Source organism: Rhizobium sp. 05L429 (assembly GCF_056397645.1).
This window is the reverse complement of sequence record NZ_JBFTNV010000029.1, coordinates 1-57671: the sequence shown is the minus strand read 5'-3', so window position 1 is coordinate 57671 and position 57671 is coordinate 1. Positions and strand designations below refer to the sequence as shown.

General features: G+C 60.2%; 56 protein-coding genes and 1 tRNA gene (1 of these 57 running past the window's edge). 34 read left to right on the top strand and 23 right to left on the bottom strand.

All coding sequences use genetic code 11. From position 1 onward, the window contains the following. The 14 genes from AC1DNW_RS25890 to AC1DNW_RS25825 all read left to right on the top strand — a co-directional run. Window positions 1-718, top strand: partial view of a methyl-accepting chemotaxis protein gene (locus AC1DNW_RS25890; protein ID WP_477854778.1) — the end only. It extends 1274 nt beyond the left edge of the window; 718 of the gene's 1992 nt are visible here — the last part of the coding sequence; its start codon lies off the left edge, out of view; its stop codon occupies window positions 716-718. A gap of 153 nt (window positions 719-871) precedes the next feature. After that, window positions 872-2392, top strand: a complete 1521-nt coding sequence (locus AC1DNW_RS25885; protein ID WP_113298392.1) for a sensor histidine kinase — start codon at window positions 872-874, stop codon at window positions 2390-2392. 123 nt (window positions 2393-2515) lie between these two features. Further along, window positions 2516-2592, top strand: a tRNA-Arg gene (locus tag AC1DNW_RS25880). A gap of 428 nt (window positions 2593-3020) precedes the next feature. Next, window positions 3021-3335, top strand: coding sequence for a hypothetical protein (locus tag AC1DNW_RS25875; protein WP_477854777.1), 315 nt, complete (start codon window positions 3021-3023; stop codon window positions 3333-3335). A 199-nt stretch (window positions 3336-3534) separates the two neighbouring features. Beyond that, window positions 3535-3906, top strand: a complete 372-nt coding sequence (locus tag AC1DNW_RS25870) for a cell surface protein (protein WP_113298394.1) — start codon at window positions 3535-3537, stop codon at window positions 3904-3906. 154 nt (window positions 3907-4060) lie between these two features. Continuing rightward, window positions 4061-4336 (top strand): hypothetical protein, encoded by a 276-nt coding sequence (locus tag AC1DNW_RS25865; RefSeq protein WP_113307041.1) that lies wholly within the window; start codon window positions 4061-4063, stop codon window positions 4334-4336. 68 nt (window positions 4337-4404) lie between these two features. Further along, complete coding sequence (locus tag AC1DNW_RS25860) at window positions 4405-4776, top strand: hypothetical protein (RefSeq protein WP_162747151.1); 372 nt, start codon at window positions 4405-4407, stop codon at window positions 4774-4776. Window positions 4777-4778: 2 nt separating this feature from the next. Beyond that, entirely contained in the window at window positions 4779-5438 is a 660-nt protein-coding gene (locus AC1DNW_RS25855; protein WP_113307039.1) for a methyltransferase domain-containing protein, read from the top strand. Between the two features lie 16 nt (window positions 5439-5454). Next, a complete protein-coding gene (locus tag AC1DNW_RS25850; protein WP_477854776.1) occupies window positions 5455-6105 on the top strand; it encodes a TetR family transcriptional regulator in 651 nt (216 codons plus the stop codon). Window positions 6106-6108: 3 nt separating this feature from the next. Beyond that, window positions 6109-6771 carry an SDR family NAD(P)-dependent oxidoreductase gene (locus AC1DNW_RS25845; protein WP_477854796.1) on the top strand — a complete coding sequence of 221 codons (663 nt, stop codon included), beginning with the start codon at window positions 6109-6111 and terminating at the stop codon, window positions 6769-6771. A gap of 26 nt (window positions 6772-6797) precedes the next feature. Next, window positions 6798-7679 carry an aldo/keto reductase gene (locus tag AC1DNW_RS25840; RefSeq protein WP_477854775.1) on the top strand — a complete coding sequence of 294 codons (882 nt, stop codon included), beginning with the start codon at window positions 6798-6800 and terminating at the stop codon, window positions 7677-7679. 624 nt (window positions 7680-8303) lie between these two features. Beyond that, on the top strand, window positions 8304-9581 hold the full coding sequence (locus AC1DNW_RS25835; RefSeq protein ID WP_113307036.1) for an alpha/beta hydrolase: 1278 nt from the start codon (window positions 8304-8306) through the stop codon (window positions 9579-9581). 77 nt (window positions 9582-9658) lie between these two features. Then, window positions 9659-10909 carry an FAD-dependent oxidoreductase gene (locus AC1DNW_RS25830; protein ID WP_113307035.1) on the top strand — a complete coding sequence of 417 codons (1251 nt, stop codon included), beginning with the start codon at window positions 9659-9661 and terminating at the stop codon, window positions 10907-10909. An 87-nt stretch (window positions 10910-10996) separates the two neighbouring features. Next, window positions 10997-12034: a 4-hydroxyproline epimerase gene (locus AC1DNW_RS25825; RefSeq protein WP_113307034.1), complete on the top strand. Its 1038-nt coding sequence runs from the start codon at window positions 10997-10999 to the stop codon at window positions 12032-12034. Window positions 12035-12043: 9 nt separating this feature from the next. Here the strand turns inward: AC1DNW_RS25825 and AC1DNW_RS25820 are convergent, their stop codons facing one another. Next, the gene (locus AC1DNW_RS25820; RefSeq protein ID WP_113307082.1) at window positions 12044-12520 is read right to left on the bottom strand and encodes an RbsD/FucU domain-containing protein; all 477 of its coding nucleotides are present in this window, start codon (window positions 12518-12520) and stop codon (window positions 12044-12046) included. Beyond that, on the bottom strand, window positions 12504-13751 hold the full coding sequence (locus AC1DNW_RS25815) for an ROK family transcriptional regulator (RefSeq protein ID WP_477854774.1): 1248 nt from the start codon (window positions 13749-13751) through the stop codon (window positions 12504-12506). The genes AC1DNW_RS25820 and AC1DNW_RS25815 overlap by 17 nt, the downstream gene beginning before the upstream one ends. Before the next feature lie 235 nt (window positions 13752-13986). On the opposite strand from AC1DNW_RS25815, the gene AC1DNW_RS25810 reads away from it, so the two are divergent. From AC1DNW_RS25810 to AC1DNW_RS25780, 7 genes are all read left to right on the top strand, one after another. Then, the gene (locus tag AC1DNW_RS25810) at window positions 13987-15006 is read left to right on the top strand and encodes a substrate-binding domain-containing protein (RefSeq protein ID WP_477854773.1); all 1020 of its coding nucleotides are present in this window, start codon (window positions 13987-13989) and stop codon (window positions 15004-15006) included. A gap of 156 nt (window positions 15007-15162) precedes the next feature. Continuing rightward, window positions 15163-16227, top strand: coding sequence for an ABC transporter permease (locus AC1DNW_RS25805; protein WP_113307033.1), 1065 nt, complete (start codon window positions 15163-15165; stop codon window positions 16225-16227). Window positions 16228-16229: 2 nt separating this feature from the next. Further along, window positions 16230-17012, top strand: coding sequence for a sugar ABC transporter ATP-binding protein (locus tag AC1DNW_RS25800; RefSeq protein ID WP_113298407.1), 783 nt, complete (start codon window positions 16230-16232; stop codon window positions 17010-17012). Continuing rightward, entirely contained in the window at window positions 17009-17641 is a 633-nt protein-coding gene (locus AC1DNW_RS25795) for a nucleoside triphosphate hydrolase (RefSeq protein WP_113298408.1), read from the top strand. The genes AC1DNW_RS25800 and AC1DNW_RS25795 overlap by 4 nt, the downstream gene beginning before the upstream one ends. 64 nt (window positions 17642-17705) lie before the next feature. After that, complete coding sequence (gene pyrC, locus AC1DNW_RS25790; protein ID WP_113307032.1) at window positions 17706-18746, top strand: dihydroorotase; 1041 nt, start codon at window positions 17706-17708, stop codon at window positions 18744-18746. Window positions 18747-18924: 178 nt separating this feature from the next. Beyond that, on the top strand, window positions 18925-20103 hold the full coding sequence (locus AC1DNW_RS25785; RefSeq protein ID WP_477832357.1) for a GGDEF domain-containing protein: 1179 nt from the start codon (window positions 18925-18927) through the stop codon (window positions 20101-20103). 186 nt (window positions 20104-20289) lie between these two features. Beyond that, on the top strand, window positions 20290-20826 hold the full coding sequence (locus AC1DNW_RS25780) for a bleomycin resistance protein (protein WP_113307031.1): 537 nt from the start codon (window positions 20290-20292) through the stop codon (window positions 20824-20826). Window positions 20827-20886: 60 nt separating this feature from the next. Here AC1DNW_RS25780 and AC1DNW_RS25775 read toward each other — a convergent pair whose 3' ends face one another. Both AC1DNW_RS25775 and AC1DNW_RS25770 read right to left on the bottom strand, forming a co-directional pair. Next, complete coding sequence (locus AC1DNW_RS25775) at window positions 20887-21369, bottom strand: anthrone oxygenase family protein (RefSeq protein WP_477854772.1); 483 nt, start codon at window positions 21367-21369, stop codon at window positions 20887-20889. A 2-nt stretch (window positions 21370-21371) separates the two neighbouring features. Beyond that, the gene (locus AC1DNW_RS25770; RefSeq protein ID WP_477854771.1) at window positions 21372-22196 is read right to left on the bottom strand and encodes an NmrA family NAD(P)-binding protein; all 825 of its coding nucleotides are present in this window, start codon (window positions 22194-22196) and stop codon (window positions 21372-21374) included. A gap of 99 nt (window positions 22197-22295) precedes the next feature. Here AC1DNW_RS25770 and AC1DNW_RS25765 point away from each other — a divergent pair, with 99 nt between their 5' ends. The 3 genes from AC1DNW_RS25765 to AC1DNW_RS25755 all read left to right on the top strand — a co-directional run bounded on the left by AC1DNW_RS25765 (window position 22296) and on the right by AC1DNW_RS25755 (window position 24709). Then, on the top strand, window positions 22296-22949 hold the full coding sequence (locus AC1DNW_RS25765; RefSeq protein WP_113307029.1) for a TetR/AcrR family transcriptional regulator: 654 nt from the start codon (window positions 22296-22298) through the stop codon (window positions 22947-22949). Window positions 22950-23024: 75 nt separating this feature from the next. Then, complete coding sequence (locus tag AC1DNW_RS25760) at window positions 23025-23720, top strand: orotate phosphoribosyltransferase (RefSeq protein ID WP_113307028.1); 696 nt, start codon at window positions 23025-23027, stop codon at window positions 23718-23720. A 62-nt stretch (window positions 23721-23782) separates the two neighbouring features. Further along, entirely contained in the window at window positions 23783-24709 is a 927-nt protein-coding gene (locus tag AC1DNW_RS25755) for a carbohydrate kinase family protein (RefSeq protein WP_113307027.1), read from the top strand. A 3-nt stretch (window positions 24710-24712) separates the two neighbouring features. Here the strand turns inward: AC1DNW_RS25755 and AC1DNW_RS25750 are convergent, their stop codons facing one another. The 3 genes from AC1DNW_RS25750 to AC1DNW_RS25740 form a co-directional block, all read right to left on the bottom strand. Further along, complete coding sequence (locus tag AC1DNW_RS25750; RefSeq protein ID WP_113307026.1) at window positions 24713-25516, bottom strand: alpha/beta fold hydrolase; 804 nt, start codon at window positions 25514-25516, stop codon at window positions 24713-24715. A 119-nt stretch (window positions 25517-25635) separates the two neighbouring features. Beyond that, complete coding sequence (pgi, locus tag AC1DNW_RS25745) at window positions 25636-27261, bottom strand: glucose-6-phosphate isomerase (RefSeq protein ID WP_477854770.1); 1626 nt, start codon at window positions 27259-27261, stop codon at window positions 25636-25638. Between the two features lie 140 nt (window positions 27262-27401). Next, window positions 27402-29102 carry a long-chain fatty acid--CoA ligase gene (locus tag AC1DNW_RS25740; protein ID WP_113307024.1) on the bottom strand — a complete coding sequence of 567 codons (1701 nt, stop codon included), beginning with the start codon at window positions 29100-29102 and terminating at the stop codon, window positions 27402-27404. 250 nt (window positions 29103-29352) lie between these two features. On the opposite strand from AC1DNW_RS25740, the gene AC1DNW_RS25735 reads away from it, so the two are divergent. Further along, entirely contained in the window at window positions 29353-29745 is a 393-nt protein-coding gene (locus tag AC1DNW_RS25735) for a PRC-barrel domain-containing protein (RefSeq protein ID WP_113298421.1), read from the top strand. A 50-nt stretch (window positions 29746-29795) separates the two neighbouring features. Here AC1DNW_RS25735 and AC1DNW_RS25730 read toward each other — a convergent pair whose 3' ends face one another. The 6 genes from AC1DNW_RS25730 to osmF are packed head-to-tail and all read right to left on the bottom strand — an operon-like array spanning window position 29796 to window position 36524. Further along, complete coding sequence (locus AC1DNW_RS25730) at window positions 29796-32246, bottom strand: glycoside hydrolase family 2 protein (protein ID WP_477854769.1); 2451 nt, start codon at window positions 32244-32246, stop codon at window positions 29796-29798. A 15-nt stretch (window positions 32247-32261) separates the two neighbouring features. Beyond that, window positions 32262-32657, bottom strand: coding sequence for a VOC family protein (locus AC1DNW_RS25725; RefSeq protein ID WP_113307022.1), 396 nt, complete (start codon window positions 32655-32657; stop codon window positions 32262-32264). A 47-nt stretch (window positions 32658-32704) separates the two neighbouring features. Continuing rightward, entirely contained in the window at window positions 32705-33454 is a 750-nt protein-coding gene (locus tag AC1DNW_RS25720) for an ABC transporter permease (RefSeq protein WP_113298424.1), read from the bottom strand. Beyond that, window positions 33451-34395 carry an ABC transporter ATP-binding protein gene (locus AC1DNW_RS25715; RefSeq protein WP_113307021.1) on the bottom strand — a complete coding sequence of 315 codons (945 nt, stop codon included), beginning with the start codon at window positions 34393-34395 and terminating at the stop codon, window positions 33451-33453. Before AC1DNW_RS25715 ends, AC1DNW_RS25720 begins: the two co-directional genes overlap by 4 nt. Beyond that, window positions 34392-35558 (bottom strand): ABC transporter permease, encoded by a 1167-nt coding sequence (locus AC1DNW_RS25710; RefSeq protein ID WP_113298426.1) that lies wholly within the window; start codon window positions 35556-35558, stop codon window positions 34392-34394. The genes AC1DNW_RS25715 and AC1DNW_RS25710 overlap by 4 nt, the downstream gene beginning before the upstream one ends. A gap of 57 nt (window positions 35559-35615) precedes the next feature. After that, window positions 35616-36524: a glycine betaine ABC transporter substrate-binding protein OsmF gene (osmF, locus tag AC1DNW_RS25705; protein ID WP_477854768.1), complete on the bottom strand. Its 909-nt coding sequence runs from the start codon at window positions 36522-36524 to the stop codon at window positions 35616-35618. A 431-nt stretch (window positions 36525-36955) separates the two neighbouring features. Here osmF and AC1DNW_RS25700 point away from each other — a divergent pair, with 431 nt between their 5' ends. Further along, on the top strand, window positions 36956-38170 hold the full coding sequence (locus AC1DNW_RS25700; RefSeq protein ID WP_113307020.1) for a LysR family transcriptional regulator: 1215 nt from the start codon (window positions 36956-36958) through the stop codon (window positions 38168-38170). Between the two features lie 77 nt (window positions 38171-38247). Here AC1DNW_RS25700 and AC1DNW_RS25695 read toward each other — a convergent pair whose 3' ends face one another. Both AC1DNW_RS25695 and AC1DNW_RS25690 read right to left on the bottom strand, forming a co-directional pair. Beyond that, window positions 38248-39120: an NmrA family NAD(P)-binding protein gene (locus tag AC1DNW_RS25695; RefSeq protein ID WP_113307019.1), complete on the bottom strand. Its 873-nt coding sequence runs from the start codon at window positions 39118-39120 to the stop codon at window positions 38248-38250. A gap of 44 nt (window positions 39121-39164) precedes the next feature. Next, window positions 39165-39587: a DoxX family protein gene (locus AC1DNW_RS25690; protein WP_477854767.1), complete on the bottom strand. Its 423-nt coding sequence runs from the start codon at window positions 39585-39587 to the stop codon at window positions 39165-39167. Between the two features lie 119 nt (window positions 39588-39706). Here AC1DNW_RS25690 and AC1DNW_RS25685 point away from each other — a divergent pair, with 119 nt between their 5' ends. Both AC1DNW_RS25685 and AC1DNW_RS25680 read left to right on the top strand, forming a co-directional pair. After that, complete coding sequence (locus AC1DNW_RS25685) at window positions 39707-40654, top strand: LysR family transcriptional regulator (RefSeq protein WP_113307017.1); 948 nt, start codon at window positions 39707-39709, stop codon at window positions 40652-40654. A gap of 382 nt (window positions 40655-41036) precedes the next feature. Next, the gene (locus AC1DNW_RS25680) at window positions 41037-41759 is read left to right on the top strand and encodes a copper homeostasis protein CutC (RefSeq protein ID WP_113307016.1); all 723 of its coding nucleotides are present in this window, start codon (window positions 41037-41039) and stop codon (window positions 41757-41759) included. Here AC1DNW_RS25680 and AC1DNW_RS25675 read toward each other — a convergent pair. The 7 genes from AC1DNW_RS25675 to AC1DNW_RS25645 form a co-directional block, all read right to left on the bottom strand. Next, entirely contained in the window at window positions 41756-42775 is a 1020-nt protein-coding gene (locus AC1DNW_RS25675) for a zinc-binding alcohol dehydrogenase family protein (RefSeq protein ID WP_113307015.1), read from the bottom strand. The genes AC1DNW_RS25680 and AC1DNW_RS25675 overlap by 4 nt on opposite strands. Window positions 42776-42840: 65 nt before the next feature. Then, entirely contained in the window at window positions 42841-43815 is a 975-nt protein-coding gene (locus AC1DNW_RS25670; RefSeq protein ID WP_477854766.1) for an ABC transporter permease, read from the bottom strand. Between the two features lie 27 nt (window positions 43816-43842). After that, complete coding sequence (locus AC1DNW_RS25665) at window positions 43843-45396, bottom strand: sugar ABC transporter ATP-binding protein (protein WP_113298435.1); 1554 nt, start codon at window positions 45394-45396, stop codon at window positions 43843-43845. Between the two features lie 103 nt (window positions 45397-45499). Then, window positions 45500-46489 carry an ABC transporter substrate-binding protein gene (locus tag AC1DNW_RS25660; RefSeq protein ID WP_113307014.1) on the bottom strand — a complete coding sequence of 330 codons (990 nt, stop codon included), beginning with the start codon at window positions 46487-46489 and terminating at the stop codon, window positions 45500-45502. 211 nt (window positions 46490-46700) lie between these two features. After that, window positions 46701-47147 (bottom strand): RbsD/FucU domain-containing protein, encoded by a 447-nt coding sequence (locus AC1DNW_RS25655; protein WP_113298437.1) that lies wholly within the window; start codon window positions 47145-47147, stop codon window positions 46701-46703. A gap of 9 nt (window positions 47148-47156) precedes the next feature. Then, window positions 47157-48176, bottom strand: a complete 1020-nt coding sequence (locus AC1DNW_RS25650; RefSeq protein ID WP_113307012.1) for an aldo/keto reductase — start codon at window positions 48174-48176, stop codon at window positions 47157-47159. A 41-nt stretch (window positions 48177-48217) separates the two neighbouring features. After that, on the bottom strand, window positions 48218-49720 hold the full coding sequence (locus tag AC1DNW_RS25645) for an altronate dehydratase family protein (protein ID WP_113307011.1): 1503 nt from the start codon (window positions 49718-49720) through the stop codon (window positions 48218-48220). A gap of 251 nt (window positions 49721-49971) precedes the next feature. Between AC1DNW_RS25645 and AC1DNW_RS25640 the strand changes: the two genes are divergently transcribed. Beyond that, entirely contained in the window at window positions 49972-50871 is a 900-nt protein-coding gene (locus AC1DNW_RS25640) for a GntR family transcriptional regulator (RefSeq protein ID WP_113298440.1), read from the top strand. A gap of 64 nt (window positions 50872-50935) precedes the next feature. Here the strand turns inward: AC1DNW_RS25640 and AC1DNW_RS25635 are convergent, their stop codons facing one another. Next, entirely contained in the window at window positions 50936-52429 is a 1494-nt protein-coding gene (locus tag AC1DNW_RS25635) for an MDR family MFS transporter (protein WP_477854765.1), read from the bottom strand. A gap of 384 nt (window positions 52430-52813) precedes the next feature. Between AC1DNW_RS25635 and AC1DNW_RS25630 the strand changes: the two genes are divergently transcribed. From AC1DNW_RS25630 to AC1DNW_RS25610, 5 genes are all read left to right on the top strand, one after another. Further along, on the top strand, window positions 52814-53653 hold the full coding sequence (locus tag AC1DNW_RS25630; RefSeq protein ID WP_113307009.1) for a glycosyl transferase: 840 nt from the start codon (window positions 52814-52816) through the stop codon (window positions 53651-53653). Between the two features lie 166 nt (window positions 53654-53819). Beyond that, window positions 53820-54533 carry a hypothetical protein gene (locus AC1DNW_RS25625; protein ID WP_477854764.1) on the top strand — a complete coding sequence of 238 codons (714 nt, stop codon included), beginning with the start codon at window positions 53820-53822 and terminating at the stop codon, window positions 54531-54533. A 311-nt stretch (window positions 54534-54844) separates the two neighbouring features. Continuing rightward, window positions 54845-55348 (top strand): hypothetical protein, encoded by a 504-nt coding sequence (locus tag AC1DNW_RS25620; protein ID WP_113510752.1) that lies wholly within the window; start codon window positions 54845-54847, stop codon window positions 55346-55348. 408 nt (window positions 55349-55756) lie between these two features. Then, on the top strand, window positions 55757-56131 hold the full coding sequence (locus AC1DNW_RS25615) for a CHC2 zinc finger domain-containing protein (protein ID WP_113307005.1): 375 nt from the start codon (window positions 55757-55759) through the stop codon (window positions 56129-56131). A gap of 538 nt (window positions 56132-56669) precedes the next feature. Further along, window positions 56670-57008 (top strand): hypothetical protein, encoded by a 339-nt coding sequence (locus AC1DNW_RS25610; protein WP_113307004.1) that lies wholly within the window; start codon window positions 56670-56672, stop codon window positions 57006-57008. The last annotated feature ends 663 nt before the right edge of the window (window positions 57009-57671 follow it).

Here is a 57671-nt window from a genome sequence, read left to right as displayed (position 1 = left end):
AGCGACCATCATGGTCTCCGAGGCGAAGGACAATGCCGGCCGCTCCGGCGTCGTGGTCCGCAACGCTGTCGATGCGATGGGCCGTATCGAACAGGCCTCCCGCGAAATCAGCCAGATCATCAACGTCATCGATGAGATCGCCTTCCAGACCAACCTGCTGGCATTGAATGCCGGCGTCGAGGCCGCCCGCGCCGGTGAAGCCGGTAAGGGCTTCGCTGTCGTGGCCCAGGAAGTGCGCGAACTTGCGCAGCGCTCGGCAACGGCTGCCAAGGACATCAAGGCGCTCATCACCAAGTCCGGCGATGAGGTGCAGGTCGGCGTCAAGCTGGTTCAGGCGACGGGTGAGGCGCTCTCCGAGATCGAGACGCGGGTCATCGCCATCAACGATCATATCCATTCGATCGCGACTGCGGCAAAGGAGCAGTCGACCGGCCTCAAGGAAGTCAATACCGCCGTCAACCAGATGGATCAGGTTACCCAGCAGAACGCCGCAATGGTCGAAGAAACCTCGGCTGCGACCCACAAGCTGTCAGCCGAAGCCGACGGCCTCGTGCGCCTCATCTCCCGCTTCAAGGTCTCGAATGATGCACAGGTGGCGGTCGCCCGCCAGCAGCATCACCAGCCGGTCGCCTCACCGGCGCGTCGCGCGGTCGCTCGCGTTGCGCGTGCCTTCGGCGGCAATACCGCCGCTGCGGAGCAGAGCTGGGAAGAGTTCTGATCATAGTCCTGAACGCTATCGGAGCGCCGCCTGTGGGCGGCGCTTTCGTTTGTGACGACTTGCCGCTGCTCGCAAAGATTTGAAAGCGGACCGTTCTGGTCTAATATAAGAGCTCATGCTGATGGCGGCCTTTCGCCGCACGGACAAGATGAGATGCCGGTTCAAGACCAGGGCGAGACTTCCAAAGCGGAAAACATCGCGGCCGGTGAGGCTGCCAAGGGTTCTTATCCGCGCGCTGGCATGTTCAGCCGCCTTTCCGGCAAGCTGCTCTGGCTCACCGTTTTCTTCATTATGCTGGCAGAGATCCTGATCTTCTTTCCCTCGATTGCGAGCATGCGCGTGCGCTGGCTCGAGGACCGGCTGAATACGGCCGCGGCCGCGGCAATCGTCATCGACGGCCTGCAGCCGGTGGAACTCCCGCGCGCGCTGCAGAAGGAGACGCTGGAGGCGACCGGCACCAAGGCGATTGTGCTGCGCAAGGACGGCACTTCCCGCCTGCTTGCCATGAGCGATATGCCGACTTCGGTCGATGAATCCTACGATCTGAGCGATATCCCGCCATTGACTGCGATGCGCGATGCGCTGGACACGATGATCTTCGGCGGCAACCGCATGATCCGCGTCTATGGCGCAGTCGGCGAGACCAATACCGGCGTCGAAGTGGTCATGAAAGACCGGCCATTGCGCAAGGCAATGTTCGTCTATGCCCGCAACGTGCTGCTATTGTCGGTCCTGATCTCGCTCTTTACCGCGACGCTGATCTTCTTTGCCATCAACCGCATTCTCATTCGCCCGATTCGCAGATTGACGGGCAGCATGCAGCAATTCGCCTCCGATCCCGAAAATCCGCAGCGTGTCTATGTCGGCGATGGCGGCCGTGACGAACTGGCCGTTGCCGGCCGCAACCTCACCTCCATGCAGCTCGAACTGCAGAAGACGCTGAAGCAGCAGAGAAACCTCGCGGCACTCGGGCTGGCGGTCTCCAAGATCAACCACGACATGCGCAACATTCTGGCATCCGCCCAGCTCATGTCCGACCGCCTTGTCGATGTCGACGATCCCATGGTGAAGAGCTTCGCGCCGAAGCTGCTGCGCACCATCGATCGCGCCGTCGGCTACACGACCGAAGTCCTTTCCTACGGCAAGGCAACCGAATCGGCACCACGCCGCCGCCGCATCCGCCTTTATGAGCTGGTGCAGGAGGTGAAGGACATCCTCGCCATCGAACCACAAAGCAGCGTCGAGTTCATCGAGCAGATGGGGCTGGATCTCGAAGTGGATGCCGATAGCGAGCAATTGTTCCGCATCATCCACAATCTCTGCCGCAACGCCCTGCAGGCGCTGACCTCGCCGGGTGAGGAGGGGGCTGTGATCGTCAGGCGCATCACGGTCGCCGCCCAGCGCGTCGGYAGCGTCGTCAGCATCACGGTGGACGATACAGGCCCCGGCATGCCGCTGAAAGCGCGCCAGAACCTGTTTGCGGCCTTCCGCGGCTCGGCACGCTCCGGCGGCACCGGTCTCGGCCTCACCATTGCTCGTGAGCTGGTGCTGGCCCATGGCGGCACCATCGCGCTTGTGGAAAAGCCTTCGGTCGGCACGCAGTTCCGCATCGAAATTCCGGATCGCCCTGTTTCACTGGAAGATTACCGCAGCCGGTCGCACGCCGAAAAGTGATGCAATTTCCGCAAGGGAGCCTTGCCGAACCAAAGTCGCGATTTTTTTCGAATTGCTCTTGCATTGCCCGAAAAGACCCTTTAGAGAACCGCCCACGCAAGCGGCTCGGCCGCCACTGCAGACGCACCCGTAGCTCAGCTGGATAGAGCACCAGACTACGAATCTGGGGGTCAGGAGTTCGAATCTCTTCGGGTGCGCCATTTCTTCCAATTACCTCTGAACGAAACCTGACGTCAGCTTCTTCGCATTGGAAGCCGGCGATAGAAGTGTCATCGTTGATCCTTGTCGCCGCCCCTGGGGCTGACATAGCCGGTTGTCGCGAGCTGGTCGGCTACCGGCGCCAACAGCGCCTGCCTGATTCCTGTCACACCGTATTGACGATGTCAGATAGCCCGGTGCAAACGCGATGGCGGCGACCGCGGTCGAAGCCTCTTCTTCCTGAACAACTGTCATCTTGAGGCTCCGGTGCAGATGGACCGCGGCCGAACATCCATTCTAGGGCCGGCCTCGAGATCTGGTGTCCGCCACAATACATGGGCGCCGCACCCTCATGCCTAGCTTCGCGCAACCTTCGGCGTCTATCTGCGGAAGCGATGGATTGTTTCAGGCAAAGCGGCCGGAGGGTTGGATGAAGACGAGAATCGGTGGTGTAGTAGGTCTCGTCATGATGATGGCGGCCCTTGCCGGCTGTATTGACCGTGCCAATGCGCCGGTGCTCGTGCCGGTCGCTTCGCCCGTCAATCCGMCTGGTRTCACTCACGCCCTTTGTATGTCCGATGCCAACGCCATGTACGACGAGGCGAACAAGCAGTATGACCTGCGTGCGCAGATGACCGGCCACCGCGATGCCGTGGAACGGGAAACCAATGCGAGCGGCGCCGCCCATCGGCAATACCGCTCCTGCGTCGCAAGCCAAGGCTACCGTCCTTTGTACGCCAATTGAGAACAGTGAATTCACGCACCCGATGAATTGCCGCAGGTGACTGCTCGCGCGGCTTTGTAAATCGCACTTTTTTATTTTTTGTCTCTTCCAGTCACGCCGGATCGCCTGCAATCACGAGTTTAGGAAGCTGCGTGTGATGGTGGAACTTCGCCCGTATCGAACGCATTTTTCATAGGCAAACCCAGAAGGAGGGTTTCTCATGAAAATGCTCAATATGGCTCCGTCCGCCTTTGCGCTCAGCGCTCTTCTCGCCCTCTCGTCTACCGTTACAGCGCTGGCGGCGCCCGTTCAGCAGACCCAGATCCCCGTCCCCTCGAACGTGGAAATGGTGCAATATAAAGCACATGCCGCTTATTGGCATGGCTATCGTGGCTCCGCTACGGAACGCCCCGGGACCCGCCGTCATTCGGACGGCTTCTGGTATCCGCTTGCTGCGTTCGGCGTCGAAGCCGGCACCACGGGCTCGATTGTCCCCAAACCCGAGAACCGCCCCGAACCTAAGACTATGTGCAATCCTGAATTTAGTGGATCGATCGGCCCCGGCAGCATGCCTTGTGATAACGGCTATTGAGCCGGCAAAGAAAAGGCGGCGAAAAGCCGCCTTTTTCTTTCGCGGTGCCGAATCTCACGTATCCGTGATCGCTGTTGCAGCGCAGTAGAATATGACAATTTCGCTTCCTAGCTCCTTGGCGTAAACTCCAACAATCCTCCCAAGGAGAGATGAAATGATCAACGTATTGAAGAATGGTCTCGTGGCTGTAGCCTTAGGCGCAATCATCAGCGTTTCGGCTTTCGCATCTGCCAACGCAGCTTCGGCTCAACAGCAGCAGATCGTAAAGCAGCACAAGAACACCAACGCTCGCAACGAGCCCCGCACGACCGGTTCGGTCAACGGCGCATCCCGAAGCTCCGCGCCTTACCAGTACAGCCCGAAGAAGACGCTCAACATGGCTTGCGGCCTGCGCTTCAATCCGACCAGCAGCTCGGGTTGCAACTACTAAGGCAGTCTGAAGGCATAAGGCGGAGGGGAATGGGACTGACGTCCCTGCCGCGAAAGAGGGCAGCCTTCATGGCTGCCTTTTCGTTCCAGGAAAGCCTCGGTCACGGTGTCAGAGGAAAGGCCGGTCAGATCTTCGCAGACCTGCCACAGCTTTCACCAGACCGTCTTTTCCTGCGCTATGCGAACGATCAATTTGCCGACACGCTTCTGCCAGCTCAGCCCCGTACGCAGGCTGACTGTTCGCGCTTAACTGGAATGGGCAACGGTGCCCACCAGATTTATTGCACTAATTGCAAAAATGCATTAGATATAAAAATACACGAAATGTTGTTGGAAACAGGCATGCGCGAAAACCATGGATTGACGGGGCTGCCTTTGAATTGCCATGCTGCAGGAGATCGTCGCATCGATAGTCAATCGCATTTCAGACGGGTGGGATAATCATGATCGCAAACAGTGCATTCTCCGATTTCATGCATTTTTTCCGTTCGTGGCTGAGCAACCCGCTGAGGGTAGCCGCCATCGCGCCCTCCGGTGACTCGCTCGCGCGCATCATGACCAGCGAGATCGCTGCTCTGGATGGTCCGATCATCGAGCTCGGTCCGGGTACCGGTGTCTTTACCCGCGCGCTGCTTGCGCGCGGCATCAGCGAGTGCGACCTGACGCTCATCGAATACGGTCCCGAGTTCATCGGGTCGCTTCAGAAGCGCTTCCCCGATGCGCGTGTCCTGCAGATGGACGCCGGCCATCTGGCACAGGCCAATATTTTCGAGGGTGAACCCGTCGGTGCCGTCGTCAGCGGTCTGCCGCTTCTTTCCATGTCACCGCGCAAGATCGCCTCGATCCTTGCCGGGGCCTTCGTCTATATGCGGGCCGGCGGCGCCTTTTATCAGTTTACCTATGGGCCGCGTTGTCCCGTGCCGCGTCCGATCCTCGACCGTCTGGGCCTGAAGGCGACGCGTATCGGCGGCACGGTTAGAAACCTGCCGCCAGCCTCCGTCTATCGGATTTCACGCCGCAGGCCGCTTGAGCTCTCGCGTGAGCGCTTCAAATTTCGTAGCAGCGGAGTGGATATGGAGGTTGCCGCTGAAGCGGACGACTGAATGACAGCCGATGGAAATGACTGAGAAGAAACAGCCTGAAGCCGTCGAGGGCAGGCGTGAGCGCAAGCGTCGCCAGACCCGCGAGCGCATCGAACAGGCAGCGATGACCCTCTTCATGGAGCGCGGCTTCGACGCGACCACCATCGAGGAGATCACCGAGGCAGCTGATGTCTCGAAGCGCAGTTTCTTCGATTATTTCCCGTCGAAGGAAGAGGTCGTCTTCGCCTGGCAGGATTCATTCGCTGATCGCCTGATGGCGGCGATTGCCGCACGTCCGGCCGGCGAATCCCCCGTCAAGGCCGTCGAGGAAGCCCTTATCGTCACTGTAACCGCCTCGGCTGACGAGCGCGCTCTTGCGCTCAGTGAACTGATCCATTGCACCCCAACCCTCAAGGCCCGTGATCAGCTCAAATATGCCAAGCTGGAGCAGAAGCTGACCGAGGCGCTGATTACTCGCAGCGGCGGCGATCCGCGTGCACGCGCGCGCATGCGCTTGCTTTCGGCTGTTGTCATCGGCGCGCTGCGCGTTGGCGGAGAGCTGTGGCAGCAGCGCGTGGCAGGTACTTCGAMCGAAAGCATCTCGATGGAAGCCTTTGCACGCGAGATCTTTGGTGAGCTCTGGAAGATGCTGGCCGAATTCGGTGAAGAAGCAAAATCCCGGCTCTAGGTAATTCCACGCCTGGACGATCACTCTTTCTGTTGTGGTGCTTCCGATCGGTCCTCTCGCAGGAAAGTCGATGAGGCGCGCAGCTTCGCCGGATATGGCCATGAAGACCTCGTCCAGGAATCGACGATGGAAGAGCTGCATCAGTTTGAGGCCAACATTTTCGGTCCGGTAGCTGTCATGCAGTCGGTCCTGCCCTATATGCGCAAGCGCCGCAGCGACCATATCTACAATATCACCTCGATGGGCGGGATCATCACCATGCCGGGCATCGCTTTCCATCATGCCAGCAAGTTCGCCCTCGAGGGCATTTCCGAAAACCTCGGCAGCGAGATCAAGAGCGTTGGGATTCACGTGACCGGCATCGAACCCGGTGGCTTCCGCACTGATTGGGCCGGCCGCTCGATGATGCGTGCTGAGCGCTCGCTCGCCGATTGTGATGAGGTCTTTGAGCCGCGGCGCCAGCGCCGCCTCGAACGCAACGGTAACCAGCCGGGCGATCCGAAAAAGGCAGCTGCCGCGATGCTGAGGCTCATTGCATCCGACAATCCGCCAGCCCATCTGTTGCTTGGGGGTGACGCGATCAGCCTCGTTCCTGAGAAGCTCGGCTATCTCAAGACCGAATTCGACGCCTGGGAGCAGGTCTCCAGCTCCACCGATTTTGAGTGATTTATTGACCAAGAGAGGAAAAGACGATGAGCGATTACAATGCAGCGAAATCCGGTACCTTCAAGATCGGTGGCGATCTGGAAGTCAATCGCCTCGGCTTCGGGGCCATGCGCATTACCGGCGATGGCATCTGGGGCAATCCTGTCGACCACGATGAATCGATCCGTACCCTGAAGCGTTTGCCGGAACTCGGCGTCAACTTCATCGATACGGCTGATTCCTATGGTCCTGACGTTTCCGAATGGCTGATCAAGGAAGCGCTTCATCCCTACAAGAAAGGCCTCGTCGTCGCCACCAAGGGCGGTCTGACGCGCCACKGTCCGAATATCTGGCTGCCGCTCGGCCGTCCGGAATATCTGATCCAGCAGGTGCACAAGAGCCTGCGCAATCTCGGTGTCGAGCAGATAGATCTCTGGCAGCTTCACCGCATCGATCCGAAGGTTCCGGCCAAGGAACAGTTCGACACGATCAAGTCGCTGCTCGATTCCGGCCTCATCCGCCATGCGGGCTTGAGCGAAGTCTCGGTTGCCGATATCGAAGCAGCCTCCAAGGTCTTCAAAGTTGCTACGGTCCAGAACCGCTACAACCTCGTCGACCGCACCAGCGAGGATGTGCTCGACTATTGCGCCAAGCACAATATCGGCTTCATCCCCTGGTATCCGCTGGCGGCGGGCGATCTTGCAAAGCCAGGCTCGCTGCTCGATACGATCGCCAAGAAGCATAATGCGGCCCCGAGCCAGATCGCGCTGGACTGGGTGCTGAAGCGCAGCCCTGTCATGCTGCCGATCCCCGGCACGTCCAAGGTCAAGCACCTGGAAKAAAACGTCGCTGCCGTTGACATCACGCTGTCGGACGAAGAGTTCACCGCGCTCGACGCAGAAGGCAAGAAGCTCTTCAAGGCCGCCTGATAAGCATGAAATCACGCATGGAAGGGCCGCGGTTTCAGCCGCGGCCGTTTTCGTTTCGCGCCGCGCCGTCATTTCCCGCGTGACATCGAGAAAGGGCGCGCAGCGTTGGCAGCGCGTCCCGGTGGCCCGAATAATGGAGGCAGGGCTCGGGAAGTATGTCATCCGGTCTGTCGCKAGACATGGCTCCCACATTTTGCGACCAAATCTGTGTGGATTTCATATGCGGGCACAATTTGCGAAATAATTTGACCATCTGATCAAAGGTGCCGCAAAATGAGGCGCGCACATGATGCCGRCGAGGCAAGCATTGCGCCCAATGCATTGCTGCATTGCGGTAATTTCGCTATTCTCCATCAAATGAATTGGGTATTAATGATCTCGAAGGCAGCGCACTCCTCCTCCCAGCGCTCCTTCATCGGACTGACAACACTCCTCCTCCCAGTTGTCAGTCAGGATCAAGAGCCCGATGCACCTCCTCCCGCGTCGGGCTCTTTTCTATTCCGGATCATTTTTTCCCAAACCTTCGTAAAATTGACTCCGTCCCTGGCCTCGGACTATCTGGAGGCGCGCGGCAAGCGCATGTCGGTGGCTTGGCGCGATGACGCCTGAACCTGCGGAGAAGTCATGATCGGCAGATGCGGCGTTTCTCGCAAAGCCCTTGCAACCCTACTTGTCCTGTGCGTCGGCCTCGCTTCCTGCGGGCGGCCGATCGGTGTCATGCAGGCGGCCGGCACGGTTCCACCGGGTACGTCGCGAGTCGATCTGCTGGTGGCGACAACGCGCGCTGCCGATGAAAATCCGGCCGTGCTCTTCTCCGGCGAGCGCGGCACCGGGCTGAGGGTCGATGCCGTCGATGTCTCCATTCCACCGGAAGCCAATCGCAAGGCCGGGCAAGTGCAATGGCCTCGTCGTCTGCCCGCCAATCCTCTCAAGGATTTCGTCACCGTCGCGGTCGATCCGCTGGATGGGGAGAAAGCGGGAGAGGGCTGGCTGAGGACGCATATGCCAAAAAGCAAGCGGGTCCTCATCTTCGTCCATGGCTTCAACAATCGCTATGAGGATGCGGTCTATCGATTCGCGCAGATCGTCCATGATTCGCATGCCGATGTTGCGCCCGTCGTTTTCACCTGGCCCTCGCGCGCCAGCATTTTCGACTATAACTACGACAAGGAAAGCACCAACTATTCGCGCGATGCGCTGGAAGAGTTGCTGCGGCGCACGGCCAACAATCCGGCGGTGGCCGATATCACAGTCATGGCCCACTCCATGGGCACGTGGCTGACGGTAGAGGCTCTTCGCCAGATGGCGATCCGCGACGGACACGTTGCCTCGAAGATCAACAATGTCATTCTTGCCTCGCCGGATCTCGATGTCGATGTGTTCGGCCGACAGTTCCAGAGCCTCGGCAAGGACAAGCCGCATTTCACCATCTTCGTCTCGCAGGACGACCGGGCGCTGGCGCTCTCCCGCCGCATCTCGGGCAATGTCGATCGCCTCGGCCAGATCGATCCCTCCGCCGAACCCTATCGCAGCAAACTGGAAGCGGCGGGCATCACCGTGCTCGATCTCACCAAGCTGAAGACCGGCGATCGCCTGAACCATGGCAAGTTTGCCGAAAGCCCAGAAGTGGTGAAGCTCATCGGCGATCGGCTGATTGCCGGCCAGACAATTACGGATTCCGAAGTGGGCCTCGGCGAGGCGGTTGGCGCCGTTGCTATCGGCGCTGCCCAGACGGCCGGCAGTGCGGTCAGCCTTGCCGTCAGCACACCGATTGCCATCTTCGATCCCCGCACCCGCCGCAACTACGATGCTCAGGTGCGCCGTCTCGGCCAGTCGATGAACAATACTGTAGGTTCCGTGGGCGATAGTGTMGGCGCCGGGGTGCCGGAAACCGCTCAGTAAAAAACCATAGGCATTCGCCTCGTTGTGATATATCACACCTCGAACGGCATTCGACTCTGCCGTGCGGTGGGTAAGACATGGCGAATGAAATCAATAAGACGGTGGCTGTCGTCGGCGCCGGTGTGGTCGGCGCTTCGATTGCTTTCGAGCTGCAGCGGCGCGGTTATCAGGTCACTTTAATCGACAAGGGCGAGCCGGGCAGGGGAACCTCCTACGGCAATATGGCGAGCATCGCGCTCGACTTCGCAGCAGGCTCCGGTCCTTCAACCTGGAAGAAACTGCCGCGCTGGCTGATCGATCCGGAAGGCCCGGTCTGGTTGCGGCCGTCCTATGCGCCGAAAATCCTGCCATGGTTCCTGCGTTTCCTCGCTGCCGGCCGCCCCTCGCGCCTGAGAGAGATCGAGGATGCGGGCATGAGCCTCTCCAAAATTGCTCTCGGTGATATCAGCGCCATGCTCGATGCCGTTGGCGCTCCTGAGTTGATGACCGAGGAAGGCTGCCTGGCGATCTACGAAACCGAGGCCGAATTCGATGCGGATCGCGGTCACCTCGAATTGATGCGGCGCTATGGCATGGAATTCGAGGTGCTGAGCAACGGTGCCATCCAGTATTACGAGCCGACCCTTTCGCCGAAAATCGCCAAGGCCGTGCTGTTGCCGGACAACAAGTCGATCCGCGATCCCTACAAGCTTGTCGTGAAGCTCACTGACGCCGCAAAGGCTGCAGGCGCAAGCTTCGTTTCCGGGCAAGTCAAGGCCGTGGAGCGCAAGGGCGATGGCAAGACAGTCGTCCACCTCGAAAATGGCAATCGCATCGAAGCCGATAAGGTCATCCTCGCGGCCGGTGTCCATACGCGCTTCCTTGCGGCTGCCCTTGGCGAGCCGATCCCGCTCGAAACCGAGCGCGGCTACCATACGCAGATCATGCAGCCCGGCATTTCCATGCGCTATTCGGTGATCTGGCCGCATCGCGCCTTCATGGTCACGCCGACGGCCGGCGGCATCCGCGTTGGCGGCAACGTCGAGCTGGCCGGGCTGACGGCCGCGCCCGATTTCCGTCGTCCGCGCGCGCTGGTGCGCCATGCGCAGCGTATCCTGCCCGATCTCCAGGTTCAGGACACCAGCGAATGGATGGGCCATCGCCCGGCGCTGCCGGATACGATCCCGATCATCTCGCCCTCTTCGAAAATACCTGGCGTCTTCTATGCGACCGGCCACGGCCATCTCGGTCTGACCTATTCGGCAACGACAGCGCGGCTGATCGCGGATATGGTGGCCGGCGTCAAAACATCAGTTGATATCAAGCCATTCCGCATCAACAGGTACTAGGGCTGTCGCGCCGGCGCCTTCGTCACCGGGAAAAATATCCGCGTCGATGGCGGCATCACGCGTCACGTCCGATTTGGAGTTTGAAAGATGAGATGGAAGCGTACGATCCAGCTTCTGGATGTTCATGCTGAAGGTGAAATCGGCAAGGTCGCGATCGGCGGCGTGCCGAAGATCCCCGGCGAAACGGTCGCCGCCCAGCTTCACTGGCTGAATACCGATCCGAAGGGCCAGGAGCTTCGCCGCTTCCTCTGCCTTGAGCCGCGCGGCGCGCCGATCGGCTCGGTCAACCTGCTCCTGCCGCCGAAACATCCGGATGCGGATGCGGCCTTCATCATCCTGCAGCCCGATCAGGCGCATGCGAGTTCCGGCTCGAACTCCATCTGTGTCACGACTGCCCTCCTGGAAGCCGGCATCGTCGAGATGAAGGAACCGGAAACCGTCGTGACGCTGGAAACCGCCGCCGGCCTGGTCAAGGCGACGGCCACCTGCCGCGACGGCCGCTGCGAGAAGGTGAAACTCACCATGGTGCCGTCCTTCGTCCACGAGCTGGATGTCGAGATCGAAACGCCGCATTGGGGAAAGATCAAGGCCGACATCTGCTATGGCGGCATCTTTTACGCGCTGGTCGATGTCGGGCAGATCAATTTGACGATCGAGAAGGCCAATGCTGCAGCACTCGTACAGGCCGGCATGATCCTCAAGGACCTCATCAACCGCAATATCCATGTCGTGCATCCGGAAATCCCGGCAATCTCGGGCGTGGCCTATGTCATGTTCCGCGATCTGGAGGCAGACGGCACGGTGCGCACCTGCACCACCATGTGGCCGGGCAGAGCCGACCGCTCGCCCTGCGGTACAGGTAACTCGGCCAATCTCGCCACCCTCTACGCGCGCGGGAAGGCCAAGATTGGCGATGTCTTCAAGTCGAAGTCGATCATCGGCTCGGAATTCGAGGTTGGCCTGCAGGGACTGACGGAAGTGGCCGGCAAGCCCGCCGTCATTCCGACGATCACTGGCCGCGGTTTCACCTTCGGACTGTCGCAGGTTGCACTTGACCCCTTCGACCCGCATCCGGGCGGCTTTGCGCTGACGGATGTCTGGGGTCCCTCGGCGGGCGAAATCTGATCGCCGACTTCAGTAGACGAAGGGATCGACTTCGGCCTTGGCAAGTTCGCCAATGGCCGAGGGATAGATCACGCCCTTGCGCAGGATGATGTTGGCGTAAAGCCTTGGCTCGCCGGTCTGAATGACCGCATGGGCCGCGCGCACCCGACCGTAGAAATCCTGCCCGACGAGAGGGACGACCTCGCGATCCGGCTCATGCCTGGCGCAGCAGGCAATCATTTCCTCATGGATCGGATCGAGCTTGTCGCGTTCGGTCTTCACGGTTGAGCGGAAGATGGCCTCGTTCACAAAGTCGTCGATCGGCAGCACGCTCAAAACGGCATCAAGAACCGGAATGAGATGATGCCCGTCGAGCCGGATCAGCCGTCGCGCATGCTCGATGCCCGGATAGTTGCCGTCGACGATGGCGATTTCGTCGCCATGGCCCATGCCGCGCAATGTCGCCAGCAGGTCCGGGCTCAGCAGTGGGTCAAGCCCTTTCAGCATTGTCGATCTCCTTGAAAAGCACATTCTGATCGGTGAGATAACGCGCGAAGATCGGCAGGCTGGCGCCGCCGATGGCGCGGGCATGCGCGCCGACCACGCCTTCGACGATATCGGGCATGACGACGCCCTGCAGGTCGAGCTTTTCGGCTTCGTAGATCGTCGCCTGTACGATGCGCCGGCGCACCCAGTCCGGGAAACCGCCATCGATGACGGCGGCGCTGAAGTCGATGATCGAGGCTGCGGCGACAATCGCCTGCGCCAGTGCCTTGGCAGTATCCTGGATCCAGGCTTCMATCGGTTCGCCGAAATCTATCCAGTCGTCGGCCGAATACCAGAGCGGCTGCGGGTCGATGCCCCGCTCGCGCAGCATGTTTTCCAAGACGAAGATCGAGGCGATCTCCAGAAGCTGCATTGTCTCGCCGTTCTTGCCGCGCACCGGCAGCGGACCGATGGCGMCTGCCGTTCCCGTCTTGCCCGAAAAGATTGCCGAATTCAGCACGATCCCGCCGCCGATGAAGGAGCCGATAAAGAAATAGACGAAATCCGGATAGGACGGGCCAATGCCGAAGACCAGTTCCGCACCGCAGGCGCTGGTCGCGTCGTTCTGCAGGAAGACCTGGTAGGATACCTGCGTGGCGATTTCCGACTGCAGGTCGAAATCGCGCCAGACCTCCATCGTGCCCTCGGGCGCGCCCACTTCGTCGGCCCAATTCCAGAGTTCGAAGGGGGCCGCGATGCCGAGGCCGGCAATGCGGCTGCGCTCGCGCTCGCTCAGCTTGCCCTCCAGCTCCCTGATCCCATGGGTCACGAAGGACAGGATCTCATCGGGCAGGGGATAGGCATAGATCCTGTGCAGTTGCAGCCGGATCCTGCCGACGAAATCCATCAGCACGAGGTCTGCGCTGCGCCGGCCGATCTTCACGCCGAAGGAATAGACGGCATCCGGATTGAGCCGCATGGGTATGGATGGTTGGCCGACGCGACCGCGGATGGGCTCGCCACGCGAAAGCAGCCCTTCCTTCTCCAGCACCCGCATGATGACGGAGACGGTTTGAGCCGAAAGCCCGCTGCGGCGTGCGATATCGGCCTTCGACAGGGCGCCGTAGAGGCGCACCAGCGACAGCACGAGCCGTTCGTTATAGGCGCGCACCCTGATCTGGTTCGCACCTCCCGACGGATTAAGAATTGGCGGTGGGACCGGCATGTAATCCGGACCATCCATGGACGACATTGGCCACTCCTCCCGATTAACGGCCTATGCCTGATTTCATGTCAGCATKCCACATCGAATTAATAATTCAATTGGATTTATTTATTGACAAGCGGTTTTCTTTCGCTCTTAATTGCCATCGTCAACGGCACGGGACGGCTTTGGGGAGAAGGCTGATGCCGCATTCCGCAAGTCTCGTCGTGCATGAATTCCGGTGCCGCCTGGGGGCGGGCCGGCCAATCTCTGGGAGGAGTTCATGAAGAAATCAGTTCTCGCTTTCGGCGCACTCGCGCTTGGCGTCGCCTTTTCCGCTCCGGCAATGGCGGCAGATGTTTCTGCATGCCTGATCACCAAGACCGACACCAACCCCTTCTTCGTCAAGATGAAGGAAGGTGCGACGGCCAAGGCCAAGGAACTCGGCGTCACGCTGAAGTCCTACGCCGGCAAGATCGACGGTGACAGCGAAAGCCAGGTCGCAGCGATCGAAAGCTGCATCGCCGATGGTGCAAAGGGTATTCTGATCGCCGCTTCGGACACCAAGGGCATCGTGTCGTCGGTCAAGAAGGCTCGCGATGCTGGCCTGCTCGTCATCGCGCTCGACACGCCGCTTGAGCCGGCCGATGCTGCCGACGCCACTTTCGCCACCGACAACCTGCTCGCCGGCAAGCTGATCGGCCAGTGGGCCAAGGAAACGCTTGGGGACAAGGTAAAGGACGCCAAGGTCGGCTTCCTCGACCTGACGCCGTCGCAGCCGACCGTCGACGTCCTGCGCGACCAGGGCTTMATGATGGGCTTCGGCATCGATCCGAAGGACCCGAACAAGATCGGCGATGAGGATGATCCGCGCGTCGTCGGCCATGACGTGACCAACGGCAATGAGGAAGGCGGCCGCAAGGCTATGGAAAACCTCCTCCAGAAGGATCCTGGTATCAACGTCATCCACACGATCAATGAACCGGCTGCCGTCGGTGCCTATCAGGCGCTGAAGGCCGTCGGCATGGAAAAGAACGTACTGATCGTATCGGTCGATGGCGGTTGCCCGGGTGTGAAGTCGGTCAAGGAAGGCGTTATCGGCGCCACCTCGCAGCAATATCCGCTGATGATGGCGGCACTCGGCGTCGAGGCGATCAAGAAGTTCGCCGATAGCGGTGAAAAGCCGAAGCCGACCGAAGGCAAGTCCTTCTTCGATACCGGCGTTTCGCTCGTCACCGACAAGCCGGTCTCCGGCGTCAAGTCGATCGACACCAAGGAAGGCACGGACAAGTGCTGGGGCTGAGCCCTGCCTGATTGACATCAGAATGGCCGGGGCTYGATCCCCGGCCTTTTTGGGCGGACGATACGTCGCCGCCCGCCAAACCGGCTCAGCAAAGACCGGAAGGATATCGGCGACGGCTTCCGCGTGGGTTCGGCGCGCGGATGCGAAGGAGGAACAATGACCGGAACACAGGAATTTGAACGCGTCCTCGACGACAGCGACAAGAGTGTTGCCTCGTTCGAGCACGAGAACGTCTCGCTGATCAAGCGCGCGCAGCATTTTCTGCACTCGACGCCGGCTGCCGTGCCGTTGATCGTGCTGGTGCTGGCAATCGTGATCTTCGGAATAGCGATCGGCGGACGTTTCTTCTCGTCCTATACGCTGACGCTGATCCTGCAGCAGATCGCTATCGTCGGCATTCTCGGAGCGGCCCAGACGCTGGTCATCCTGACCGCCGGCATCGATCTTTCGATCGGCGTCATCATGGTCATCTCGGCCGTCATCATGGGCAATGTCGCCATCACCTACGGCATACCGACACCGATCGCAGTGGTCGCCGGGCTTGTCGTCGGCGGGCTCTGCGGATTGCTGAACGGCTTCCTCATCGCCTATATGAAGCTGCCGCCCTTCATCGTCACGCTCGGCACCTGGAATATCGTCATGGCGACGAATTTCATCTATTCCGCCAATGAGACGATCCGCGACACCGACGTCGACGAACAGGCGCCACTGCTTCATCTTTTCGCCATAAGCTTCAAGCTCGGCAGCGCCGTGCTCACACTCGGCGTCATCGCCATGGTGCTGCTCGTCGTGCTGCTCTGGTATGTACTAAATCACACCGCATGGGGCCGGCATGTCTATGCCGTTGGCGACGATCCGGAGGCGGCCAAGCTCTCCGGCATCCAGACCAAGAAGGTGCTGCTGACCGTTTACGCCATATCAGGCGTCATTGCCGCCTTGGCCGCCTGGGTCTCGATCGGCCGCAATGGCTCGATCTCGCCGTCTTCGGCCGTCACGGACTTTAACCTCCAGGCGATCACCGCGACGGTGATTGGCGGCATTTCGCTGTTCGGCGGCCGCGGCTCCATTCTCGGCACGCTCTTCGGCGCGATGATCGTCGGCGTCGTGTCGATGGGCCTCAACATGCTCGGCGCCGACCCGCAATGGAAGGTTCTTTTGACTGGCGTGCTGATTATCGCCGCCGTTGCTATCGATCAGTGGATCAGAAAGGTTTCGGTATAATCATGGCTGTCGAACCCATTCTCACTGCACGGGGCCTCGTCAAGCGTTATGGACGCGTTACCGCGCTCGACAATGCCGATTTCGATCTCTATCCGGGCGAAATCCTTGCCGTCATCGGCGATAACGGCGCCGGCAAGTCCTCGCTCATCAAGGCGATATCGGGCGCGGTCACCCCCGATGATGGGGTGATCACCCTGGAAGGCCGGCAGGTGCAGTTCAGATCGCCGATGGAAGCGCGCGACGCCGGCATCGAGACCGTCTACCAGAACCTCGCCCTTTCGCCGGCGCTGTCGATCGCCGACAACATGTTCCTCGGCCGCGAGATTCGCAAACCGGGCATGCTCGGCTCCTTTTTCCGCATGCTGGACCGGCCGGCGATGGAAAAGCAGGCGCGCAACAAGCTTTCCGAGCTCGGCCTGATGACCATCCAGAATATCAATCAGGCGGTGGAAACGCTCTCCGGCGGTCAGCGCCAGGGCGTTGCCGTTGCCCGCGCCGCCGCTTTCGGTTCAAAAGTCATCATCATGGATGAGCCGACTGCCGCCCTCGGCGTGAAAGAAAGTCGCCGCGTGCTGGAGCTCATTCTCGATGTGCGTGCCCGCGGCATTCCGATCGTGCTCATCTCGCACAACATGCCGCATGTCTTCGAAGTCGCCGACCGTATCCATATCCATCGCCTCGGGCGCCGCTTGACGGTCATCGATCCCAAGGAATACACGATGTCCGATGCCGTCGCCTTCATGACCGGCGCCAAGGCAGTCCCTGCGGAGCCCGTTGCCGCATGAGTGCCCGGATTGACGACATTGTCGGCGAGGTGCTGAGCCGCGCCGGCGATTCCAGACGTTTCCTCATTGCCATCGCCGGTCCGCCCGGCGCTGGCAAATCCACCATGGCCGACAATGTGGCAAACGGCCTGAAGGCCAAGGGCGAGAGTGCCTCGGTGCTTCCCATGGATGGCTTCCATATGGACAACGCCGTTCTCATCGAGCGTGGTCTGCTGGCCCGCAAGGGCATTCCGGAAACCTTCGACGTGCGCGGCTTCCTCGATATCGTCAAAGCCGTGCGCCCCGCCGATCAGGAAGTCCTCGTTCCCGTCTTCGACCGCTCGCGCGAGCTTGCCATCGCCTCGGCCCGGCCGATCGATCCCAACGATCGCTTCATCATCATCGAAGGCAACTATCTGCTTTTTACCGAGGGCAAATGGGCCGAGCTCGACGGCATCTTCGATTACACGATCATGCTCGCCCCGCCCATGGAGGTTCTGGAGGAGCGTCTCTGGGATCGCTGGCGCGGCTATAAGCTGACTGAGGAAGAAGCGAGCGCCAAAGTCTACGGCAACGACCTGCCGAACGGCCGCCTGATCCTCGAAAATCGCCGTCCTGCCGATATGACATTGGAAATCGCGCTGGCCTGAACAGTTGTTTCCGGACCGGTCTTGATGCTATCGAGKCGAAACCCGCATCGCTTCGGAGGCTTCCATGCAATCGCTCACCATCCGCCGTCCTGACGACTGGCATCTGCATCTGCGCGACGGCGCCATGCTGGAAGGCGTGATTGGTGATACGAGCCGCATCTTCGCGCGCGCGATCATCATGCCGAACCTGGTGCCGCCGGTTGTCACGACAACGGATGCGGCAGCCTATCGCGACCGCATCATGAAGGCGCTTCCTGCCGGTCATCGCTTTCAGCCGCTGATGACGCTCTATCTGACCGAACATACGAGCGCTGATGACGTCGAGGAAGGCAAGAAGAGCGGCCTCATCACCGCCGTGAAACTCTATCCCGCCGGCGCCACGACGAATTCGCATGGCGGCGTGCGCGATATGGAAAAGGCGATGCCTGTGCTGGAACGCATGGCCAAGATCGGCCTGCCGCTCTGCGTCCATGGCGAGGTGACGACGCCTGATGTCGATATCTTCGATCGTGAAGCAGTCTTCATCGAGACGGTGCTGGACCCGCTGCGCAAGCGCCTGCCGGAACTGAAGGTGACGATGGAGCATGTCACCACCGCTGACGGGATCGATTACATCAAGTCGGCCAAGGCTAATCTCGCCGGTTCCATCACCACCCATCACCTGATCATCAACCGTAATGCCATCCTCGTCGGCGGCATTCGTCCGCATTATTACTGCCTGCCCGTCGCCAAGCGCGAGAACCACAGGCTGGCTCTCCGGGCTGCTGCGACGAGCGGTGACACCAGGTTCTTCCTCGGCACGGATTCTGCCCCGCATGTCGACCCACTCAAGGAATGCGCCTGCGGCTGCGCGGGGATCTATACCTCGATCAACACGATGAGCTGCCTTGCCCATGTGTTCGAGCAGGATGGCGCGCTCGACAGGCTGGAGGCCTTTGCCTCCCTGAATGGCCCTGCCTGGTATGGGCTAGCGCCCAACGAGGAACGCGTCACGCTGGAGCGGCAGGCTGAGCCCGTGACCTTCCCCGCCAGAATTGAAACCGGCGCCGGGCCGGTTACCGTCTTCGATCCCATGTTCCCACTGCATTGGCAGGTCAGGGCCTGAAAAAAAGACGTGTGTGCTTGAATATTTCTTCTTATGATTGCTGCAGAATGTTGAATTTGTAACATTCGGCCCGCGCAATCCATGATTTTTTAACGGAATGCATAAGACATTAGTCAGCAGTGACGAGATAGATTTTAGAACGTTATCGGCGCGGCAGGAGCCGCGGAGATCTAAAAGCATGATGCTTGACTACAATTCACTGCTGCTGGCGCTTGGCGTTTCAGCAACCTGCCTTGCCGTGACGCTCATGGGGAGCTGGATCGCGCGCCGGGCCGAGACATTTCTTCTCACCTGCACATTCGGCCTCGTTCTCGTCGTTGCCGGCATTTTTGCCTACGCCTTCTATGTGGAACAGCCCGGACGCATGCTTGGTGCTGGCAATTTCATGTTGTTTCATGCGGGGTTTGCGACCATCTGGGGCGCCGGCTATCAGTTCCGCACTGGCCGGATTCCGCTTTTCGGCATCGCCGTCCGCTCAATCGTCGCCATGGCGACTGCCGTTCCGCCGATGATCGCCGGGCTGGATGGCCTTGCTTTCATGGCTGATAACCTCGCCATCGCCTTCCTGCTCTTCACGACTGCCCGGCAATATTGGTTAGGCCGTGCCGAAGCACCTGCGCCGATCTCAGGCATTACCGCCCTCTACACATTGACGGCGATTTCCTTCGTGCTCTGCGCCGCTGTATTGATCTGGGATGGCAAGCTGGTGCTCGGAGCCGCGCCCAGCAATTGGGCGGAAGATCTGAGCCTTGCCATGTGCATTGCCGGCATGACCGGCATCGGCGCCCTGTCGCTGGCGCTGCATCAGTGGCGGCTTGCCGCCCGTCACCGCATCGACGCGATCACCGACCCGCTGACCGGCCTGCTGAACCGCCGCGCTCTGTTCGACCAGCACGGTACCCGCACCATGGGCGTTTCGACCGCGGTCATCGTCTTCGACATCGACCATTTCAAATCGGTGAACGACCGTTACGGCCATGCAGCCGGCGATCACGTCCTGAAGGTCTTTGCCGGCGAACTTTCGGCCAATTGCCGTAGCGGCGATACGGCCGCCCGCCTTGGTGGCGAGGAATTCGCTCTCGTGCTGAAGGAGATCATGCCCGGCCGCGCCGAGCTTGCCGCCGAGCGTATCCGCAAGGCCTTCGAGGACCGCGACATCTATATCGAAGACGAGGTTCTCAATTGCACCGTCAGTGCCGGCGTCGCCCCTGGCCGGTCCAAGCCACTGGATTTCGACGCCATGCTGGGCGAGGCGGATAAGGCGCTCTATGTCGCAAAAGGCGCCGGCCGAAATCGTGTCGAACTTGCCAGCCATCTGCATTCGGTGCCGTCAGGCGTCGTGCGCTCTGCCTCTTGATCCGTCTGCCGACCTTTCGTAAGCTGATCGTCGGCCGGATGCAGCCAGCCGCCCCGCGATGCGCAAGCATTATGGTGAATGCATCCAAATCCACCTTCACATCCTTGCTCCTGGCAAACGATGGCGAACGGGTCAGCAGACGCGGGCACTGATCTTCCTGTTTGCCGCCAACGGAAGGATGGATACATGCGCGATTTTCGCGATGCCAAGCTTATGGCAAAAACCCTGCGGCAGGCGCTTGCCGACCGCGATATTTCCCTTACCCACAGCGAAACGCTGGAGATTGTCGCCAAACAATTCGGCTTCGACCAGTGGAACATTCTCTCTGCTAAACTGGATGAGACCGAAGGCGCCCGATCTCCGATCGGCATAGAACCGCCGGTGCCGATCTTCCGCATTTTCTCGGTCGAGAAGGCCATGGAATTCTATTGCGGCTTCCTCGGCTTCACTCTGGATTGGGAACATCGCTTCGGTGAGAATTTTCCGCTTTATTGCCAGGTCTCGCGCGAGAACATGCAACTGCACTTGAGCGAACATTCGGGCGATGCAAGCCCCGGCGCTCGGGCTTTCGTGCGTGTGAAGGATATCGGCGCCTATCAGGCCGAGCTTGCCGCGAGGAACTACCGCTACATGAAACCGGGCATCGAGGAAGCGCCCTGGGGCCTGGAGATGGCCGTCATCGACCCCTTCAGCAACCGCATCACCTTCTGCCAGCAGAACTAGCGCAATTCCCGCAAATGCGGGAAGCAACGAAGGGGCGGAGTGTCATTCCCTCCGCCCTTTTCAGATGAGCATCAGCGCCCGGACAAATGCGATGGAAGCCAGCAGCGAGGCAATCGTACGCACATGGTTCCACCATGTCCAATCTTTGAGATAGGTCGTCCAGAGCTGCACCGCTTCCGGCCCGTTGCCGCTCACCTTTCCCAATGCATCGTTCATCGGCACGTTGAAGACGATGGTGGAGAGGAAGGATGCGGCGATATAGAGCGACACGCCGGCCAGCATCAGTGACGATGCGCCGCCGCGCCAGTTCGCGAAGGCCAATACCGCGATCACGATGCAGAGGATCGCGGTCGGCACGAAAAGCAGCATGAAGGGCGAGCGCACGATGGTCATGTTGATGGAATTCATCGCTGCGATGCCTTGCTCGGGCGGAATGCGCGCGAAGGCGGTCATGATGAAGGTCGAGAAGGCGAAGAAGATGCCGGCGACAAGACCGCTGCCAATGGCCGCAGYGACAAGGGAAATGACGAGAACGATCTGCATGGTCAGGCGCTCCATAGTCCGATTGCTGCGGTCTCCCGCGCATATTGGCTGAAATCGCTCGCCGGGCGGCCGAGAATGTCTGATACGCCACTCATAACCTGCGAATTGCGCCCGTCGAGCACCTCGCCGAAGAGCTCTTCCAGTAGCGCGATGACCGGCTCCGGCATTMCCGCGGCGGCGAGACCCTCCTTAAAATCCGTCATCGGGACCTGTTCATACTCGATCGACCGGCCCGAAGCGGCGGCGATTTCGGCCACGGCTTCGCGGAAGGTCAGGGCGCGAGGGCCGGTCAGCTCATAGATCTTGTTGCGATGCCTGATATCAGTCAAGGCTGCCACCGCCGCATCGGCGATGTCGCCGGCATCGATGAAGGGCTCCCTGATATTGCCGACGGGAAGCTGCAGCTTGCCGGAAAGCAATGGTTCCAGAAAAGCGCCTTCGCTGAAATTCTGGTTGAACCAGGAGGCGCGCAGGATCGTGTAGCCGATCCCGGATGTTTTGAGAGCTTCCTCGCTCTTTTGCGCACCCTCTTCGCCCCGGCCGGAAAGCAGCACGATATGCTGCAACCCGCATTCCCCTGCGAGCTTTGAAAGGGCTTCGATGGCCTCTGCCGCCCATGAGACGGCAAGGTCCGGCTGGAAGGCGACATAGGCGCTCGTTGCTCCCGTGAGCGCATTGCGCCAACTCGCGCGATCCTCCCAGTCGAAGGCCGGTATCGTGGAACGGGACGCCTTGCGCACGTTAAGTCCCAGCTTTTCCAGCCTGTCGGCAATGCGGCCACCGGTTTTGCCCGATCCGCCGATCAGAACGATTTCGGAATTCTGCATATCGAAACTCCTCTTCGATCAAAATAAGAGAGACTCTCTCATTTGCAAAATGAGATAAACTCTCTTATTTTCTTTGTCAACAGTCGAAGGAAGTGGAAGATGGCAGAAGAAGTGATCGCACGGCGCAGGCGCCAGCAGGAGTCGACCGGTCAGCCACGCCGCATCCCGAGCCAGCAGCGTGGCCGCGAGCGCTTCGAAAAAATCCTGACAGTCGCCTCCGAGCTCATCGAAAAGAAAGGCAGTGATGCTCTGAAGATGAGCGAGATCGTTGAAAAAGCTGAGCTTTCCTTCGGCGCCCTCTATCAGTATTTCCCGGACAAGACCTCGATCATCCGCACGCTAGCCGAGCGCTTCAACGAGCAGGGCCGACAATGCGTAGCCGACGAACTGGCCAAGGTGACGGACGCCGACAATCTGCGGACGGCTCTCTGCGTCATCGCCGATGAATATTATGCCTTCTTTCGCCGCGAGCCTGTGATGCGCGATATCTGGCACGCGACCCACACGGATAAGCTCCTCCAGGAAGTCGATGCCGAAGATATGGAATTCCACGCGCAGGCCCTGCTTTCAGTGCTAAAACAGCTATGGCCGGAGCGGACCGAGACGGAGCTTCTGGCCATCGCCCGGCTGACGATGCAGCTTCTTGCGGCCGCGGTCCGTTATGCCGTTTCGCTGGATGAGAAAGAGGGCGCGCAGGCGATCGCGCTCTTCAAGAAGATGCAGGTTGCGGATATCGGCCGCCTGCTCGGCTGACGGCCCTCTTCCATCTGGAAACCGGCCGCTCTTGCTGCTATTGCCGCTGGAACGTCAGCCGAAGGAGTAAGCCGCATGATCCAGACCACATTTCCCGACCGCGCCGTCATGGCAGAGCTGCTGGCAAAGATGCTCTGGGAGATCAAGGCGGTGCACTTCAGCCCCGAGACGCCCTACAAATATGCCTCCGGCATCATGAGCCCCGTTTATATCGACTGCCGCAAGCTTCTCTCCTTCCCGCGCGTCCGCTCCACGGTGATGGATTTTGCCGCCAGCACCCTCCTGCGCGATGCCGGTTTTGAGCAGTTCGATTGCATCGCCGGCGGCGAGACCGCAGGCATTCCCTTCGCAGCCCTGCTTGCCGATCGCCTCGGCCTGCCGATGATCTATGTCCGCAAAAAGCCGAAGGGCCATGGCCGCAATGCGCAGATCGAAGGCGACATGAAGGACGGCGCCCGCGTCCTCGTTATCGAGGATCTGACGACCGCGGGCGGCAGCATGTTCACCTTCATCGATGCCATCAGATCCGCCGGCGGTATCGTCGATCACGGCATCGCGCTCTTCTTCTACGGAATCTTCCCCGAGGCACATCAGCGCTTTGCCAATGGCAAGGTTCAGCTCCATTATATCGCCACATGGCGGGAGGTTCTGGCAATCGCCAGGCAGCAGAAGCTTTTCGATGACAAGACGCTGCACGAAGTCGAGGCCTTCCTCGATGCGCCGCTCGCCTGGTCGGCGAGGAATGGTGGCGTGAGTGAGCTTTCGCTCTAGCCTTTTGACAAAAGCTCGCTTAATCGATTGAAGAACGCGCAAGTCCTGTTGGGAGGAATTCGATGATTTTGTGCTGCGGCGAAGCCCTGATCGACATGCTGCCGAGGGACACGACCCTTGGCGAAAGGGGCTTTGCGCCCTATGCCGGCGGCGCGATCTTCAATACCGCGATTGCGCTCGGGCGCCTCGGCATACCCACGGCCTTCTTCACCGGCATTGCCGATGACATGATGGGCGAGATCCTGCTGGATACGCTGAAGGCAAGCAATGTCGATTACAGCCCTTGCGCCATCACCCCGCGCCCTTCGACCATCGCCTTCGTCAAGCTCGTCAACGGCCAGGCGACTTATGCCTTCTACGACGAGGGCACGGCTGGCCGCATGATCACGTCAGATGACCTGCCCGATCTCGGCGATGACTGCGAAGCCCTGCATTTCGGCGCGATCAGCCTCATCCCGAGCCCCTGCGGCGAAACCTATGAGGCGCTTCTCGACCGCGAAGCCGCTACGCGCGTCATCTCTCTCGACCCGAACATCCGCCCCGGTTTCATCAAGGATAAGCCGGCGCATATGGCCCGCATCAAGCGCATGGCCGCCAAGTCCGACATCGTCAAATTCTCCGACGAGGATCTCGAATGGTTCGGCCTGGAAGGCGACCATGATGCGCTTGCCGCCCACTGGCTGAACCACGGCGCCAAGCTCGTCGTCATCACCAAGGGCGCCGAAGGTGCCACCGGCTACACCAACGCGCGTAAGGTCACCGTACCGAGCGAGCGTGTGACTGTCGTCGACACGGTCGGCGCCGGCGACACTTTCGATGCCGGCATTCTCGCCTCGCTGAAGAAGGACAACCTGCTGACCAAGGCGCAGGTCGCCAATCTTGATGAGCAGGCCCTGCGCAACGCCCTGGCTCTTGGCGCCAAGGCGGCCGCGGTGACCGTCTCCCGCGCCGGCGCCAATCCGCCCTGGGCGAAAGAGATCGGCCTCTGAGCCTTAAGCGATCCGGTCGAGAAAAGCACGGACCTCGCGATTGAAGAGGTCCGGCTGCTGCAGCGGGGCGAAATGGCTGACACCGGGCAGCAGCACGAATTCCGCATCCGGGATCGTCCTTGCCAGATAGTCGGCATGCTCGGGCTTGATGAATTCGTCATGCTCACCGAGCACGATGGAGACCGGCACCTTGATGCCTGTCAGCTGCTCGGCCGAATAATTCGGCTCCGTCGCCATCATTTTCGAGACGTCGCCGACGAAAGCTTCGAACTGGTCAGGTGTCGCCGATAGGGCCTGATAATCCTTCCTGTGACGGCTGAAGCAACGGTCGATGACCGGCGTCGCCTTGAATTCCTTAGTGCCGGTGGAGTCCATGTTGCAGGCGAAGAAAAATACGCCGCAGACCCGGTCCGGCTGCTGGTCGGCCAGGATCAAGGACGTACAGGCGCCATCGCTCCAGCCGATGAAGGCCGCTTCTTCGATTCCGGTATGATCCATGACCGCAAGCACGTCCGAAGCCATCAGGTGATAGGTGTAGGGACGCTCGTCACGCGTGCTGCGGCCATGACCGCGGCTGTCGATCACCACGACCCGATGGCCGGCATCGACAAGCGCAGGAACCTGATAGCCCCAATTGCCGCTATTGCCGAGCCCGCCATGCAGAAGGATGACAGCGGGACCGGCGCCGTAACTCGCATACCAGACGCGGGCACCTTTGTTATCAACGAAGCCCTGCTCGTTCGAGGCCGGCAATGGCTGTGCCCCCTCGGCCTCGAATTTCACCAGCTCGTTATCCGTTGCAGTCATCAGCTCCTCCTCTGTCATTCTCTCTATAGACGACGAGATGCCCTGCAATTCGACAGGGTCAAACAAAAAAAGCCCACCCGTGTGACGGATGGGCTTCGATAGCAGCGAGATCGCCAGGATTACTTGGCGAGCTTTGCCAGCGCAGCGACAAGACCCTGCGTCGAGGAGTCGTGACCGGCAGCGCTTTCCTTGCCTTCGACGACGGGCAGCAGGCCGGTCGCCAGCTCCTTGCCGAGCTCGACGCCCCACTGGTCGAAGGAGTTGATGCGGAAGAGCACGCCTTCGACGAAAACGCGGTGCTCGTAGAGCGCGATCAGGCGGCCGAGCGCGTAGGGCGTCAGCTTGTCATAGACGAAGGTGATCGACGGGCGGTTGCCGTTGAAGACGCGGTGGGGCGCGATGAAATCGGCCTGCTTGTCTTCCATGCCCTTGTCGGTCAGCTGCTTCTTGGCCTCATCGAAGGTGCGGCCCTTCATGAGGGCTTCCGACTGGGCGAGAACGTTCGACATCAGCAGCTGGTGCTGATGGCGCAGCTCAGGCTCGAAGCCGTTGGCGGCGATCATGAATTCGGCCGGGATGATGCTCGTGCCCTGGTGGATGAGCTGGTAGAAGGCGTGTTGGCCATTGGTGCCGGGCTCGCCCCAGACGACCGGGCCGGAATTGCCTTCGACCGGCGTGCCGTCGATGGTGACGCCCTTGCCGTTCGATTCCATGTCGAGCTGCTGCAGATAGGCAGGGAAGCGGGACAGGCGCTGGTCATAGGGCAAGATGGCGCGTGTCGGGTAGCCCAGAACATTCCGGTGGTAGAAGCCGATGAGGCCGAGCAGGACAGGCAGGTTCTCGGCAATCGGCGCCTTGCGGAAATGATTGTCGATGGCATGTGCGCCATCGAGGAACTTGCCGAAATTTTCGGGGCCGACAGCGATCATCAGCGGCAGGCCGATTGCCGACCAGATCGAATACCGACCGCCGACCCAGTCCCAGAAACCGAAGACGCGTTCGCTTTCGATGCCGAAGGCGGAAACCTTCTCAAGCGCCGTCGAAACGGCGGCGAAGTGATGCTGAACGGCCGCCTCGCCGAGCGCGCCGGCGATGAACTTACGCGCCGTCTGCGCATTGGTCATCGTTTCGACGGTCGTGAAGGTCTTGGAGGCGACGATGAAGAGCGTCGTTTCCGGCTCAACCAGCTTCAGGATGTCGGCAATATGGGCGCCGTCGATGTTGGAGACGAAATGGGCGCGGGGGCCATCATGGAACGGTGCAAGCGCCAGCGTCGCCATGACAGGGCCGAGATCCGAACCGMCGATGCCGATATTGATGACATCGGTGATCTTCTTGCCGGTCGCACCCTTCAGCGCACCCGAGCGGACACCATCGGCAAACTTGCCCATGGCGGCGAGCACGGCGTTGACGTCAGGCATGACATCCTTGCCGTCCACCAGAACGGGTGTGTTGGAGCGGTTGCGCAGCGCCGTATGCAGCACGGCGCGATTTTCGGTAAAATTGATCGCCTTGCCGGAGAACATCTCATCGCGCTTCTCTGCAACACCGCCTTCTTCGGCGAGCTTCACCAGAAGCTTCAGGATCTCGTCGTTGACGGCCGTCTTGGAAAAATCCATCAGCAGGTCGTCAAGCGATGCGGAAAAGCGCGAGAAGCGCTGCGGATCATCAGCGAATGCGGCGCGCAGATCGGTGGCCTTGGTGGCTGCTGCGGTGCTCTTCAGTTGTTCGACGATGGCAGTCATGGGAGACTCCTTTGGAGGCGGAGAGGGTTGCGGAAACTATTCTCTTTCCGGCAGTCAAATCAAGTTCAGCCATCTGACGAAATATGAAAAAAGCCACCCGCGACAAGCGGATGGCCCTCAATTTCATGAGACCGTCAAATTCAGCCGCGCAGGTCCTTGCGCAGGATCTTGCCGACCGGGCTCTTCGGCAGCTCGGTGCGGAATTCGATGAAGCGCGGCCGCTTGTAATTGGTGAGATTGGCCGCGCAATGGGCCTTCACATCGGCTTCGGTGAGACCTGGGTCCTTGCGAACGATGAAGAGCTTCACCGCCTCGCCGGAATGCCCGTCCGGCACGCCGATCGCTGCCGCCTCCAGGATGCCGGGATGCATGGCGGCCACTTCCTCGATCTCGTTCGGATAGACGTTGAAGCCGGAGACGAGGATCATGTCCTTCTTGCGGTCGACGATCTTGGTGTAGCCGCGCTCGTCCATGAAGCCCATGTCGCCGCTGCGGAAATAGCCATCCGGCGTCATCACCCGCGCCGTCTCGTCGGGCTTGTTCCAGTAACCGGCCATGACCTGCGGGCCGCGGATGCAGATCTCGCCGATCTCGCCAAGCGGCAGCGAATTGCCGTCCTCGTCGCGGATGTCGAGTTCCGTCGAGGGAATGGGAAGGCCGATCGAGCCCGTGAATTCGGGGGAATCGAAACGGTTGGCGGTCGCCACCGGCGATGTCTCGGAGAGACCGTAACCTTCGGTAATATGCGAGCCCGTCACCTTCAGCCAGCGTTCCGCTACCGGCCGCTGCACGGCCATGCCGCCGCCGAGCGACATGACGAGCGAGGAGAAATCKAGCTTGGCGAAGTCGGCATTGTTGAGCAGCGCGTTGAACAGCGTATTCAGGCCGGGGAAAATGTGGATATCGGACTTCTGGAATTCCTGCACCAACCCCGGAATGTCGCGCGGATTGGCGATCAGCACATTACGGGCGCCGAGCGACATGCCCATCAGCGAATTCACCGTCAGCGCGAAGATATGGTAGAGCGGCAGCGCGCAGAGGAAGTTCAGGACTTCAGGCTGCTTCTTCTTGTCGAAGGCGGATTTCAGCCAGAGCTGCAGCTGCATCTTGTTGGCAAGCAGGTTCTGATGCGTCAGCACTGCCCCCTTGGCAATGCCGGTCGTCCCGCCCGTATATTGCAGGAAGGCGATGTCGCTGCCGGTGAGCGCAACAGGCGCGAGCGTCTTGCCCGCACCTTCGGACAGCACCTGCCGGAAGCTCTTATGCTGCGGAATGGACCAGGACGGGACCAGCTTCTTCACCCGGCGGACGATGAAGTTGACGATATGTCCCTTGGGGCCGAGCATTTCGCCGAGCGAGCTGACGACGACATGGCGCAGGTCGGTCTTGTTGATGACCTGTTCGACGGTGCGCGCGAAGTTTTCCAGAACGAAGATCGCCTTGGCACCGGAATCGTTGAGCTGGTGCTCGAGTTCGCGCGGCGTATAGAGCGGGTTGACGTTTACGACGACGAGACCGGCGCGCAGGATGCCATAGACCGCGACGGGGTTCTGCAGCACGTTCGGCATCATCACGGCGACCCGATCGCCCTTCTGCAGGCCGGCGCCCTGCAGCCAGGCGGCCACCTTGCGGGTCTGGCTTTCGAGCTCGCGATAACTCATCGACCTGCCCATGCTGGAAAAGGCTTTCCGGTCGGCAAAACGCGCGCAGCTCTTTTCCAGAAGATCCGGCAGCGATGTAAATTCCAGTGGGGGAATCTGGGCCGGAATGATGTCCGGATAGGTGGCAAGCCATGGTTTTTCCGATTTCGCACCACCAGGGTGGACGGAAATACTGTTCATTGTCTCTCTCTCCCATTCGGCTGCCAAAACCGGATGACACCGGTCGATCGGAAGATCCTCCATCCTCCGTCACGGCAGCTTATGCCATTGCTTGAGCGGTTCAAGCGGATTGAGGCTACAATAACCTTGACGTAAACGTCAATATCGCGAAGGCGGCATATGAACATGAGGCGATGGGGAACTTTGAAGCATAGGTCACGTTTTATTGGGGTGGATAAACCCACGACGAAACGATCAAAGGAGGTGCACAATGCTCAATCAGGATACTGACGCCACCCGCCGTGACCCGAATGTGAAGGATACGCCGACGTTGATCGCCAGCGACCGCGTTGAAGGCACCCGCGTCTATGGCGCCGATGGCAAGCACATCGGTTCCATCGAGCGCCTCATCCTCGGGAAGCAGGATGGCCGCGTGGCTTACGCGGTCCTGAGTTTCGGTGGCTTCCTCGGCATCGGCCACGAGCACTATCCGCTGCCATGGGCGAAGCTGAGCTACGACACCCAGTTGGACGGTTACCGCATTGATCTCACCAAGGAACAGATCGAAGGCGCGCCGAGCTACGCGGATGACGACGACACCTGGTACAACGATAATGGCCGCCGCGTTTACGATTATTATGGCGTGCCGCCCTACTGGATGTAACGTCGTCTGCGAGGACGAGCCGGATGGAGGCCCCGCGAGAGCGGGGCCTTTCAGTTTTTGCTCACGAGATCATTGGCGCAGCGCAGTATCGGTCCGACCGCGATGTCCTCGATCGACAGATGTTTCTCGGTCATGACGCGGAAGACATGGCTTTCACCGGGCATCAGCGTCACCAGCATCGAATCCACTACAGCCGCGGGATCGAGCCGATCCGCCATCAGGCAGAGATCCTTCAGAAAGCTCCGCGCAGTCACTGCGACATCCCAGCCATCGGCCGATCTCGTCAGGGATATGGCGAGTTCCGGTGAAGGAAGTTTCAGGTCGATATCCTCGACGAAATAATGGAAGGCGCGTTTATCCAGCATCTGGACGACGATGACTTCCTCATCCGCCGAACCTGATGTTGCGATATCCTCCGGCAGGGGAAATTCCTTCGCCTCGAAACGATCGCAGAGCAGCCGCCAGAATTCGAATTCCGCCAGCACCGTCCCATCAAGCCGCATCCGCTTGCCACTGATCTTCGAGCGCCAGAACAGCGTCTGCTCGTTGACAGCAATAGCCGAAAGGCCGCCGTCGCGCGGCTGGATCGTTAGCAGGCGTGGATGAAAAGCCTGCTGCATCGCATACCAGAGCGGCTTGCGCCGCCCGGCGGAATCGAGCGCTGCCCAGGAGGTGACCGGCCAGCAGTCATTGAACTGCCAGACGACAGCGCCCTTGCAGATGTCACGATGCGAACGCATGTGCTCGACCGCGAAGCGGATGGCGCGTGCCTGATTGAGCTGCGTTGCAAAATGCCAGTCGTCCATGCCCTGCGGCACAGGCAGATGCCCGGCAAGACCCTTGATCAGCTTGTCATTGCCCTGCGTCGCCTTCTGATGGTGGAAAACGCCGTGCGATTCCGGCGTCAGCGGTTCGTCATGCACACTTTCCTGAAGCGTCGCCCAGGCCGGCGGCGCCTGCCAGCCGAACTCGGAGCAGAAGCGCGGAATATAGTTGCGATAGACCTCGTAGCCGACGTCGTTCCAGACATCCCAGATATGCTTGCAGCCATGCCGGTCRTCATTCGGCTCGATCTCCATGGAACCGGAATAGGGGCTGMCCGGATAATAGGGCCGGTCAGGATCGAGTTCGGCACAAAGCGCCGGCAGCACATCGAGATAGTAGCCGAGGCCCCAGCTGACGCCGTCCTTGATGATCGGCCGCCAGCCCCATTCGTCGAAACCCCAGATATTCTCGTTGTTACCGTTCCAGATGATCAGAGATGCATGCGGCATCAGCCGCACGACATTGTCCCGCACCTCGGCGATCACCTCGCTGTGCAGCGGCTCTTCCTCCGGATAAGAGGCGCAGGCGAACAGGAAATCCTGCCAGACGAGCATGCCGGCCCGGTCGCAGGTCTCGTAGAATTCGTCCCGCTCGAAGATACCGCCGCCCCACACACGCAGCAGGTTGATATTGGCAGCCTTCGCCTCGTCGATGCGCGCTGCATAGCGCTCGGCCGTCACGCGCGAGGGAAAACAGTCATCCGGTATCCAATTGGCGCCGCAGGCAAAGATCGGCACCTCGTTGATAACGAAGGTGAAGGCCGAACCGTGTTCATCCGGGGATGTGTCGAGGCGCAGCGACCGGAAGCCGATCTGCTTCGAATAGCGATCGAGGATGTTCCCGCTCTCGTCCTGCAGCCGGATCTCMAGCGGATAAAGCGGCTGCGCACCGAGATGATGCGGCCACCAGAGCTGCGGCGAGGGGACGCGAACCTCGAAGGAAACCTCCTGCGCATCCGCTTCGACCGCGATCGTTTGCGTCACGCCGCCGATCTCGGCAACGAGCGTAGCGGGCGCCGTTTCGCCATGTTTCGCCAGCCGCGCATGCACCTTGACCAGACCATCGCCGCCCGCAAGCGTCGCCGAAACCCTTGTAGCGGCAAGCCGCACCCGATCCCAGCTCTCCAGCCGGACCGGCTTCCAGAGCCCTGCGGTCACCAGCGTCGGACCCCAGTCCCAGCCGAAGTTGCTGGCCATCTTCCGGACCAGGTTGCCCGGCCCGGGATAATTGTTCGGGCGGTAGCCGTAGTGCTGCTCCATCTCGGCGCCATAGGCATAGACGGAGCGGAAGGTGACGCTGAGTTCGTTTTCGCCCTTCCGCAACAGTGACGAAACATCGAAGCGGTAGGTGCGGTGCATGTTGAAGGTGCGGCCGATCTCCTCGCCGTTCAGGCGGATCGTCGCGATCGTGTCCATGCCCTCGAAGACGAGCTCCTGTATCCTGCCGTCATCGGGCGCGGCCTCGAAGCTTAGCCGATAGATCCAATCCGTCTTGCCGATCCAGTCGTTGGTGATCTCATTGATATCGAGGTAGGGATCGGGGATCAKCCTGGMGGCGAGAAGATCCAGGTGCACGCAGCCCGGCACGGTTGCAGGTATGGACGCTGGCAGATTATCTCTTCCTGTATCGTTACAGGAAAGCGTCCAGCCGTTATCGAAGTCTCTCTTCTCGATCATGTCAGCTCTTATGTCCTATTGAAAACGGCCGTGGCGCTGCAGCACTTCGATCTTGTAGCCGTCAGGATCGGTGATGAAGAAGAACAGCCCGAACAGCTTGCCGTCGCGGTTGAGTTCCACGAGCTTGCCGGGGTTGAGGCCGAGATCCGTCAGCCGCTTGTGCTCGACCTGCACTTCCTGGACGGAAATGGCGAGATGGCCGTAGCCGTCGCCGAGATTGTAGGGCTCGATGCGGCCCTTGTTAACCGTCAGTTCCAGCTCGAAGCCGGTCTCGTCATTGCTCATATAGATCAGCGTGAAAGTTTCGAAATCGACGCGGTCGGCGACCTCAAGCCCGAAGACCTTGCTATAGAAATCGACCGAGCGCGTCTCGTCCAGAACGCGGATCATGGAATGGATCATCTTGGCCAAGGCGGTCTCCCATCGCTCACTCTACCGCTGCCTTGGTAGCCGTCCTCTCAAGCCGGACGCAAGCCCATTCTGCGCGTGATCGCGCCTTCGAGCATTCCGACGACATCATAGATCAGCACCGCCATCAACCCGACGATCAACCCGCCCTGCAGGATGAAGGCGGTATTGTCGGAGATCAGGCCGGCGATGATGACCTCGCCGAGGCCCTTTGCCGCGACCGTCGAGCCGATCGTCGCCGTGCCGATATTGATGACCGTCGCGACCTTCAGCCCTTCGAGGATCAGCGGCAATGCGAGCGGCAGTTCGACCTGGAAGAGACGCTGCATCCCGTTCATGCCCATGCCATCGGCGGCGTCCAGCACCTGCGGCGACACCTGCTTCAGGCCTGCGACGGTATTTTCGAAGATCGGCAGCAGGCCATAGAGAAAGAGCGCAATCAGCGTCGGCGCAGCACCGAAACCGGTGGCGGGTACGGCAAGCGCCAGGACCGCAACGGGCGGAAATGTCTGGCCGGCATTGGCAATGGCGCGCGACAGCGGCAGGAAATCTGCGCCGCTCGGCCGCGTGACGAAGATGCCGCCGAGTACGGCCAGTACCGCGCTGCCGATGATGGAGATGAGAACGAGTTCCAGATGGCCGAGCGCCAGCGAAGCGAGGCTATTCTGTATATAGACCGGTGGGGCATTGTTGTTGGTGAGCGGCACCAGCATGAAGGAGAGCCACTCTGTCCTGAAGATCAGGATGAGTAGCAGCACCAATGCCAGCGCGCGAAAGAGATTGGCGATAATAAATTTCATGCCTTGCGGCCCAGTTCGATGAGCCGGTTCATCGAAATCGAACCCACCGCCGCCTTGTTCGCGTCCTGCACGGCAGCCTCGTCCACGCCCTGCCAGATCATTTCGGCCAGCGCATCGCGCAGATTGAGCGACTGTGCCAGCGAATAGGACAAGCCGGACTTGGCGGGCTCCATGCTGTCCTTCAGCGGCGTGAGCGACATCAGCTTCAGTGCCCGGTCGGAAGTGCCGGTCAATTGCTGCACGAAGGGATCGGCAGGCTCCGTCAGGATCTTTTCCGGCGTCGAGCATTGCAGCAGATTGCCCTCGCTCATGACGGCAATCTGATTGCCGAGATGGAAGGCCTCGTCCATGTCATGGGTCACGAGAACAACCGTCGTGCCGAACTGTTTCTGGATCGCCAGCAGATCGTCCTGCGCCTTGCCGCGGATGACGGGATCGAGCGCGCCGAAGGGCTCGTCCATCAACAGAAGTTCCGGCTCGGCCGCCAGTGCGCGGGCAACGCCGACACGTTGCTGCTGGCCGCCCGACAGTTGATGCGGATATTTCTCCGCGAATGTCGCCGGGTCGAGATTGAAGAGGCCAAGCAGTTCCGTCACTCGGCTGTCGGTGCGGGCTGCGTCCCAGCCGAGAAGCTGCGGCACAGTGGCAATGTTCTGAGCCACCGTCCGATGCGGAAAAAGCCCGTGCCCCTGAATGGCATAGCCGATCTTGCGGCGAAGCTCGGTCGCCGGCACGTCCATGATGTTCTGTCCGCCGACGAAGATCTGCCCTTCGGTGATCGGCACAAGCCGGTTGATCATCCGCATCAGCGTCGATTTGCCGGAGCCCGATGTGCCGACGACAACGGTAATCGAACCCTTCTCGACGCTCATGGAGACATTGTCGACGACCGTTGCCGAGCCGTAGCGCTTGGTGACGTTCCTGATCTCGATCTTGCTCATACGGCTGGCCCCTGGATGCTTTCGATGACCGCATCGAGGATGACGGCCGAGGAGAAGGCGAAGAAAACGGTCGGCACGGCGCCGAGCAGGACGAGGTCCATGGCCGTCTGGCCAAGCCCCTGGAAGATGAAGATGCCGAAGCCGCCCCCGCCGATCAGCGCGGCGATCGTCACCATGCCGATCGCCTGAACGAGCACGATGCGGATGCCGGTGAGGATGACCGGAAAGGCGAGCGGCAGGTCGATTCCAGCAAGGATCTGCCGGCGTGTCAGCCCCATGCCCGCGGCGGCATCACGCACCGAGGGATCGACGCCTTCAAGGCCGACAACCGTATTGGCGACGATCGGCAGCAGCGAATAAAGCACGAGCGCAATCAGCGCCGGCGCGGTGCCGATGCCGCGAATGCCGATATCGGCCGCGAGCGGCACGTTTGCGGCGAGATAGCCGAGCGGCAGCATCAAGAGGCCGAAAAGTGCCAGGCTCGGAATGGTCTGGATGAGGCTCAGGATCCGCAGCACGATGGCGCGCAGTTTCGGCACCCAGAAGCAGAGGATACCGAGCGGCAACCCGAGCACGATGGCGATGGCAAGTGAACCGAAAGCCAGCAGCAGGTGGGAGATTGCCTCGCTCCAGAACTGGTCGGCCCGTGTCGAAAACTCCCTCAGGATCGACAGGCTGTCGAGCAGGCCGGACGCGAGGCAGATCACGAGCAAAGCGGTGTAGGCGGCCAGTGACGCAACACGCATCCACGGTGTCAGCTTTATCTTCACCAACGCGTCGGAGATGATGAGGCCGATAACGCCGAGCAGCACCCAGAAGCTGCCGCCGGGCGTCATGCGCGCCACGGTGCTGCCTGACGGTGTCGAGGCGGTCGCCACCAGCCCGATAGCGGCAATTAGTGCGATAAGGCAGAGCGTGCCGAGAGCAAGCCGGATGAAGGCGCTTTTCAGAAAGAGCGTCGCCAAGGCAGTGGCAATCAGCAGGGCCAGCAGAATGACGACGGAAGGCTGGGGAAGAAGCTGTGTCAGCAGCATCGGCTTGCCGGCGGCGATACGGTTTGCCTTCACATAGATGAATGGCAGAAGCGCCGTCGCCACAATGCCGCCTGCCACCAGTACCACGCCGAGCCGGTCCAGCTTGCGGACCGCTAAGGTTTCTTCCATCGATCCTACCCTGTCCGGAAAGTGCCCCGCCCGAATGCCGGGCGGGGCAGCAGGCAATTACTTCAGGAAGCCTTTTTCCTTCAGATAGGCTTCGGCTACGGACTTCGCCGGCTCGCCGTCGACCTGGATCTTGGCATTGAGCTTGCGCAACTCGTCAGCTGTCAGGCTCTGGAAGATCGGAGTGAGGATTTCCTGGATCTTCGGGTTCGCCTGCAGCACGGCTTCGCGGATGATCGGGGTCGGTGCATAGACCTGCTGCACGCTCTTGTCGTCTTCGAGAACCGTCAGTTGGGCAGCTTCGATCGCGCCATCGGTGCCGTAGACCATGGCGGTGTTGACGCCGTTGGTCTGGTCAGCCGCAGCCTTGATCGTTGCCGCCGTATCGCCACCCGAAAGCACGACTTCCTGGTCCGGCTTCAGGGTGAAGCCGTAAGTCGTCTGGAAAACAGGCAGGGCGCCGGCAGAATTGACGAATTCGGCGGAGGCTGCGAGCTTGGCGGCACCGCCACCCGAAACCCACTTGCCGAAATCGGACATGGTCTTGAGGTTATTCGGACCGGCGACGTCGCTGCGCACGGCAAGCGCCCAGGTGTTGTTGGCAGGTGAAGGCGTCAGCCAGACAATCTTGTTGGCATCGTAATCGAGCTTCTTGGCCGCCTGGTAGCCCTGTTCGAGATTCTTCCAGGCTGCGTCATCGGCCTTGTTGAAGAAGAAGCCGGCATTGCCGGTATATTCCGGATAGATATCGATTTCGCCCGCAGTGATCGCCTTGCGCACGACCGGGGTTGCGCCAAGTGCGATGCGGTCCTTCGTCTTGATACCGTTGGCTTCCAGCGCGAGCACGATGACGTTGCCGAGCAGCGTGCCTTCGGTGTCGATCTTCGACGAAACGACGACGTCTGCGGCGTGCGCCGCGCCGGCCGCAAAGGCGGAAAGCGTGACGGCAAGTGCGAATTTCCTAAGCATGATTATCCCCTTGGTTGAACACCGTTAAACGTCGCGAAGGCCCCGAACGCGAAGCCTGCGCGCATAAAACCAGCCGGCATGGTCAGCTCGGGCCATCATGCCGGAAATACGTGCGTCATGGAAATAGTGTGCATGCCCGAAAAATCGATGCCCGAAAATCGAAGCAGCCCCCTCCAGTATTCGCTCTCGCGGCGCGATTATGGCGGCGAATGCAGACCGTTGCGCGGAATTGCATTCCCTTTTCCACGGCCGGCGCGATTTGTTTTTATCCCCTTGCGTGTTTCCACGGTGTTCCGGTGCTTTTGATCGGTTTTGCCGCCGCCCGGATTTCTTGATTGGTTGAACGATAGCCCGCACCTCTGTGGACAGGGATATCTTTTTTCACGAACACGTCATATCCTCCGCCTTTTCAGTAGCTTCCGGAGAAGTCCATGCATCTCGGCGCTCTATTCATCGCAAGCCAAGTCCTGTCGTCAGGCTCCATGCGCGAGACTGCCCGTCGCTTCAACCTCTCCGTCTCGACCGTATCGTCCGCCGTCGATAATCTGGAAACGGAGCTTGCCCTGAAACTCGTTGAACGTTCTTCGGGAGAACTGGTCATTCTGCTTGCCGGCGGCAGGGTTCAGGAGGGATTGGCGCCGATCCTCGATGCAACGGAAGAGCTCGGCGAAATGCTTGGCCACAATGACCCGGAGGCTTATGGACAATGGGCTGCCCGCATCCCCGTAAAGCCGGCTACGATGGAGCGCTACCTGGAGGTTGCGGATCAGGGTAGCATCAATCGCGCCGCACGCCGCCTTCGCCTTGGTCAGCCGCAGCTGTCATTGCAGATTGCCAATCTTGAGAAATTCTTTGGCTGCCGCCTCTTCGAGCGCCAGGCGCAGGGGTCGGCGCTTACGGAAGAAGGCAGACATGCCTACACGCTGTTTTCCACGATCAGTCTCGCCTGGAACGAACTGAAATCGTCTGCCGATGAGCGTTATCAGCGCACGGCCCGCTCGCTGCGCATCGGCTCCATCATTCCCACCGGATCGGAAAGCTGGGTTGCTCGCTGCCTCGGCGCACTCGTTGCGCAATGGAATGCCGGCCGCAACAAGAATGCCCTGTCGCTGGTCTCGATGACCGCCGATGATCTGCGTGAAGCGCTGAAATCCGGGCGCATCGATGTCGCGATCCTCGATTCCGTCTTCGGCCTCGAAAGCTTTCGTCATCGCGAATTGCTGCGCACGGATATGGTGGCCATCGCCCCGCCCGACAGCATGGAAGCGACGGCGGCCGACCTTGTCGCCAGTCATCCGATCTGCACGCCGAGCCCGCGCACCGGCATCGGCCATGCCGCCATGACCTTCGGCTACGACCGCACCCTGCATCGTCGTTTGCGCGACCGCGACATTACCGCTGCGGATTCACTGCCCGTCATCGTCGATCTCGTCGCCAATCACGGCTACGTCTCTTTTCTCGGCCGCGTCAGCGCCATGCCGATCGCCGACCGGGTGCGCATCGTCGAACTCGCCGAGCCGATGCCCATGTCCTACCATGTGGCCTTCAATCACCGGAGAGCCGCGGCTGATGCTTGCGACATGTTGATTACGACCGCGGCAAAAATTGTCCCGGCACCTGTCGCGCAAAGTAAAGCCTTCGCTTAAACAGGCTGCGGCGGGCCGGGAACGATGAAGATGGGCACTATGTCTACGCAGTAGCTACCTCAGCCCAGTAGCGAGACTTATGCCTTGGCGGCGTTCTGTGCGGTCTCGAATACTTCGCGTGCGGACGTCGTACCCGCTACGTGCTCCGTATCCTCGGCTCCGAGGTCCATCCATCCTGCGTTCACGGCCTCAAACATTTCTTCGGCGGGCCCGGTGTGGCCCTTCGGGATGCCGAACTGCTCGAACGCTTCCGCCCACCCTGCACGCGGAACCGCAAAGGCTTTCACGTCGAGATTCAGGACTTCACCCAATTGCTCTGCGACTTCATCCGCGCTGACCATCGAACCAAGCTCGATGACGCGATGCCCTGGCCAAGCTGGCCCGGTCAAAAGGGTTGCGACCTCCGCGCCGATGTCGCTCGTCGCGACCATGGTCGATTTCCGGTTTGTCGGATTGTAGTAGACCGGTAGCATTCCACCTTGGGCGACGTGCAAGCCGTAAAGAAAATTTTCGAAAAATCCGCCTGCGCGCACAAATGCGATTGGGGATATCAGATCGCGAAAACCTTGCTCCAGAAGCGACAAGGCCGTGATCATCCCGAGCCCGCTGGTCCTGTTCGCACCCATCGACGAAAGCGCAACCACTCGCGGCGGCGCTGCCTTGGTGAACGCCTCGACATAGTTTGCAATCACGCCCTTTGCTTCTTTGTAATCGGGCGAGGGCGCCCAGACAGCCGGCAACATGACAAACGCGCCCTCGACGCCGTTGAGCGCTTGCTCGATGGCTGCCGAATCATTCCAATCGCCGTCTACCAGTTCCACGCCCTGGTTCGCCCAGTTAGCCGCCTTCTCGCGATTGCGGACCAGCGCACGTACCTCCCTGCCGTGCGCCAACAGATGTTTTGCCGCTGCGCCGCCCACTTTTCCCGTGATTCCTATTACTAAAAACATGCATTTTCTCCTGATCTTGAAGGACAGAGCACTGTCCTGTTGGTTCAACGGATGAGCGGCAGAATGGCCCGGATATGGGGATCGCGCAGATAGAGGCCGCCCCATGTCATCGCGCCCAGAAGCAGGGAAATGAGTTCCGGCGGCGACCCCAACTCACCGATGCGGACATGGGCGCAGATGGCGCCTCCCAGAAAGCCCGTCACCAGGATCGCGCCGAGGACGGCGGTGGCCGGGATGGCGTAGAGGATGGCGCAGGCGAGTATGATCGGACCCACGACACGGGTCAGGTCCATCGCGAACCCAGTTTCCTGCAACATGCTCGCGATCTGTGCCGGCGCGAAAAGCTGAATAGTGCCGTCTGCCACCAGAGCGACAGCGACAATCGCGCTMATTGTCCGGCCGGCCCATAGGGCGCGATGCGAAGTCATAGTTTCAGGCACCTGATGTAAGTCCACAGTTTCGGACATTTGTCATTCTCCGATGGGGGGATCCAATATTCGGAAGTTACTGTGTCTCTCAGGTATGATAAACACGGAGGAAATAAACTCACTGTTCTCTCTGTAGCGAACAATACCAAGGCACGAAAATGCAGAATCTCGAACCCATCCTCATTTTCGTAACGGTAGCGGAAATGGGGAGCTTCACCCACGCAGCCGATAGCCTGGGCATTCAAAAGGGAAGGGCCTCAACGGCGGTCCGGAAGCTGGAAGAAGATGTCGGTGTCAGGCTCCTGCACCGGACGACGCGCAGCGTGCAGTTGACGGAGGACGGACGCGCATTTCATGCCCGTGCCCGCGATCTGCTTGCTGAAGTCGATGACCTTCACTCGATGTTCGCAGGCGATCGCGTGGCACTTCGCGGGCGTTTACGGGTCGATCTTCCGACCGAGGTGGCGCGCACAACGATCGTGCCGGCCTTGCCGGATTTCATGGCGACTCACCCCGAGTTGGAGTTGGAGGTGTCGAGTACGGATCGGCAAGTCGATCTGGTTCAAGAGGGGTTCGACTGTGTGTTGCGACTTGGACTCATAAGGGACGAAACGCTGATTGCCCGCCCACTGGGCCTGTTGCGCATGGTCAACGCTGCCAGTCCCGCCTATCTGGCGCGCTATGGCGTCCCTCGATCGCTAGAAGATCTCCAGAGTCAGGAACATCGGGCAATTCATTTTTCGACGATTCTGGGCGCAAAACCCTATGGATGGGAATATCCTGACGGCGACAGCTACGCGACGCTTCAGTTGCCAGGTGCGCTACACGTCAACAGCGCGCAGACCTACGATGCCGCTGCCCTCGCCGGCCTTGGCCTGATTCAGGCGCCACTCTTGGGGATTGGCCAATACTTAAAGAGTGGAGCGCTGGTGGAAATTCTCCCCGATTTTCGTCGCCGGGCGATCGCCGTGTCCCTCGTCGTAGCACATCGGCGCAATCTGTCGCGCCGAGTCCGCGCATTCATGACTTGGATCGAAGATGTGCTGATGCCGTATCTGGAATCGCGAGGCGAACATCTTCATCCGCCCTCGAAATCAACATTCTGAAGTTATGTCTGCCGGTCGGCGGCCCGGCGGTCCGACAGAATGCAACACTGAAACCGGCGACCTTTGAAGTCCGACATGAGATATCCTCAAACTTTTCCGCCTTCTGTCTCCCCAGCGCCGTGCCAATGCAACAGAACCATTCCGTATCAGGTTCGGACATATCCGGGGCCGCCCGTCGATCTCCGTAAGGCAGCAAATGGGTAATCGGAACAAATGGCCGCTTGCGGGACGGCACACTTTGCCCGGGAACGGCGAGGATGAGGCGCATTGCTGCCGAAACCGTCCGTCAGCAAGCGCATAGAGAACGCCGATTTTACGATCCAGCCACCCTCGGCACGCTATACTACGCTAGAATGGTGGCGGAACGAGAGGGATTCGGAATATGGCGGTTTTGCTGGAAGTATGCGTCGATAGCGCTCAGGGCCTTGCGGCTGCAATCGAGGGCGGCGCCCGCCGCATCGAGCTCTGCTCGGCGCTGGAGCTTGGCGGGCTGACGCCATTGCCGAGCCTGATGCGAATTGCCGCCGAAGCGCCGATCCCCGTCTATGCAATGATCCGCCCGCATGCCGGCCCCTTCATCTTCGACGCAACGGATGAAAAGGCGATGCTGGCCGATATCGATGCTGTCAGGGCCGCAGGTCTCGCGGGCGTCGTCATCGGCGCGAACCGGCCGGATGGTACGCTCGACATGCCGCTCATTCATCGTTTGAAGGTGCACGCTGCCGGCCTCGGCTCGACGCTGCACCGCGCCTTCGATCTCGTGCCCGATCCGGATGCGGCGCTCGAACAGGCAGTCGAACTCGGCTGCGAGCGCATCCTTACCTCCGGCTGCGTACCGAAGGCGATGGACGGGCTCGAAACGCTGAAACGCATTTCCGCCAGGGCCGCCGGCCGTATCTCCATCATGCCGGGCAGCGGCGTGCGCCCGGCCAATGTCGTCGAGATCCTGCGGGCAACGGGTGCGCACGAGGTTCATGGCTCCTGCAGCTCTGCCGTTGCCAGCGCCGATCCGCGTGCCGTCTCCTTCGGCTTCGATGTGCCGACCTCGAACCGGACGGATATCGATGTCGTCAGGCAGATGCGTGCGGCAATCGACGCCGCTTAGTCCGCAACCTTGATCACGGCCTTGATGAGGCCGCTCTTTTCATGCGCCCAGCGGGCAAGATCACGCGGCGCATCGGCAAGCGTCGTGCGGTGCGTGATCAATTTGTCGACCGGCACGAGCCCCTTGGCGATTGAATCGGCGACATGCTCGAAGTCGACGCGTGTTGCGTTGCGGCTGCCGATGACCATCATTTCGCGCTTGTGGAATTCCGGATCGGAAAAGAGGATATCGTCCTTCACGACGCTGACCAGCACCAGCGCCCCGCCGTGAGCGACGAAGCTGAAGGCTTTCTGCATCGACGGCCCGTAACCCGTCGCATCGAAGACGACATCGAAACCGTCGCCATCCGTCTTGGCCTTCACGGCATCGAGGGTGCCTTCACTGGCGACGATGCCGGATGTGAAACCGAAGCGCTCCGATGCCATCTGCAACCGTTCAGCGCTCGTATCGAGCAGCGTCACCTCATGACCGGCGATGCGCGAAAAGATTGCCGCGCCGAGGCCGATCGGGCCTGCGCCGATAACGAGCGAGCGGGAACCGGCTGATGCCATGGACCGGCGCACGGCATGCGCCCCGATCGCCAGGAATTCGGTGGTCGCCGCGGCCTCCAGACTGAGGCCCTTGGCGGCATAGAGATTACCCGCCGGAACCACGATCTCCTCGCAGAAGGCGCCGTCCGTATGCACGCCGAGAACCCTGATGTTGGTGCAGCAATTCGGTTTGCCCTGGCGGCACGCAACACAGCTTCCGCAAGAGAGGTAAGGGTTGACGATAACGGGCGTACCGACCGCCATCGCTACCCCATCGCCGGCCTCCAGCACGGTCGCGGATATTTCATGACCCATGACGCGCGGATATTCGAGAAAGGGGTGCTTGCCTTCGAAAATATGATAGTCCGTGCCGCAGATGCCGACATGGCTGACGGCAAGCCGTACCCAGCCGGTAACAGGCCTTTCGGGAGAGGGACGCTCGACGAGATCGAGGACGCCGGGTTCGCGGCAGAGCACTGCTTTCATGATGGTTCTCGCATGGCTGAAATGAACGAAGCCGGCCCTTGGGCCGGCTTCGTTTCTCGTTTCGCTCAGCCTGTCCGGCGCCGGCGAAGCTGGTCGAAGTAGACGATGACGATGATCAGCAGGCCGGTGATGATGCGCTGCCAGAACGAGTTGACGTTCAACAGGTTGGCGCCGTTGTTGATGGTCGCCAGAATGAACGCGCCGATCAGCGGACCATGCACTGAACCGACCGCACCGAAGAGCGAGGTGCCGCCGATGACCGAAGAGGCGATCRCCTGCAGTTCCCAGCCGTCGGCCTGCGTGGCGTTGCCGATCGCGATGCGCGAGGCGAGCAGCACGCCGACGAAGGCCGCAAACGAAGCCGACAGGATATAGGCCAGGTAAATCATCCCCTTGACGTTGACGCCGGAAAGGCGCGCGGCTTCCGCATTCGAACCGACCGCGAAGAGATAGCGGCCCCAGCGGCTCAGATGCAGGAAGACGAAGGAGGGGATCGCCACCAGGATGACCATCCAGAACAGGCTTGGCACGCCAAGGAAATCGGCGCGGGCGAAGTTGCTGAAGCCCTCGTCAGTGATGCTGATCGTCGAGCCGTTGGTGATCAGCAGGCCGATGCCGCGCAGCGACGTCAGGGTCGCCAGCGTGATGATGAAGGGCGGCAGGCCCATATGCACGATGCCGAAGCCATGGAAAGAGCCGATCGCGACGCCGATTGCCAGCGTCAGCAGGATCGCCGCCCAGAGCGGGACGCCCGCCTGTAAGAGCCAGGCGATGATAACAGTGCAGAAGCCGACGATTGCGCCGACAGAAAGGTCGATGCCGGCGGTGATGATGACGAAGGTCTGGCCGAGCGCCAGGATCGCCGTCATCGAGCCTTGGCGCAACAGGTTGGAGATGTTGAGCGGCGTCCAGAAGCTGGCCGTAGAGAAGCCGAGCACGACCCAGAGGAAGATCAGCAAGCCGATCAGCGTCAGGCCGAACAGGATGTTCATCTTCCGGCGCGGCGGCGGCGCGACGATTTCGGTGGGGGTGACAGTCATGAATTTTCTCCCTCTTATTCTTCTGGCTCAGACGCCGATCGCTTCGCTGAGCACTTCTTCATGCGTCGCCGCGTGGAAATCATGGCTTGCAACGAGCTTGCCGCTGCGGAAGACGTGCAGCCGGTCGGCCAGTTCGTAGACCTCGGGCAGGTAGGAAGAGATCAGGATGATGCCTGCCCCTTCCTTCAGAAGCTTGGCGAAGAGCCGGTAGATTTCCGCCTTGGTGCCGACGTCGACGCCGACGGTCGGCTCGTCGAAAATGAAAAGCCGGGCGCCGTGGCTCAGCCACTTGCCGATGACGATCTTCTGCTGGTTGCCGCCAGACATGCTCGAGGCCGGAACGCGCCGGCTCGGCGTCTTGATGCTGAGATCGCGGATCTGCTTGTCGGCATTCGTCGATTCGCGCGAGTGATTGATGACCGGGCCCTGGCTGAGGCGTCCGAACACTGGCAGGTTGATGTTGAGGCCGATCGGCAGGTTGAGGCAGAGCCCCTGGTCGCGCCGGCTTTCGGGCGCCAGCGCAATGCCGAGCTCCATCGCTGTGCGTTCGTTCCTGATATCGACGCGCTTGCCCATCCAGTGGATTTCGCCCGCACTTGTCGGCTGGCGCCCGTAGAGCCCGAGAGCAAATTCGCTGCGCCCGGCGCCGATCAGGCCATAGAGCCCGACGATCTGTCCTGCCTTGACGCTCAGCGACACGTCTTCGAAGCCCGGACCGGTAAGACCCCTGACGTCGAGGATCGTCTCGCCGATCGGAATCTCTTCCTTATGGTAGATCTGCTCGATCGAGCGATTGATCATCAGCGCGATCAGTTCGGCGTCATTGGTTTCGCCAATGAGGCGCGTGCCGACATGGGTGCCGTCGCGCAGCACCGAGACACGGTCGGCAAGCTCGAAGACTTCCTCCATGCGGTGGCTGATATAGACGATGGTGACGCCTTCGCCCTGCAGACGGCGGATCAGCTTGAAGAGCTGGGCGGATTCCTGGCGGGTGAGATAGGCGGTCGGCTCGTCGAAGATCAGGAACTGCGTGCCGCGCATGGCCGCCCGCGCCGTGGCGACGAGCTGCTGCTGACCGATCGTCAGCGAACTCAGCAGCGCACCGGCAGGCAGGCCGAAGCCGAGATCATCGAGAACGGCCTGCGCCATCTTCTCCATCTGCTTCTTGCGCATGATGCCGAAGCGGTTGACCTCGTCGCCGAGGAAGAGATTGGCCGCAACGCTCAGGTGCCGGCAGAGCACGACTTCCTGGTGAACTGCATTGATGCCGCGGGCGATTGCCTCGTTCGGCGTCGACAGCCCCACCGGATGGCCGCACCACAGCACTTCGCCGGCCGTGCGCGTGATGACGCCGGTGAGCAATTTGATGAGGGTGGATTTGCCGGCGCCGTTTTCGCCGACGATGGCGTGGATTTCGCCTGCAAGGAAGGTCAGCGTCGCAGGCTTCAGCGCCTGCACGTGACCGTAATTCTTCTGCAGGCCTTTCAGTTCGAGGATGGGCGATCCGGCGGGAATTCGATTGGCTTCTTTTAGCGTCGCGCTGTCATCGTGGCGATGACTGATCTCTTCCAGTCCGACCATGGACCTCTCCTCCTCTTGTCACGTCTGTTCCATCCCCGGTGAACAATACCATGGAAGAAAAAGGCCGCGCCGGTTTTTGAAGCCGGCGCGGCCACCTGCCGTTTTACTTGATCTTCGGGTTCAGGAGCGCGTCGATCTTCGGATCGGCCATATTCGCCTTGGTGACGAGGTTTGCGCCGGTGTCGACGTTCTGCTCGACCTTCTCGCCCTTGGAGACGGCAAGAGCGGTCTTCACGCCGTCATAACCCATGCGATAGGGGTCCTGAACGACGAGGCCGGCGATCGCACCGTCCTTGAGGAAGCCGACCGTCTTGTCGTCGCTGTCGAAGCCGATGACCTTGATCTTGTCGCCGAGCTTGTTTTCGGCGATCGCCTGGCCCACGCCCTGCGCCATGATGAGGTTCGAGGCGAAGACGCCGACGAGCTTCGGGTTGGCCGTGATCAGGTCGGTCATCATGTTGAGGCCGGTCGTTGCCTGGCCGTCGCCGTACTTGTCGGCAATCACCTTCAGGCCGGGATGCTTGGTCTTCACCTGATCCAGGAAGCCTTCGCGGCGCTGTTCCAGCGAGCCGACGCCGGGAAGGTTGGTCAGGATGACGACTTCGCCCTCTTCCTTGCCGGTCGCTTCCTTGATGGCGGCGGCAAGACCGTCAGCAGCGATACGGCCGCCTTGGACGTTGTCGGTCGTCAGGAACGACTTGAATGCCTTGGAGTCGGCGCCGGAGTCGATGCCGATGATCGGAACCGACTTGGCGGCTTCATCGATCGGCTTGCCGAGCGCCTTGAACTCGGTCGGCGAGATGACGACGGCGGCCGGCTTGCCGGCAACGGCGTTCTCAAGAATGCTGATCTGGCCGTTGATGTCGGATTCGGCCTGAGCGCCGAGCTCCGGCACGTTGACGCCGAGATCCTTGCCGGCCTTGCGGGCGCCCGCCAGAACGATCTGCCAGTAGAAGGACGTCGTATCCTTCACGATGATCGGGATCGTCACGTCGGCAGCAAAGGACGTAGCCGGCATCGCCGTTGCAATGACGGCGGCGCCTGCCAGTGCCGTAAAGGCACGGCGAGACAAAAGGGATTTCACGATGCTCATAAGGGTTCTCCTCTCAGGGTGCGTTCTCCTCCAATGAAACCGGACCGCTGAACGCTGGCGGACGATTTTTATCGATAAAAAACATTTACGATGTGAAGCTAGCCGAGGCGAAAGCAAATTGCAAGCGTGCCGATTTTGCTTTTTTATCCGCTCAATTGCCCCCCAAGCAATTGTTTTCATTTCAAATACATAAGGACCTAAAATAAGGTCTTCAGTCGAATTGCACCTCGTGAGGATGCACTACGCCCTTCTTCAAAATCAGGTTGCCGTAGAGCCGGAACTCGGTGGTCGCGACGATATAGGCGGCCTTGCGTGCCATCTCGTAGAAGGCGAAGCGTTCGACAGAGGCGATGGAAAAATCGCCGGCGCGACGGGTGACGATCTCCTGGAATTCGGCGCAAACCTCCGGCACCGCCTTGGGGTCGCCAACCACCTCCATCCGCCATGCCGATTGCGGCACGAACGTATCGAGCGGCATATGCATGAGGATCGCCTCGGCCATGGCTGTCGCGCTGACGCCATCGGCCCGGATGACGTCGGGCCCCATGCTGCTCGATGGGAAATTGGCGTCGGCGATGACGATATCGTCGCCATGCCCCATGCTCTTCAGAGCATAGAGCAGATCGGGGCCAAGAAGCGGATGAATACCTTTAAGCATGGTGTCTCCTCAGACGCGGACAGCTTCTTCACCGAGCGGCGCAGCCACCAGCGTATGGGGCTCGAACTCGGGATAGATATCGTCGGGAAGCCGTGGTTCGAAATTTTCCATATTGCGCACGAGGCTCGAAGGCTTCGCCGTGCCGATCAGCACCGAGGAGACGACCGGATCGCGCAACGGGAACTGCAGGGCAGGGGCGGCAAGCGGCAGGCCGTGACGCTTGGCGACCTCTTCCATCGCGCCCACCTTGCCCAGCACCTCTTCGGATGCCGGCATGTAGTCGAAATGCGAGCCCGGCACCGGGCCGGTTGCGAGAATGCCGGAATTGAAGACACCGCCGACGACCAGCGACGTGCCCTTCTGCCKGCAAAGCGGGATGAGCTCGGCAACAGCAGAGCGGTCGAGCAGCGTGTAGCGGCCGGCCATCAGAATGGCGTCGATATCGGCGTTGCGCATCACGTCGAGGCAGACGGGCACTTCGTTGACGCCGAGGCCGAACGCCTTGATCGCGCCTGAGGACTTCAGCTCTTCCAGCGCCTTGATGCCGCTGTCGAGGAAACTCTTCAGATACACGGCATTCCTGGCGGCACCGTGCGTATAGGCGCCGATGTCGTGGACGTAGAGGATGTCGATGCGGTTGAGGCCAAGGCGCGCATAGCTGAAATCGACCGACCGCATGATGCCGTCATAGGAATAGTCGTAATCGGCATCGAAGGAGAGCGGATCGACATAGCTATAGTCGGGAACGGTGCCCGTCGGTACCGGGCGCAAGAGGCGACCGACCTTCGTCGACAGCACATAATCGTTTTCCGGCTTGCCGCGCAGAAAATCGCCGACATGCCGTTCGCCGAGGCCAAGGCCATACCATGGCGCCACGTCGTAATAGCGGATGCCATGGTTCCACGCCGTATCAAGCGTTTCCATCGCCTGCTCGCGCGGGCAGGCGCGATAAAGGCCGCCCAGCGCTGCCGCACCGAAACTGATTTCGGTGACCTCCAGCGCCGTCTTGCCGATCCTCCTCGTCTTCATCATTCCTCCTTGTGAAGACCCGAAATTTTTATAGGGATTATTTAGAGTGTGGCACCGAGATGCCACGGAACAAATTCGTTATCGCCATAACCGAAGATTTCACTTTTCGTCTTCTGGCCGGAGGCCGTGTCGACGATCAGATCGAAGATCTCGCGGCCCTTGCCACTGATCGTCGCATCGCCCGTAACGATCGTGCCGCAATCGATATCCATGTCCTCTTCCATCGAGGTGAAGAGCGCCGAATTGCTGGCGAGCTTCAGCGAAGGCGCGGGACGACAGCCGAAGCAGCTGCCGCGGCCGGTCGTGAATGCGATCATGTTCGCGCCGCCGGCAACCTGGCCGGTGGCAGACACAGGATCGTAGCCGGGCGTATCCATGAAGACGAGACCGGGTGCGGTGACGCGTTCGGCATAACCATAGACGGCGGTCAGCGGCGAGCGTCCGCCCTTGGCGACGGCGCCGAGCGACTTTTCGAGAATGGTCGTCAGGCCGCCGCGCTTGTTGCCGGGCGACGGGTTGTTGTCGAGCGAGGCGCCGTGCAGGGCGACATAGGCCTCCCACCAGGCGATCTTCTCATCGAGCTTCCTGGCGACATCGTCGCTGACGGCGCGGCTGCGCAGCAGGTGTTCCGCACCATAGATTTCGGAGGTTTCCGAAAGGATCGCCGTGCCGCCGGCTGCCGCCAAGAGGTCGGCTGCGACACCGAGCGCCGGATTGGCGGAAATCCCTGAAAAACCGTCGGAGCCGCCACACTGCAGGCCGATGATGATCTCACTGACCGACATCGGAACACGCTTTTCGCGGCCGACATCGGCGGCGATCTCGCGCAGCACGCCCATGGCGCGCTCGACCGCGCGGCGGGAGCCGCCGGCATCCTGAATGTTGAAATGCCGCTTGGAGGCGCCGGCACCGCTCTGGCCGTACAGCGTCAGCTGGTTGACCTCGCAGCCGAGGCCGATCATCAGCACGCCGCCGAAATTCACATGGCGCGTATAACCGGCAAGTGTGCGGTGCAGCACGTTCATGCCGTCGCCGGTCGAGCTCATGCCGCAGCCCTGGTCGTGAACGATCGGCACGAAGCCGTCGATGCCGTCATAATGCGGCAGGATGGTGCGGTTGGCCTCGTCGGCGATCGCCCGGCAGACCGTGGTGGAACAGTTCACGCTGGCAATGATGCCGATATAGTTGCGCGTTGCTGCCCGCCCGTCGGCGCGGCGATAGCCCATGAAGGTGCGCGCCTTGTCGTCAGCGCTCGCTTCTTCGGGAGCGGAGTTGGCCGTTGCGGCAAGACGGTCGTTTTCGAAATGCAGATTGTGGCTGTGAACGTGGTCGCCGGCTTTTACATCCGCCGTCGTGCGCCCGATCGCCTGGCCGTATTTCACGACCGGCATGCCCTGCGGAATGTCCGCTATGGCGACCTTGTGGCCGGGGTCGATCTTCTGCCGGGTTACCACACCCGCAACATCAGATCCCTCAGCGATTTGTGCCGTTGCGACCGCGACATTGTCACCGGTCGACAGGATGATCCAAGGCTGTCTGTCCAATCTCTTCTCCCTGACGAAACGCTCGCTACATCGGCGCCTGCTGCATCAACGAATGCGCATTGATTTTGTTTTTTATCTACAATAAACATTTTCAAGTCAACGGGAATTTGATCCTGTGGACGAGGGAGGCAAACAGCCGCAGGCGACCAAAAACTAAGATAAAGGTCGCTTGAAGGGGCTCCTGGTCCGGCTATGCCCGTTGTTGGCGGCGGGTATCATCGCCGTGTCGCTCGGGCGGAAAGCAGGGTCTGATGGCAAGGCAGAATACGGTCTTCAAGGAAGCGTATAATCGATATGCGGCAGCATTGCGCATGGATACGGCGTTGCCTTCCGAGCCGGAAATCGCTGCCCAGCTCGGCGTCAGCCGCAGCACGGCGCGCGCCATTCTGACCCGCCTCAGCGAGGAAGGCATCATCCGCTGGAACAAGCGCCAGAAGATCGTGCTGCGCCAGCCTGTTGACCGCGATTTTTTCCCGTCGGAAGAGACGGATTCGCTGCATGACATCATCGAACGAAGCTTCATGCAGCGCATTCTTTCGGATGAAGCCGCACCCGGCATGCAGATCAACGAACTGGAGCTTGCCCGCGAGATCGGCACAGGCACGACCAGCGTGCGTGAATTCCTCATCCGCTTCTCGCGCTTCGGGCTGATCGAGAAGCGGCCGAACAGCCACTGGACGCTGAAGGGCTTTACCCGCGAATTCGCGCTGGAACTTGCCGATGTGCGCGAAATGTTCGAGCTGCATTCGGCGGCCGAGTTTGGCAAGCTTCCCGCCGACCATCAGGCCTGGGCCGATCTTGCGGCGATCAAGGAGGAGCACGCTTTCGTACTCTCCGATATCAACAACCGCTTCAAGGAATTCTCGGCGCTTGACGAGCGCTTTCACCTGCTGATCCACCGCGCCTCGAAGAACCGCTTCATCGCCGATTTCTACGACGCGATCGCCATCATCTTCCATTATCACTATCAATGGAACAAGGCGGCCGCCCGTCAACGCAACGAGCGCGCGATCTACGAACATCTCGATTATATCGCAGCGCTTGAGGCGCGCGATCAGGGAAGGATCGATGCGACCTGCCGGATCCATCTTCGCTCGGCCCGCCAGACGCTGCTGCAGTCCATCCCGCAGAGCGTCACGGAAGGTGCCTGAGTTGTCATCATGAAGGGTGTGCCGTGTGGGGCCACACCCACCAACCCAACCGATCAGCTTATCTCTAGTGCGAGGCCGCTTCGCTCGCAGCACTCCCAGCACCACCCGTCTTCACGCCCCGCCCGATCGGAATAAGCCAGGTGGTCGCAAAGGTCAGCACTGCCACGACGACGACACCCCAGAAGCTCCAGTGCAGCGCCGCATCGAAGATGCCGCGCACAGCCGGATCACCGGMGAGTTCCGAAAGGCCGGTCGGTTCGTTCAGCACATTATGCAGGCCGGCCGCCGCGTCTCCCGTCGCATAGTGATTGATGCCGGCATTGAGGATTGCGCCGAGCACCGTGGCGCCCAGCGTATTGCCGAGGCTGCGGGCAAAGATGATCGAGGCCGTAGCACTGCCGCGCATCGACCATTCGACGCTGTCCTGCACCAGCGCGATGCTGGTCAGGTTGATGAGCCCCATGCCGAAGCCCATGAAGAACGAGCCCGCACCTGCGACAGCCGGATGGCTTTCAGGCGTGAGGAAAAGCAGGAAACAGGCGCCGAAGGGAAACATGAAGCTGCCGACCCGCAGCGTATTGCGGATGCCGAACGCCTTGAAGAGACGGCCTGATAGCATCACCGACATCGGCCAGCCGACCACCAGCATGGTGAGCGTGAAACCGGCAACGATCGGCGAGCGGCCGAGCACGCCCTGCACATACATCGGCAGGATCGTCGAAAGGCCGATCAGCGCCATGCCGGCCAGCAGCATGCAGGCATTGCTGGTCGCGACCAGCCGCCGGCTCCAGAGCGCGATGGAAATGATCGGCTCCGGCGTGCGCTTCTCCTGCATCACGAACAGGATGCCGGTCACGACGAAAACGGCGGCAAGCGAGAGAAGGACCCAGGCCGGCGCATTCGTTTCCGTCAGGATCGTCAGCAGTGCTGTGATGGAAATCGAAAACAGGATGGCGCCGAGATAGTCGATCTTGGCATCCTTGTGCGCCACGTCTTCCTTCAGGAAGATCGTGAAGGCGATGATCGAGAAGATGCCGATCGGCAGGTTGATCCAGAAGATCCAGGCCCAGGAGATCGTATCGACGATGATGCCGCCGGCAAGCGGCCCGACGACTGCCGAGGTCGCCCAGACGGTCGCCATCACGCCCTGCACCTTGCCGCGTTCCTCCAGCTTGAACAGGTCGCCGATGATGGTCATCGTCACCGGCTGGATCGCACCGGCGCCAAGGCCCTGCACCAGGCGAAAGACGATGAGCGAGGCCATCGACCAGGCAAGCCCGCAAAAGAGCGAACCGACGAGGAAAATGAGGATGCCGCCGATCAGCACCGGCTTGYGGCCGAAAATGTCGGAAAGCTTGCCGTAGATGACAGTCGTCGTCGACTGTGCCAGCAGGAAGGCGGAAAAGACCCAGCTGTAATAGGAAAAGCCGCCGAGCTGGCCGACGATGTGCGGCATGGCGGTCGCCACGATCGTGGCCTCGATCGCCACCATGAAGGTCGCGAGCATGATCGTCGCAACCACGAGCGTGCGTTTGGATTGCTTCGATGGTGCGGACATGATGAACCTTTCGGGACTTTCTCCGCGATACGGGAAAACCACTGTCGGCTGGTGGGGCCATTGTCGGTTGGTGGGGCAACGCGGGGTGTCGGCAGTCTTTTATGCTCCTGCTGATAGCAGGTAAAGCGCAAGTGATATGCTTTCTTCGATGTCGACGCTTAAACCGCTTCCGGCGCTCGCAAATTTAAAATACAAGGCACTTAGCGAAGGAAGTTCCGGTGGGTAGCCGCCGGAAAAGGAGATCCGKCAGGCTGCCGGGGCTCTTGGATGTCAGGATTGCATTTCCGCCAGGTTATTCCCAATTGTAACCTGATGCAGGCCTGTGAACCGCTCCATCGCGGATGCGAAGGGTTTCGGATCCGGGCACGGAAATGGCGAGATACGATGGCGCATGTTTTGGCTGCGAGCGGCGGCGTTAAACAGGTAATCTGCATCAATTGGGGTACGAGATACGGGCCGACTTTCATCAACCGCCTGTATGCGATGGTGGCGCGCAACATTACGCCGCCCTTTACCTTCACATGCTTCACCGACTGCCGCGACACTCTCCATCCCGCCATCCTGTGCGAGGATCTGCCGCCGCTGGATGTCGAAATGCCCGTCAATACGAGGGGCATCTGGCCGAAGGCAAGGCTCTGGGGACCGAGGCTCGGAAGCCTTGATGGGCCGGTCCTCTATCTGGACCTCGACCTTGTTATCGTCGCCTCCCTCGATGACTTTTTCGAGGTCGGAGGGCCTGACGACGTCGTCATGGCCCGCAACCAGACAACGCCTTTCGAAAGGCTCGGCCAGAGCTCGCTCTTTCGCTTTCCGGTCGGCAAGCTCCTGCCGCTGCAGGAAAAGTTCAGGGCCAACCCGCAGAAAGTGGCCGATGAATATCAGTACGAGCAGCGTTTCGTCACCCGCAATGCGCCCGGCGGCGTAAAGTTCTTCCCGCGCAGCTGGGTTTTGCATTTCCGGCAGGACTGCCACTGGGCCTTTCCGCTGAACTACTTCCTCGCCCCGCGCCTGCCATCCAGCGCCCGCGTCGTCCTCTTCCCGCGCGGCTTCCACCCGCAGAACGCCATCGAAGGGAAATTCGGCCCGAAAGGCCGCGCCGAAACGCGGCTCGAGCACATCAAGGGCGTCTTCGACGCCAGCAAACGCGGCGGCAAGCAACCCTTCCGCTACCTGCGCCACTATATCCTGCCGACACATTGGGTGGCCGATCATTGGCATGAATAAGAACGCAAGTTCAGGATTTAGCACGCGGAATAAGCATTTTGTTAACGCGCAAAATTCAAAGTTGTGACAAGTAATATCTCGTATCTGGGTTGCTCAGGCATGATGCCCCAAGCTCTTCCGTGCCGCGAATTCCGATGGAGGGAGTTCCGGTACCAGAGGAACGAAGATGACCGCTATCTCTTCAGCGAACAATGCGGCGCTGCTCATCCTGCAGCAGACGAACGCATCGTTGCTTCCCACCAAACAGCAAGCCGGGAAATCGGCTGCCGACACTATCGCAGCTATCGCTAACGGCATTTCCAGCCAAACGAGCGMCGTAAAGACCCAAGCCTMATCGACAATCGACAGCGCGCTGCTCGACGTCAAAGAGAGCAACGACGGGATTGTGTCGAGCGCGCTCGATTTCCTGGATTCGGACAATTTCAAAACCAGCGATGCCGGTGTTACCGACGTCATCAAGAAGCTCATCAATGACGATGGGGACAAATTTGCCTCGCTGGTCAAAGCCGAAAAGGCGAAGAATCCCGGCATCAGCGATGACAATGCGATGGCCAACGCCATTCAGCGCCTGATCCGGGACAACAGATCCAAGTTCGGCGACGGCGAATTTGTGATCGGCTTCAAGCTTGGAAACGGTGGCAAGATCATCTCGAACATCGAAGACAAGAATGGAAACAGCACCAGTAATACCCTTATGGCGGGATTGAAGACGGCCCAATCCTCACTGATCGAGGCGGGGATGATCATCAGCAGATCGGATGGTAGCAATACGGATGAGTTGAAAATGGCATCCGCAATGCTGAACAACAGCAATTTTGGCAAAGCCTCGAACGACTTTGCGGCTTGGAACGACAAGTGGCGGGATGMGTTTGGCTTTTGAGGCCGGCTACAATTCCTATACCTGCGAAGAGGCCAAGATCGAACCTCGATCTGGGCCGATTTCGTTCAGTTCYGTTTATGCAAAAAGCAGATCGGAGCCATCGATCGCGTCGAACTCCAGGAGTGCCGAGGCGCCGGAGTTGTAGAGGTTCACGAGCGTGACGGACGAGCCGACGACGATTTTGTCGATACCGTCGGCCCAGTCATAGACCGTGTCGATACCTTGGGTTGCCGATCACTGGCACGAGTGACTCTAACGGAACAATTTCCCACGCCGAATGTTGTCCGCCCAGGGAAACGTTGGGTGCTCTCATGCGTCCTCATCTGATCGCAACATTGCTCTCGCTTTCATGCCTGTCTGCCAACGCGAATGCGGCCGACACCGACTTTCTGAACTCGCTGGCAGGCGACTGGGATGGAGGCGGAATGGTCCTGACCAAGATCGGCGGCACGAAGGTCAATGTCTCCTGCAATCTGAAATCCAACGCGAGTGCTTCCGCAGTGTCCATGAATGGCAGCTGTCGCGCTCTCGCCATCGTCACGAGAACCTTTTCGGCAAATGTAAAGGCGGCCGGTCAACGCTACACCGGCAACTACACGGGGCCATCGGGCCAGCCTTCCATGCTTGTCGGCAGCCGGAAAGGCGATGCTCTCAACTTCAATGTCACCTGGGCTCACATCACCAATGGCGACCGAAAAGCAAACTTGATGATCGAAAAGGTCGGGCAGAACGGGCTTCGCCTGCAGACTGTCGATCGGGATCCCGCCTCAGGCCGATCCGTGGTGACCAGCCGCATCGATCTGCAGCGGCAATGACGGCCGGATCGTTTCCTCAAACAGTCGTTTCGATCCTGTAGTCTCGCATCCATCGGCGCGCATCGCATTGAAATGCATTGCGTTTATATAAACAACCGTCATCGCCCATACTGCCTCTAGCCTGAAAACGAGAGGAATGAGCATGACCGGCAGCGCAATCTCCTACACACTTTTAAGCACCAGCGACGTTTAGAAGATTGCCCCGGTTTCGAACGTGACGCTCTGGCGCTGGGTGAGAGATGGCAAGTTTCCCGCCCCCATACAGGTCGCGAAAAGCAATTTCTGGAGGTCTGACGAAGTCGCCGCCTGGATGGATGAAATGTCCTCCAGGCGCGCCGCGCCAGATCGGAAAGCCCTTTCGCAGAACCGCAGCTAGCCGCCGGCTTCCACATTTCATGCGGATATCAAATGGATAGAATATCGGAATACGCGCCGTCGTCGAGGACGGGCGTCTCTAGCGATGTCGAACGGCTGCGCCGCGATATGTCCCTGTCTTCGACAGCAGCGCAATACGGCTACAAGCTCACCCGCAACGGGCAGGAGTTCGCAACATGCTGCCCGTTCCACGCCGAAGACACCCCGTCATTCACGATCTTCATCGGGCAGGATGGCGTCGAGCGTTTCCATTGCTTCGGCTGCGCCCCCCTTCGCAAAATGTCTAGATTCAGGAAGAGAAAGCGTCCCTTATGCGTCCAAATGGGCGCTCTGTGCTCTCGGTGGAGGGGGCGAACGCCCAAATGGAGGGTGCTGGAGGGACCCGCACCCTCCGATTCAAATAATTGAAATATATAGGTATAAATGAATGGAGGGGGCGGAGGGAGCGAATTGCTCAAACATGCCGGAAGCCACTTATGCCGGCATTGATACAGGCGGTATGCACGACGCTTGCGGAGAGTCTTGGAAATGCTCCCTCCGCCCCCTCCGGCCCCCTCCGCGAGCCGGTCGCGCGGTTTTGACGATCCGAGCTGATGCTTCGCTCTAGCCGCCTAGCCGCGAGGAATGCGCGACTATCGACGCGGTAACCACTCCAGTTTTTGAGATAGCAAAGGGCATTCTTTCATCTCGCGTCGGCACACCGATGGGAAAAGAGGCCAAGCGATGGGCAACTGCATGGATGGAAAGCCGTTATTTCAGCAAGATGGCGAGCGCATGCAGAAGTTTCATTCTTACCGGCTCTGACGTTCGATAGTCTGTGGATGAAGGCGAGCGCCGCTAACGTCGGCGCCTACGAACTCACAGCACTAGTTTCCGAGGATAGCTCACCGCTCGGTCAGCTCGTCCGCCTTATGGCTTCCATGCTTCAACTCAACAAGGAGCAGGCATGATGGAAGCTCCTATTCATACCCCTGCCGCGCCTTCCATTGGGCCGGCACCACTCGTCCGCCTGACAGAATTGCGCCGCACCGCACTTGAGGCATTGATAGAGGAGCTGATTGCGTTGCTGGATCTGGCCGACGGCAACCCGGACCTTGAAGACAATGCCGATGACGAGCCATCGCTTGGCAACGCGGCCAGATGCAGCGGCAACGAATGCGTTGAAGATTTGGAGCTCGACGATTGCGACGACGAGGACGGCGGAGACGAGGAGCCGACCATGGGGTGGACCGGGTTGCCATCGAGCACATGCACTACCTCACATCCCAACCGGGAAAGCGAGTGAGATTCGACGTCGCGAACCGCGAGATGCAAAAACTTTAGAAAATTCGAAAATAAAAAACTATTCGTGCAATTTGATGATACTGTGGCGACTATTAGAATAATATTTTAGTAAGGGTAAAATCATGAAATCGTTTTTTCCTGAAATGTCTACGAGGCAGATAGTCGTTTTTATGATTGAGACATCCGTTCTCGTCGCATCGCTCGTTGCCATCCTCTCTGTAACGATACCTATGCTCTGATTTCGATGCCCTTGTGAGTTTAAGCGGGAGCGTTTTTGAAAACGGACGTTCCTCTGGCGAATAAAAAGGGGCTCGTCTTTGTATCGAGTGACGAGCCCCTTTTTATCCCGCCGAAGCGGGCAAGCTTTTCTGAGGAAAGGTGGGACCGCGCAGCCGAAGCGATTGAAGGGTCAAACGGGGCGTGCATCCCCCGCGTGGTCCACGCGACTGTAACTGCCACTGTGCTTAAAAGTGCCGGTAGACTTTGCCTCGAGCGGCAAACACCAGGACTTTCAACTGATCGAAGTTGTGGACGCCTTGACGCGATTACTTGGGTATTTGCGGAAATGAGGTCGCGTTCGTGCGCCGGCGCTTGGATTGAGCGCACTCTAATGGGTTGTATTTTTCTATCGTATTCTTCGAATCACGGTTGCGGAGGAGCGGAT

Coding starts and splice junctions, on each gene's coding strand:
- AC1DNW_RS25870 (WP_113298394.1), top strand. CDS start 3,535: ATGAAAATGCTCAATATGGCTCCGTCCGCCTTTGCGCTCAGCGCTCTT.
- AC1DNW_RS25865 (WP_113307041.1), top strand. CDS start 4,061: ATGATCAACGTATTGAAGAATGGTCTCGTGGCTGTAGCCTTAGGCGCA.
- AC1DNW_RS25860 (WP_162747151.1), top strand. CDS start 4,405: ATGGCTGCCTTTTCGTTCCAGGAAAGCCTCGGTCACGGTGTCAGAGGA.
- AC1DNW_RS25855 (WP_113307039.1), top strand. CDS start 4,779: ATGATCGCAAACAGTGCATTCTCCGATTTCATGCATTTTTTCCGTTCG.
- AC1DNW_RS25830 (WP_113307035.1), top strand. CDS start 9,659: ATGGCGAATGAAATCAATAAGACGGTGGCTGTCGTCGGCGCCGGTGTG.
- AC1DNW_RS25825 (WP_113307034.1), top strand. CDS start 10,997: ATGAGATGGAAGCGTACGATCCAGCTTCTGGATGTTCATGCTGAAGGT.
- AC1DNW_RS25820 (WP_113307082.1), bottom strand. CDS start 12,520: ATGCTGAAAGGGCTTGACCCACTGCTGAGCCCGGACCTGCTGGCGACA.
- AC1DNW_RS25805 (WP_113307033.1), top strand. CDS start 15,163: ATGACCGGAACACAGGAATTTGAACGCGTCCTCGACGACAGCGACAAG.
- AC1DNW_RS25800 (WP_113298407.1), top strand. CDS start 16,230: ATGGCTGTCGAACCCATTCTCACTGCACGGGGCCTCGTCAAGCGTTAT.
- AC1DNW_RS25795 (WP_113298408.1), top strand. CDS start 17,009: ATGAGTGCCCGGATTGACGACATTGTCGGCGAGGTGCTGAGCCGCGCC.
- pyrC (WP_113307032.1), top strand. CDS start 17,706: ATGCAATCGCTCACCATCCGCCGTCCTGACGACTGGCATCTGCATCTG.
- AC1DNW_RS25785 (WP_477832357.1), top strand. CDS start 18,925: ATGATGCTTGACTACAATTCACTGCTGCTGGCGCTTGGCGTTTCAGCA.
- AC1DNW_RS25780 (WP_113307031.1), top strand. CDS start 20,290: ATGCGCGATTTTCGCGATGCCAAGCTTATGGCAAAAACCCTGCGGCAG.
- AC1DNW_RS25765 (WP_113307029.1), top strand. CDS start 22,296: ATGGCAGAAGAAGTGATCGCACGGCGCAGGCGCCAGCAGGAGTCGACC.
- AC1DNW_RS25760 (WP_113307028.1), top strand. CDS start 23,025: ATGATCCAGACCACATTTCCCGACCGCGCCGTCATGGCAGAGCTGCTG.
- AC1DNW_RS25755 (WP_113307027.1), top strand. CDS start 23,783: ATGATTTTGTGCTGCGGCGAAGCCCTGATCGACATGCTGCCGAGGGAC.
- AC1DNW_RS25750 (WP_113307026.1), bottom strand. CDS start 25,516: ATGACTGCAACGGATAACGAGCTGGTGAAATTCGAGGCCGAGGGGGCA.
- AC1DNW_RS25735 (WP_113298421.1), top strand. CDS start 29,353: ATGCTCAATCAGGATACTGACGCCACCCGCCGTGACCCGAATGTGAAG.
- AC1DNW_RS25720 (WP_113298424.1), bottom strand. CDS start 33,454: ATGAAATTTATTATCGCCAATCTCTTTCGCGCGCTGGCATTGGTGCTG.
- AC1DNW_RS25715 (WP_113307021.1), bottom strand. CDS start 34,395: ATGAGCAAGATCGAGATCAGGAACGTCACCAAGCGCTACGGCTCGGCA.
- AC1DNW_RS25710 (WP_113298426.1), bottom strand. CDS start 35,558: ATGGAAGAAACCTTAGCGGTCCGCAAGCTGGACCGGCTCGGCGTGGTA.
- osmF (WP_477854768.1), bottom strand. CDS start 36,524: ATGCTTAGGAAATTCGCACTTGCCGTCACGCTTTCCGCCTTTGCGGCC.
- AC1DNW_RS25700 (WP_113307020.1), top strand. CDS start 36,956: ATGCATCTCGGCGCTCTATTCATCGCAAGCCAAGTCCTGTCGTCAGGC.
- AC1DNW_RS25695 (WP_113307019.1), bottom strand. CDS start 39,120: ATGTTTTTAGTAATAGGAATCACGGGAAAAGTGGGCGGCGCAGCGGCA.
- AC1DNW_RS25685 (WP_113307017.1), top strand. CDS start 39,707: ATGCAGAATCTCGAACCCATCCTCATTTTCGTAACGGTAGCGGAAATG.
- AC1DNW_RS25680 (WP_113307016.1), top strand. CDS start 41,037: ATGGCGGTTTTGCTGGAAGTATGCGTCGATAGCGCTCAGGGCCTTGCG.
- AC1DNW_RS25675 (WP_113307015.1), bottom strand. CDS start 42,775: ATGAAAGCAGTGCTCTGCCGCGAACCCGGCGTCCTCGATCTCGTCGAG.
- AC1DNW_RS25665 (WP_113298435.1), bottom strand. CDS start 45,396: ATGGTCGGACTGGAAGAGATCAGTCATCGCCACGATGACAGCGCGACG.
- AC1DNW_RS25660 (WP_113307014.1), bottom strand. CDS start 46,489: ATGAGCATCGTGAAATCCCTTTTGTCTCGCCGTGCCTTTACGGCACTG.
- AC1DNW_RS25655 (WP_113298437.1), bottom strand. CDS start 47,147: ATGCTTAAAGGTATTCATCCGCTTCTTGGCCCCGATCTGCTCTATGCT.
- AC1DNW_RS25640 (WP_113298440.1), top strand. CDS start 49,972: ATGGCAAGGCAGAATACGGTCTTCAAGGAAGCGTATAATCGATATGCG.
- AC1DNW_RS25630 (WP_113307009.1), top strand. CDS start 52,814: ATGGCGCATGTTTTGGCTGCGAGCGGCGGCGTTAAACAGGTAATCTGC.
- AC1DNW_RS25620 (WP_113510752.1), top strand. CDS start 54,845: ATGCGTCCTCATCTGATCGCAACATTGCTCTCGCTTTCATGCCTGTCT.
- AC1DNW_RS25615 (WP_113307005.1), top strand. CDS start 55,757: ATGGATAGAATATCGGAATACGCGCCGTCGTCGAGGACGGGCGTCTCT.
- AC1DNW_RS25610 (WP_113307004.1), top strand. CDS start 56,670: ATGATGGAAGCTCCTATTCATACCCCTGCCGCGCCTTCCATTGGGCCG.